The sequence below is a fragment of the Pseudomonas sp. BGI-2 genome (genome assembly GCF_004310295.1).
Taxonomy (GTDB): Bacteria; Pseudomonadota; Gammaproteobacteria; order Pseudomonadales; family Pseudomonadaceae; genus Aquipseudomonas.
Window position 1 is genome coordinate 57024 of sequence record NZ_SISB01000012.1, and the last position, 57418, is coordinate 114441.

Annotated in this window: 53 protein-coding genes and 7 pseudogenes (2 of these 60 only partly in view); 33 read left to right on the forward strand and 27 right to left on the reverse strand. The window is 55.9% G+C overall.

Annotated features, from left to right (window positions below):
- A pseudogene (locus EYC95_RS10600) lies at window positions 1–204 on the reverse strand (transposase) (its annotated part extends 57 nt beyond the left edge of the window); the annotation flags it as partial.
- 72 nt (window positions 205–276) lie between these two features.
- On the reverse strand, window positions 277–690 hold the full coding sequence (gene flgB / locus EYC95_RS10605) for a flagellar basal body rod protein FlgB (protein WP_131060304.1): 414 nt from the start codon (window positions 688–690) through the stop codon (window positions 277–279).
- A 428-nt stretch (window positions 691–1118) separates the two neighbouring features.
- Between flgB and EYC95_RS10610 the strand changes: the two genes are divergently transcribed.
- From EYC95_RS10610 to EYC95_RS10665, 12 genes are all read left to right on the forward strand, one after another.
- Window positions 1119–1325, forward strand: a complete 207-nt coding sequence (locus tag EYC95_RS10610) for a co-regulatory protein PtrA N-terminal domain-containing protein (protein ID WP_131060305.1) — start codon at window positions 1119–1121, stop codon at window positions 1323–1325.
- 220 nt (window positions 1326–1545) lie between these two features.
- The gene (locus EYC95_RS10615; protein ID WP_131060306.1) at window positions 1546–3441 is read left to right on the forward strand and encodes a copper resistance system multicopper oxidase; all 1896 of its coding nucleotides are present in this window, start codon (window positions 1546–1548) and stop codon (window positions 3439–3441) included.
- A gap of 12 nt (window positions 3442–3453) precedes the next feature.
- A complete protein-coding gene (locus EYC95_RS10620) occupies window positions 3454–3711 on the forward strand; it encodes a hypothetical protein (RefSeq protein WP_131060307.1) in 258 nt (85 codons plus the stop codon).
- Window positions 3683–4783 (forward strand): copper resistance protein B, encoded by a 1101-nt coding sequence (locus EYC95_RS10625; protein WP_178083830.1) that lies wholly within the window; start codon window positions 3683–3685, stop codon window positions 4781–4783. The genes EYC95_RS10620 and EYC95_RS10625 overlap by 29 nt, the downstream gene beginning before the upstream one ends.
- A gap of 9 nt (window positions 4784–4792) precedes the next feature.
- Window positions 4793–5608: a cytochrome c gene (locus tag EYC95_RS10630; protein WP_131060308.1), complete on the forward strand. Its 816-nt coding sequence runs from the start codon at window positions 4793–4795 to the stop codon at window positions 5606–5608.
- Window positions 5598–6065: a DUF411 domain-containing protein gene (locus EYC95_RS10635; RefSeq protein WP_131060309.1), complete on the forward strand. Its 468-nt coding sequence runs from the start codon at window positions 5598–5600 to the stop codon at window positions 6063–6065. Before EYC95_RS10630 ends, EYC95_RS10635 begins: the two co-directional genes overlap by 11 nt.
- Window positions 6066–6282: 217 nt before the next feature.
- Window positions 6283–7029, forward strand: a complete 747-nt coding sequence (locus EYC95_RS10640; protein WP_256656939.1) for a helix-turn-helix transcriptional regulator — start codon at window positions 6283–6285, stop codon at window positions 7027–7029.
- A 68-nt stretch (window positions 7030–7097) separates the two neighbouring features.
- Entirely contained in the window at window positions 7098–7967 is an 870-nt protein-coding gene (locus EYC95_RS10645; protein ID WP_131060310.1) for a sterol desaturase family protein, read from the forward strand.
- Window positions 7968–8214: 247 nt separating this feature from the next.
- Window positions 8215–8556 (forward strand): hypothetical protein, encoded by a 342-nt coding sequence (locus tag EYC95_RS30585; protein ID WP_131060311.1) that lies wholly within the window; start codon window positions 8215–8217, stop codon window positions 8554–8556.
- Window positions 8557–8656: 100 nt separating this feature from the next.
- Complete coding sequence (locus EYC95_RS10655) at window positions 8657–9913, forward strand: TolC family protein (protein WP_131060312.1); 1257 nt, start codon at window positions 8657–8659, stop codon at window positions 9911–9913.
- Window positions 9910–11385: an efflux RND transporter periplasmic adaptor subunit gene (locus EYC95_RS10660; protein ID WP_131060313.1), complete on the forward strand. Its 1476-nt coding sequence runs from the start codon at window positions 9910–9912 to the stop codon at window positions 11383–11385. The genes EYC95_RS10655 and EYC95_RS10660 overlap by 4 nt, the downstream gene beginning before the upstream one ends.
- Window positions 11382–14540, forward strand: a complete 3159-nt coding sequence (locus tag EYC95_RS10665; RefSeq protein ID WP_131060314.1) for an efflux RND transporter permease subunit — start codon at window positions 11382–11384, stop codon at window positions 14538–14540. Before EYC95_RS10660 ends, EYC95_RS10665 begins: the two co-directional genes overlap by 4 nt.
- A gap of 147 nt (window positions 14541–14687) precedes the next feature.
- On the opposite strand, the gene EYC95_RS10670 is transcribed toward EYC95_RS10665, so the two are convergent.
- Complete coding sequence (locus tag EYC95_RS10670) at window positions 14688–16811, reverse strand: TonB-dependent siderophore receptor (protein ID WP_131060315.1); 2124 nt, start codon at window positions 16809–16811, stop codon at window positions 14688–14690.
- Between the two features lie 133 nt (window positions 16812–16944).
- Between EYC95_RS10670 and EYC95_RS10675 the strand changes: the two genes are divergently transcribed.
- Together EYC95_RS10675 and EYC95_RS10680 are read left to right on the forward strand one after the other, a co-directional pair.
- Window positions 16945–17151, forward strand: coding sequence for a hypothetical protein (locus EYC95_RS10675; RefSeq protein ID WP_131060316.1), 207 nt, complete (start codon window positions 16945–16947; stop codon window positions 17149–17151).
- A gap of 69 nt (window positions 17152–17220) precedes the next feature.
- Window positions 17221–17472 carry a hypothetical protein gene (locus EYC95_RS10680; RefSeq protein ID WP_256656940.1) on the forward strand — a complete coding sequence of 84 codons (252 nt, stop codon included), beginning with the start codon at window positions 17221–17223 and terminating at the stop codon, window positions 17470–17472.
- A 140-nt stretch (window positions 17473–17612) separates the two neighbouring features.
- Here the strand turns inward: EYC95_RS10680 and EYC95_RS10685 are convergent, their stop codons facing one another.
- Both EYC95_RS10685 and EYC95_RS10690 read right to left on the reverse strand, forming a co-directional pair.
- Window positions 17613–18938, reverse strand: a complete 1326-nt coding sequence (locus tag EYC95_RS10685; RefSeq protein ID WP_131060317.1) for an OprD family porin — start codon at window positions 18936–18938, stop codon at window positions 17613–17615.
- 217 nt (window positions 18939–19155) lie between these two features.
- On the reverse strand, window positions 19156–19491 hold the full coding sequence (locus tag EYC95_RS10690; protein WP_131060318.1) for a DUF2790 domain-containing protein: 336 nt from the start codon (window positions 19489–19491) through the stop codon (window positions 19156–19158).
- 917 nt (window positions 19492–20408) lie between these two features.
- On the opposite strand from EYC95_RS10690, the gene EYC95_RS10700 reads away from it, so the two are divergent.
- Window positions 20409–20804 (forward strand): DUF305 domain-containing protein, encoded by a 396-nt coding sequence (locus EYC95_RS10700; RefSeq protein WP_256656941.1) that lies wholly within the window; start codon window positions 20409–20411, stop codon window positions 20802–20804.
- A 480-nt stretch (window positions 20805–21284) separates the two neighbouring features.
- Window positions 21285–22208 carry an NAD(P)/FAD-dependent oxidoreductase gene (locus EYC95_RS10705; RefSeq protein ID WP_131060319.1) on the forward strand — a complete coding sequence of 308 codons (924 nt, stop codon included), beginning with the start codon at window positions 21285–21287 and terminating at the stop codon, window positions 22206–22208.
- Window positions 22209–22271: 63 nt separating this feature from the next.
- On the opposite strand, the gene EYC95_RS10710 is transcribed toward EYC95_RS10705, so the two are convergent.
- The gene (locus EYC95_RS10710; RefSeq protein WP_131060320.1) at window positions 22272–22487 is read right to left on the reverse strand and encodes a hypothetical protein; all 216 of its coding nucleotides are present in this window, start codon (window positions 22485–22487) and stop codon (window positions 22272–22274) included.
- Window positions 22488–22590: 103 nt separating this feature from the next.
- On the opposite strand from EYC95_RS10710, the gene EYC95_RS10715 reads away from it, so the two are divergent.
- On the forward strand, window positions 22591–23601 hold the full coding sequence (locus EYC95_RS10715; protein ID WP_131060321.1) for a cytochrome D1 domain-containing protein: 1011 nt from the start codon (window positions 22591–22593) through the stop codon (window positions 23599–23601).
- A gap of 687 nt (window positions 23602–24288) precedes the next feature.
- A complete protein-coding gene (locus EYC95_RS10720) occupies window positions 24289–24471 on the forward strand; it encodes a DUF305 domain-containing protein (RefSeq protein ID WP_256656942.1) in 183 nt (60 codons plus the stop codon).
- A 377-nt stretch (window positions 24472–24848) separates the two neighbouring features.
- Here the strand turns inward: EYC95_RS10720 and EYC95_RS10725 are convergent.
- The 5 genes and pseudogenes from EYC95_RS10725 to EYC95_RS10750 form a co-directional block, all read right to left on the reverse strand.
- Window positions 24849–25070: pseudogene (locus EYC95_RS10725) on the reverse strand (transposase domain-containing protein); the annotation flags it as partial.
- 92 nt (window positions 25071–25162) lie between these two features.
- The gene (gene ltrA, locus EYC95_RS10730; protein WP_131060323.1) at window positions 25163–26836 is read right to left on the reverse strand and encodes a group II intron reverse transcriptase/maturase; all 1674 of its coding nucleotides are present in this window, start codon (window positions 26834–26836) and stop codon (window positions 25163–25165) included.
- A 575-nt stretch (window positions 26837–27411) separates the two neighbouring features.
- Window positions 27412–28719 (reverse strand): annotated as a pseudogene (locus EYC95_RS10740) (IS66 family transposase); the annotation flags it as partial.
- A 61-nt stretch (window positions 28720–28780) separates the two neighbouring features.
- A complete protein-coding gene (tnpB, locus tag EYC95_RS30590; protein WP_165353280.1) occupies window positions 28781–29116 on the reverse strand; it encodes an IS66 family insertion sequence element accessory protein TnpB in 336 nt (111 codons plus the stop codon).
- Complete coding sequence (locus EYC95_RS10750) at window positions 29113–29436, reverse strand: transposase (protein WP_131060324.1); 324 nt, start codon at window positions 29434–29436, stop codon at window positions 29113–29115. The genes tnpB and EYC95_RS10750 overlap by 4 nt, the downstream gene beginning before the upstream one ends.
- Between EYC95_RS10750 and EYC95_RS10755 the strand changes: the two genes are divergently transcribed.
- The gene (locus EYC95_RS10755; RefSeq protein WP_131060325.1) at window positions 29428–30453 is read left to right on the forward strand and encodes a hypothetical protein; all 1026 of its coding nucleotides are present in this window, start codon (window positions 29428–29430) and stop codon (window positions 30451–30453) included. The genes EYC95_RS10750 and EYC95_RS10755 overlap by 9 nt on opposite strands.
- A gap of 143 nt (window positions 30454–30596) precedes the next feature.
- On the opposite strand, the gene EYC95_RS10760 is transcribed toward EYC95_RS10755, so the two are convergent.
- Window positions 30597–31058 carry a hypothetical protein gene (locus EYC95_RS10760; protein ID WP_256656943.1) on the reverse strand — a complete coding sequence of 154 codons (462 nt, stop codon included), beginning with the start codon at window positions 31056–31058 and terminating at the stop codon, window positions 30597–30599.
- Between the two features lie 301 nt (window positions 31059–31359).
- Entirely contained in the window at window positions 31360–32229 is an 870-nt protein-coding gene (locus tag EYC95_RS10765) for an IS110 family transposase (protein ID WP_256656944.1), read from the reverse strand.
- A gap of 242 nt (window positions 32230–32471) precedes the next feature.
- Here EYC95_RS10765 and EYC95_RS10770 point away from each other — a divergent pair, with 242 nt between their 5' ends.
- Window positions 32472–32681 (forward strand): hypothetical protein, encoded by a 210-nt coding sequence (locus EYC95_RS10770; RefSeq protein ID WP_131060327.1) that lies wholly within the window; start codon window positions 32472–32474, stop codon window positions 32679–32681.
- 31 nt (window positions 32682–32712) lie between these two features.
- Here EYC95_RS10770 and EYC95_RS10775 read toward each other — a convergent pair whose 3' ends face one another.
- Both EYC95_RS10775 and EYC95_RS10780 read right to left on the reverse strand, forming a co-directional pair.
- Complete coding sequence (locus EYC95_RS10775; protein ID WP_131060328.1) at window positions 32713–33528, reverse strand: inositol monophosphatase family protein; 816 nt, start codon at window positions 33526–33528, stop codon at window positions 32713–32715.
- Window positions 33529–33751: 223 nt separating this feature from the next.
- Window positions 33752–33979, reverse strand: a complete 228-nt coding sequence (locus tag EYC95_RS10780) for an ATP-binding protein (protein ID WP_256656947.1) — start codon at window positions 33977–33979, stop codon at window positions 33752–33754.
- 136 nt (window positions 33980–34115) lie between these two features.
- Here EYC95_RS10780 and EYC95_RS10785 point away from each other — a divergent pair.
- Together EYC95_RS10785 and EYC95_RS10790 are read left to right on the forward strand one after the other, a co-directional pair.
- Window positions 34116–35243: pseudogene (locus EYC95_RS10785) on the forward strand (recombinase family protein); the annotation flags it as partial.
- Window positions 35244–35763: 520 nt separating this feature from the next.
- Window positions 35764–36453: pseudogene (locus tag EYC95_RS10790) on the forward strand (group II intron maturase-specific domain-containing protein); the annotation flags it as partial.
- A gap of 287 nt (window positions 36454–36740) precedes the next feature.
- Here the strand turns inward: EYC95_RS10790 and EYC95_RS10795 are convergent.
- From EYC95_RS10795 to EYC95_RS10805, 3 genes are read right to left on the reverse strand one after another with little or no spacing between them, the layout of a single operon-like run.
- Window positions 36741–37376, reverse strand: coding sequence for a transmembrane anchor protein (locus EYC95_RS10795; protein ID WP_131060330.1), 636 nt, complete (start codon window positions 37374–37376; stop codon window positions 36741–36743).
- A gap of 12 nt (window positions 37377–37388) precedes the next feature.
- On the reverse strand, window positions 37389–38126 hold the full coding sequence (locus EYC95_RS10800; RefSeq protein WP_131060331.1) for a HupE/UreJ family protein: 738 nt from the start codon (window positions 38124–38126) through the stop codon (window positions 37389–37391).
- Between the two features lie 48 nt (window positions 38127–38174).
- The gene (locus tag EYC95_RS10805) at window positions 38175–38582 is read right to left on the reverse strand and encodes a hypothetical protein (RefSeq protein WP_256656945.1); all 408 of its coding nucleotides are present in this window, start codon (window positions 38580–38582) and stop codon (window positions 38175–38177) included.
- Between the two features lie 57 nt (window positions 38583–38639).
- On the opposite strand from EYC95_RS10805, the gene EYC95_RS10810 reads away from it, so the two are divergent.
- The 6 genes and pseudogenes from EYC95_RS10810 to EYC95_RS10840 all read left to right on the forward strand — a co-directional run bounded on the left by EYC95_RS10810 (window position 38640) and on the right by EYC95_RS10840 (window position 44627).
- On the forward strand, window positions 38640–38939 hold the full coding sequence (locus tag EYC95_RS10810) for a metal-sensing transcriptional repressor (protein WP_057387496.1): 300 nt from the start codon (window positions 38640–38642) through the stop codon (window positions 38937–38939).
- A gap of 7 nt (window positions 38940–38946) precedes the next feature.
- A complete protein-coding gene (locus tag EYC95_RS10815; RefSeq protein ID WP_131060332.1) occupies window positions 38947–40095 on the forward strand; it encodes a nickel/cobalt efflux protein RcnA in 1149 nt (382 codons plus the stop codon).
- Between the two features lie 46 nt (window positions 40096–40141).
- Window positions 40142–40885: a TraX family protein gene (locus EYC95_RS10820; RefSeq protein WP_131060333.1), complete on the forward strand. Its 744-nt coding sequence runs from the start codon at window positions 40142–40144 to the stop codon at window positions 40883–40885.
- Window positions 40886–42057: 1172 nt separating this feature from the next.
- Complete coding sequence (gene ttcA, locus EYC95_RS10830; protein ID WP_131060334.1) at window positions 42058–42951, forward strand: tRNA 2-thiocytidine(32) synthetase TtcA; 894 nt, start codon at window positions 42058–42060, stop codon at window positions 42949–42951.
- A gap of 165 nt (window positions 42952–43116) precedes the next feature.
- A pseudogene (ttcA, locus tag EYC95_RS10835) lies at window positions 43117–43818 on the forward strand (tRNA 2-thiocytidine(32) synthetase TtcA); the annotation flags it as partial.
- Between the two features lie 134 nt (window positions 43819–43952).
- Entirely contained in the window at window positions 43953–44627 is a 675-nt protein-coding gene (locus tag EYC95_RS10840) for a DNA-3-methyladenine glycosylase I (RefSeq protein WP_131060335.1), read from the forward strand.
- A gap of 90 nt (window positions 44628–44717) precedes the next feature.
- Here the strand turns inward: EYC95_RS10840 and EYC95_RS10845 are convergent, their stop codons facing one another.
- From EYC95_RS10845 to arsC, 3 genes are read right to left on the reverse strand one after another with little or no spacing between them, the layout of a single operon-like run.
- Complete coding sequence (locus tag EYC95_RS10845) at window positions 44718–45143, reverse strand: DUF2069 domain-containing protein (RefSeq protein WP_131060336.1); 426 nt, start codon at window positions 45141–45143, stop codon at window positions 44718–44720.
- A gap of 1 nt (window position 45144) precedes the next feature.
- Complete coding sequence (gene wrbA / locus EYC95_RS10850; protein ID WP_109633953.1) at window positions 45145–45741, reverse strand: NAD(P)H:quinone oxidoreductase; 597 nt, start codon at window positions 45739–45741, stop codon at window positions 45145–45147.
- Complete coding sequence (gene arsC / locus EYC95_RS10855; protein ID WP_131060337.1) at window positions 45738–46091, reverse strand: arsenate reductase (glutaredoxin); 354 nt, start codon at window positions 46089–46091, stop codon at window positions 45738–45740. Before arsC ends, wrbA begins: the two co-directional genes overlap by 4 nt.
- A 114-nt stretch (window positions 46092–46205) precedes the next feature.
- Here arsC and EYC95_RS10860 point away from each other — a divergent pair, with 114 nt between their 5' ends.
- The gene (locus EYC95_RS10860) at window positions 46206–46673 is read left to right on the forward strand and encodes a TlpA disulfide reductase family protein (RefSeq protein ID WP_131060338.1); all 468 of its coding nucleotides are present in this window, start codon (window positions 46206–46208) and stop codon (window positions 46671–46673) included.
- A gap of 184 nt (window positions 46674–46857) precedes the next feature.
- On the opposite strand, the gene EYC95_RS10865 is transcribed toward EYC95_RS10860, so the two are convergent.
- Complete coding sequence (locus tag EYC95_RS10865) at window positions 46858–47262, reverse strand: META domain-containing protein (protein WP_131060339.1); 405 nt, start codon at window positions 47260–47262, stop codon at window positions 46858–46860.
- Window positions 47262–47696, reverse strand: coding sequence for a hypothetical protein (locus EYC95_RS10870; RefSeq protein WP_131060340.1), 435 nt, complete (start codon window positions 47694–47696; stop codon window positions 47262–47264). Before EYC95_RS10870 ends, EYC95_RS10865 begins: the two co-directional genes overlap by 1 nt.
- A gap of 134 nt (window positions 47697–47830) precedes the next feature.
- On the opposite strand from EYC95_RS10870, the gene EYC95_RS10875 reads away from it, so the two are divergent.
- Entirely contained in the window at window positions 47831–48232 is a 402-nt protein-coding gene (locus EYC95_RS10875) for a hypothetical protein (RefSeq protein ID WP_131060341.1), read from the forward strand.
- 5 nt (window positions 48233–48237) lie between these two features.
- Here the strand turns inward: EYC95_RS10875 and EYC95_RS10880 are convergent, their stop codons facing one another.
- Complete coding sequence (locus tag EYC95_RS10880) at window positions 48238–49227, reverse strand: 2-hydroxyacid dehydrogenase (protein WP_131060342.1); 990 nt, start codon at window positions 49225–49227, stop codon at window positions 48238–48240.
- An 80-nt stretch (window positions 49228–49307) separates the two neighbouring features.
- Window positions 49308–52061, reverse strand: coding sequence for a response regulator (locus EYC95_RS10885; RefSeq protein ID WP_131060343.1), 2754 nt, complete (start codon window positions 52059–52061; stop codon window positions 49308–49310).
- A gap of 214 nt (window positions 52062–52275) precedes the next feature.
- Here EYC95_RS10885 and EYC95_RS10890 point away from each other — a divergent pair, with 214 nt between their 5' ends.
- The 3 genes and pseudogenes from EYC95_RS10890 to EYC95_RS10900 form a co-directional block, all read left to right on the forward strand.
- Window positions 52276–52998, forward strand: a complete 723-nt coding sequence (locus EYC95_RS10890) for a response regulator transcription factor (protein WP_131060344.1) — start codon at window positions 52276–52278, stop codon at window positions 52996–52998.
- Window positions 52985–54409 (forward strand): sensor histidine kinase, encoded by a 1425-nt coding sequence (locus EYC95_RS10895; protein ID WP_131060345.1) that lies wholly within the window; start codon window positions 52985–52987, stop codon window positions 54407–54409. The genes EYC95_RS10890 and EYC95_RS10895 overlap by 14 nt, the downstream gene beginning before the upstream one ends.
- Before the next feature lie 111 nt (window positions 54410–54520).
- Window positions 54521–54623: pseudogene (locus EYC95_RS10900) on the forward strand (DUF1016 domain-containing protein); the annotation flags it as partial.
- Between the two features lie 28 nt (window positions 54624–54651).
- Here EYC95_RS10900 and EYC95_RS10905 read toward each other — a convergent pair.
- Window positions 54652–55965 (reverse strand): TolC family outer membrane protein, encoded by a 1314-nt coding sequence (locus EYC95_RS10905; protein ID WP_218568841.1) that lies wholly within the window; start codon window positions 55963–55965, stop codon window positions 54652–54654.
- Window positions 55962–57418 carry the 3' portion of a peptidase domain-containing ABC transporter gene (locus EYC95_RS10910; protein WP_131060346.1) on the reverse strand. Its footprint extends 631 nt past the window's final position, so the window shows 1457 of its 2088 coding nt (coding positions 632–2088); its start codon lies off the right edge, out of view — the gene reads right to left on this strand; its stop codon occupies window positions 55962–55964. Before EYC95_RS10910 ends, EYC95_RS10905 begins: the two co-directional genes overlap by 4 nt.

Below are 57418 nucleotides of genomic sequence, written 5' to 3' on the forward strand. Positions count from 1 at the left end.
CCGCTTCGATTCGGCTGACCAGTTCTCTGCCGATTGCTTGGTTTCGGACAATTGGGTTCCTCTGGCAGCAACTTGTTTACGCCAATAAAACAGGGACATATCACTGCAACCCTTTCGGCGCGCGACTTCTGCCATAGAGAGACTGAGTGGAGGGAGCAACATTTTAAGCAGTGCCGCTTTTCGTTCGGGTGAATAGAAAGGCATGACCATACTCTTGCCGCCCCCGGAATGCGTTTAAAAAATCCGGAGACACGACAACTACTCTGACACGGGGGGTCACTCTCCACGTATTGCCTTAATTAATCCTTTAAATGAGCCATTTAATCGAGTAAAAGCCGCCTCGAAATGAATTTCATTCTCCGTATACTTCGCGATTTCGATCTGCTGATCCACGGTATTTTGGTCAAGGGACGGTTGATTTTGAGTTCTGTAAAGTAAAGCACGCCCATCAGAGTCGCCTTCTGAGCCACTTCCATGAATATGATTTCGGCTTGTTGTTTGTAAAGAAAACTGAGTGCTCGCAACTCGCTTTGACTGTTCTGCAAGCAAGGTAGGAAAGTCCAGATCGCGAGCCTTAAAATTCGGTGTGTCGGCGTTGACGATATTGTTGCTCAGCACCTCAGCTCTTTGACTACGATAGATTAAAGCTCTTTCTGCAGAGCCAACGGCCTTATCAAAATTAATACTCATGCCAAATCACCTTTGTGGGTAACTTCCAGTTCCAACACAATCCGCATAGCGAGCACTCAGGTTAAAATAATGGGTCCACATTGGTGAGTTTCAGATTCTCAGCAGTTATTAAAAAGCTGTCGAGCACTTTAAGAACGTTAAATTCCGCCGACATCCGTCGTATTCGCTGAAAATGACTGGAGGCTTACAAGTTTGTCATATATTGGTTTTTAAGCGGTTAATTGCAGCTTTGGATGGACGAGACCATACGGATTAAGCCGCATGATGTTCAAGAGGGAAATCGCAACCTGACACAACTGTAATATTCACCTAAGGTTTCTGACAGGGGATAAGTCTTAAGGTGACATCGAGCCTTGAGCTCAGTCCCGAGAATCATCTCTTGATGGGGATTCTACGGGGCAACCAAATACTTATCCGAGGCTACCCAAATGAAATCCATGAAAACCCTATTGGTTATTGCAGCTTTGACCGTTTCTTCTCTGGCGATTGCCGAAGGCGGCGGTGACCGGACATTTGCACGTATGGAAGCGGCCAGGAAGGACTCGATGGAGTCGTACCAAATTGCCCAAAAGCAAGGCACTCAACCCCCGGTAGCCGAGAGCAAAGCCAAAGCCGTCGACCATGCCAACTGCTGATCCATTTGGCGGGTTCCCAAGCTGACAGAAATGTAATCCCCTTGATAGTCAAAATGTGGCAACTTCTGAGCTCGCCTGCCGTATAAATTTTGTCATTTGCGGCGGCGGGCAAGACTCATAGGGATTCAAGACGAACTCCAGAGAAATTGCCCCAACCGGTAAGCAAAACGCAAAAAGTGTTTCGCACGGCTTCCCTTTTGACTGAGTGGACATAAACGGCATGCATTCCAAAACCTCTAGACGGACATTCGTTAAAGGCCTGGCCGCTGGTGGCATCCTTGGCGGTCTTGGCCTATGGCGCACTCCGGTATGGGCGGTGACCAGTCCCGGTTTTCCAAACGTACTGACCGGTAACGAATTTGATCTGTTCATTGGTGAAACCCCAGTGAACATCACCGGCTCGGCGCGCACGGCGATGACCATCAATGGCTCTTTGCCGGGACCGCTGCTGCGCTGGCGTGAAGGGGAAACGGTCACTCTGCGAGTGAAAAACCGCCTGGATCAGGACACCTCTATCCATTGGCACGGGATCCTCCTCCCGGCCAATATGGACGGTGTACCAGGCTTGAGCTTTCACGGTATCGCGCCGGATGGCATGTATGAGTACAAATTCAAAGTCCATCAGAATGGTACTTACTGGTACCACAGCCACTCAGGTTTGCAGGAACAGGCAGGTGTCTACGGGCCCATCGTGATCGATTCGAAAGAACCTGAACCTTTCCAATACAACCGCGATTACGTGGTGATGCTGACCGACTGGACCGATGAAGATCCTGGTCGGGTCATGGCCAAGCTCAAGAAACAGTCGGACTACTACAATTTCCACAAACGTACCGTTGGCAACTTCATCGACGATGTCAGCGAGAAAGGCTGGGCCGCGACGGTGGCGGATCGGAAGATGTGGGCCGAGATGAAAATGAACCCCACCGATCTCGCCGACGTCAGTGGGTATACCTACACCTATCTCATGAATGGCCAAGCCCCTGACGGTAACTGGACCGGAATTTTCAAACCGGGTGAAAAGCTGCGCCTGCGCTTCATCAACGGTTCGGGCATGAGTTATTTCGATGTTCGTATCCCAGGCTTGAAAATGACCGTGGTGGCCGCCGATGGCCAGTACGTGAACCCGGTCAGCGTCGACGAATTCCGCATCGCTGTGGCAGAAACCTATGACGTGATCGTGGAGCCTGTCAGCGCAGAGGCTTACACCATTTTCGCTCAGTCCATGGATCGAACCGGATATGCCCGCGGAACCCTGGCCGTGCGTGAAGGGTTGAAGGCGCCGGTCCCGGCGATCGACCCGCGTCCCCTCGTCACCATGGATGATATGGGGATGGGCGGAATGGATCACGGCGACATGGCCGGCATGGACCACAGCACCATGAAACCGGGCGACATGGCCGGCATGGATCACAGCACCATAAAACCGGGCGATATGTCTGGCATGGATCACAGCAAGATGACTGGCATGGATCAGGGCGATATGTCCGGCATGACTGGTATGGATCACAGCAAGATGACCGGCATGGATCAGGGTGATATGTCCGCCGGCATGGATCACAGCAAGATGGCAGGCATGGGCACAGGAGCCATGCAATCTCACCCGGCTTCCGAAACCAACAACCCGTTGGTTGATATGCAAGCCATGAGCACAGCGCCGAAGCTGAACGACCCAGGTATTGGCTTGCGCAACAACGGCCGTCGCGTGCTTACTTACTCAGACCTTAAGAGCACTTTCCAGGACCCGGATGGCCGCGAGCCCAATCGCACCATTGAGCTGCATCTGACCGGTCATATGGAAAAGTTCGCTTGGTCATTTAACGGCATAAAATTCTCTGACGCGGAACCATTGCGCCTCAAGTATGGCGAGCGGCTCCGTATCACCTTGGTGAACGACACCATGATGACCCACCCCATCCACCTCCACGGCATGTGGAGTGACCTTGAGGATGAGGACGGCAATTTCATGGTGCGCAAACACACGATCGACATGCCACCTGGCACTAAGCGCAGCTATCGAGTAACAGCTGATGCGCTGGGGCGCTGGGCCTATCACTGCCACCTGCTATTTCACATGGAAATGGGCATGTTCCGTGAAGTACGGGTTGATGAGTAAAGGAGACGGGTTATGAGTACATATCTGAATCGTAAGTCGCTGATCGGTTGCGCCCTTGCCATTGGCCTGTTGGGTGGAGTGCCCTTTGCACTGGCAGGAGAAAGCAGTGGTGAGCATTCCCATCCCGCTCCTGCATCATCAACGGACCAGCCAGAGCCAACGCAAAAGTCCAAGGCCAATGAATCCAAAACCGATCACGATTCTATGGATCACAGCAAGATGAGTGAAGAGTCGATGGATCATGACCAAAAAACCAAAAAAGCGGATTGAGATCATGACCAATAAGCTTTTACGTCCGACCCTGATGGCGCTGACGGTTTCAGTCAGCACCGCTTTTGTTGGCTGGGCCAGCGCCGCTGAAGAGATGGATCCGTCGATGACCATGTCCTCGGGAACGGAGTCGAAACCGACGGTGCCTCCAAAGTCGATCCCAGCCAAAGACAACCAGATGGATCATTCCAAGATGGATCATGGTTCGATGGAGTCTATGGACCACAGCAAAATGAACATGGACCAAAGCCAAGAAAAGCCGATGGACCATAGCAAAATGAATCATGGGCAAATGGACAAAGGCCAGATGGAAGGCATGGATCACAGCAAAATGAAGATGGATGCCGGGGCGACCAGCACGAGTCGAACTCCCATTCCCGTATTGACAGATGCTGATCGTAAAGCTGCTTTTCCGCCAGTGGCAGGCCACGGTGTTCATGACAAAAGCCTCAACACATTCTTTCTGCTTGATCAGTTCGAGTATCAGGACGCTGATAACGGCAGTGCCCTGAGTTGGGATGCAAAAGGCTGGATTGGTGGCGACATTGATCGTTTATGGCTGCGGTCGGAGGGGGAGCGTACCAATGGTGTGACTGAAGACGCCGAACTCCAAGCGCTTTGGGGGCACTCGATCAGTCCGTGGTGGGATGTGGTGACCGGCGTGCGTCAGGATTTTAAACCAGGCTCGCCACAGACCTGGGGCGCCTTCGGTATCCAGGGTCTGGCCCTCTACAACTTCGAAGCTGAAGCCACCGCTTTCATTGGTGAGAACGGCCAGACCGCGGCTCGGTTAGAGGGCGACTACGACATTCTGCTGACCAATCGCCTGATCCTGCAGCCCACAGCCGAAATGAACTTTTACGGAAAAAACGATCCTCAACGCGGCATTGGTTCTGGTTTGGCCAATACCGAAGTGGGTTTGCGGTTGCGCTACGAGATTGTCCGTGAGTTTGCCCCCTACATCGGGGTTACCTGGAGTCGCTCTTATGGCAAGACCGCCGACCTCGCTAGCGATGAAGGAGAGGATGCGAACGAGGCGCGATTTGTCGCCGGTATTCGGATGTGGTTTTGAGAGCCTGACATGAAAAGAACATTGAAAACATTAACTGCTGCTGGTGTGGTCGCCGCAATAGTAGGTGCCGGCGTGGTGTATTTTGGTGTGATTAATGTTGGGGCGGATGATCCACATTCCGAACTCGTTTACTCACTGCTGTCCACTGCTCGGGATCGCTCGATAGCAGTGCGTTCACGCGACATCAAAGTTCCCGACTTGACCGACGGAACTCTCGTTCGGGCAGGTGCTGGCAACTACAACTCAATGTGCATTGGCTGCCACCTTGCTCCGGGTCTCGCAGGAACCGAGTTAAGTAATAGCCTTTACCCTGCACCTCCAAATCTTTCAAAACTGGGCGTTGATGGAAACCCTGCCGCAGCGTTCTGGATCATCAAGCATGGAATCAAATCCACAGGCATGCCCGCCTGGGGTAAAAGCATGGCCGATCCCTACATCTGGGGGATGGTCGCTTTTCTCCAGCAGCTGCCTGCATTGAACGCGGAGCAATTCAACGCCCTAGTAGCCAGCAGCGGTGGCCATCAACACGGTGGCGGCGAGAGCAAAATGCATGACCATGAAGGCCAGCATGATGCCCAAAAAGGGGCTGCTGCTGGACATCATGATGCGGGTGCAGCCGAAGAGGTAGCCAAAGCAGACGACCATCATGGCGAGAAAAACAGCGCCCATGCTCATGAGGCTGCCGCAGCACCTACTCAGGATGAAAGTCCCGAACACGCCCATCCTCAGGGTGCCGAGGCTTCACTTGACGCTTCTGCAACTCCTGCCGCTCAACTAAAAACTCATCCCCATGCAGATGGGAAGGAGCATACCCATGCGAAATAACATTTATCGGCCCGGACGGATACTTCGCCTTGCTGCATTCGCGGCTCTGTTGATCAGTTCAGTTGGTCATGCAGCAGAATCGCTGACGATCGACGTCCATCGTGACGCTAACTGTGGATGCTGCAAGAAGTGGATGCAGCACCTTGAAGCCAACGGCTTCACCGTCGTTGATCATGTAGAAACCAACATGAGCGCGGTCAAGCAGGACCTGGGTGTTGTTCCGCGTCTCTCGTCATGCCACACCGCGGTGTTCAACGGAAAGTTTGTTGAAGGCCACGTACCTACTGAGCAAATAGTTGCTTTGAGCAAACGCGATGACCTTCTCGGAGTTGCTGTACCCGGCATGCCGGCAGGCTCGCCTGGTATGGAGGTCGGTGGGAAGCAGGATGCGTATCAGGTCATCGGTCTGAGCAAAGCAGGTACCGACCAAGTGATCGCTGAGTACCCGGCAAACTAATCACAAACGTTCATAACCCGAACGATGGTAAACCGGTCGATCCGGCATCGGCAAAACCCTCAAATATCCAGGTGCGAAATGCACCACAAAGAAATTGGGAGTCGGCGCGCGAATGGCCCATCATGGCCCAGCATCAATACGATGCCGCAGTCAGATGCCGAATGACTATACGTGTGCGGTCGGCACGGACAAAAGCGGAAGTGGGCCGAGCTAGATAATGAAGAGCTGGGTTACAACAGAGACCGTGCGCTGGGCAGGTCATGCTTGGGTAGGTCCCGGTATCGGTGTCTTTCATGGCCACGCCGGTCACCAGGAATGGCACCTCCATCAAGCGCATCAGATCTCAGTTGGCCTCGACTCAACTGTATCGGTTCAAACTCCGATGGGTATTCAAACCGGGGGCGCCATCTTCATTCCGGCCGGCTTGAAACACCGGCAGAGCGCCGATCACGTTCTGTCGATCTACGTGGATGCGCTGTCCGAGGAAGCCCGTGCTTTGCAGGGTGCCGAAGAGGCGAGGGTGATTGGGATCACTCCGGCGGACGTAACGCCGATTATCGACGCGCTGCATGCGACAGGACACACTGATCTCCAGGTTAGGACTGGGGTGCGCCAGGCACTGCGACTCCCCGATCTCTCGCCCCCAGATCCTCGCTTGATCAAGGTAATTGAGGCGCTGCGCAGAGGCAAAACGGGACGCAGAGAATTGGCCGCGGTGGTGCATCTATCCCCCACGCGGTTTTCTCATTGGTTCGTGGAGCAGACGGGGCTGCCGCTTCGCAGTTACGCGAGATGGTTACGTCTCACGCAAGCCTTGCAGCATTTGGCCAAAGGTGTACGGCTGACTGACGCGGCTCATGAGGCGGGCTTTTCAGACTCTGCTCATTTCTCCCGAACATTCCGGGCGCTATTGGGTATCGATCCGTCATCCGCCTTGGCTGAAGTTCATCTCCAGGAGATTTAGCTCTTTCGTTCAAGTTGAAAGCTCACCTCTTCACATATTGTGATGGTTCCATATCCAGGAGCTGAGCAATGCCTTCCTTTCTCCGATTCGCCTTACGGTGGGTGAGCTATCCACTCGTGTTTGGCGGCTCTGCCGCCTTCATGATCTGGGCGCTGTATACCGGCGTACCGTACTGGCCCACGATTCCCCTAGTTGCTGCAGTGGGACTTTTGATCATTGCTGGTTTGGAGCGTATTCAACCTTTCCGCGAAGCCTGGCTTGAGGATCATCAAGACACCGCAACAGACCTGCTGCACATGCTGGTGAACCTTTCCGTCATTCAATTCACAGCTGGGATCCTGGTCAAGCTTGGTGATGCGGTGCCAGCTTCGGTTCGTCTCTTTCCGATCGAGAGCCCGCTGTGGCTGCAGTTGCTACTGGTCATCGCCGTGCTCGATCTGAGCCTGTATGCCATGCACCGGACCAGTCACCGAGTGCATTGGCTGTGGCGTTTTCACATGCCTCATCACAGCGCCGAGCGGTTGTATTGGATGAACGGGGAGCGACGACATCCGTTGCACGCGGTGCTTATGGCGAGTCCGGGGCTGGTGATTCTGTTCGCATCAGGCGCACCCTCCGCAGTTGTGGCCATCTGGTTTGGAATTCTAACAGTGCACTTGGCCTTTCAGCATTCGAACCTGGACTACCGGCTGGGATGGTTGCGCCACATCATTGGGGTTGCCGAAATTCATCGCTGGCATCACAAGCGCGACTTTGAGGACAGCCAGGTCAACTTTGGTGAGTTTCTGATGGTGTGGGACCGACTGTTTGGCACGTTCTACGACAGTGTGGGGAAACTGGGCCAAGCTGAGGTCGGATTGCATGAAAAGGATTACCCCAAAAACTACCTTGGACAGCTCATCGAACCCTTTGAGCATGGCCGTATAAACAAAGGCTAGTGGGCTCCCTCGCTTGTAGCTACGGCAGCTACCGAGGCCACACTAAAGGCAAAACCGATCAAATGTGATTCGAGCGGCATGCTGTGAGCTGTAACTACTTCCATGCTCAGGGAATTGGGCGTCGTTGTTTAGCGAATCCTTGTTTCTGAGAGAGGGGCTTCATGTTGATCTGCAAATGCTGTCTGGCAGGCTCTTCCTGACAGATTCGTAATGGTATAGCCCGTCACCAGCGACTAGACTCCCTCGCATGAAACGCTATCTGCGGTGTTGCCTCATTTTCCTGATCAGTCTGGCGCTTCCCCTGAGCGGGATGGCGGGCATTCAGTCACCGACAGAACCTTGCCCGATGAAAACGACGGGCATGACCATGATGGATGATATGAACCAGGACTGCTGCCTTGACATGAGCAGCTCCGCCGATCACGGCAAAACCTGCAAACCTGGCCAGGAATGCAGGAGCGCCAGTCTGCTACAAGTGTCGTTTGGGAAACCTGCCACCCGTTTGTCCAGTCCGCAGATGCTAACAATCTTCAGCGACTCCCTGCCTACTCAGGCCCCGTCCGGGGTGTGGCGACCGCCTCGCGCTTGATTCCTGTACCACACTGAGCCTCATCCCATTCTGGCGCGGGATGGCATATCTGCGCGGATGTTTAGAGACCCGCGCATGGATCATCACAGGAATCGTGAACATGAACTCCAAGTGCTACTGCACCGGTTGGCCCCTCGTGGCTGCCCTGGCGGCAAGCGTGCTGGCATTGCCGAGCCTTGCTGCGCCGCTGACATTCGATGAAGCCTTGCGGTTGGCCGAAAGCAATGCCCCATCGCTGGCCGCCCAAGCGGCCAAACTGCAAGCCGCCAGCAGCGCCGCCATTCCAGCCGGCGAACTACCCGACCCGAAGCTCCTGCTGGGCGTACAAAACTATCCCATCGGCGGCCCTGACCGCTGGCGCCTTGAACAGGATTTCATGACCATGCAGATGGTCGGCGTCATGCAGGAGGTGCCCAACCGTGACAAGCGACGGGCGCGAATCGAAGTGGCCGAGGCATCCGTAGATCGCGCCGCGGCCGAAAGCCGTGTCGAGCGACTGAACGTTCGTCAGGCCACGGCGTTGGCCTGGATCAGCAGCTACTCCGTCGAGCGTAAAGAGGCGCTGTTTCAGGATTTTTACCGGGAGAACCGTTTGTTGGCTGATACCGTCCGGGCGCAGATCGCCGGTGGTCTTGCTCAGCCTGCCGATGCGGTAACGCCGAAACAGGAAGCGGCTCAGTTGGCGGAACAACAAGACGACCTGATCCGCCTGCGGGCCCAAGCCAGAGCGGCTCTCAGACGCTGGATAGGTCCGGCCGCCAATGACCAGCCCGTTGGCAGCTTGCCTGAATGGCCCATCGATGCCTCGGGTTACCCTCATAAGCTGCAACATCACCCCGCACTGGCGGCATTCACGCCAATGACTCGCGAAGCGCAGGCCAAGGTCCGTGAAGCCAAGGCGGAAAAGCAGTCCGACTGGAGTTGGGAGCTTGATTACCAGCGCCGCGGCCGTCAGTTCGGCGACATGGTCAGCGTGCAGTTCACGTTCGACCTGCCACTGTTCCCCGACTCCCGACAGAACCCGAAGATCGCCGCCAAACATGCTGAACTGAATCAGTTGGAGGCCGAGCGCGAAGCTCTCGTACGTGAACATACCCAGCAACTGGAGGACGATCTGGCCGAATACGAGCGTCTGAACCGTGCCGTGCACCGCAGCCAGGAAAGCCTGTTACCTCTGGCCAAGGAAAAGGTCGGGCTGACCATGGCCAGCTACCGCGCCGGTAAAAGCGACTTGGCGGCTGTCATCGCTGCCCGACGTGAACTCATCGAGACCCGCCTCAAACAGGTCGACTTCGAAGAACAGCAAGCCCTCACCAGTGCTCGCCTATATTTTGCTTATGGGGACGCCAATCAATGAGCTATCAAATCTGGAAAGGGGCTTTGCTGACAGGACTTTCGATTGCCTTGGGCGCGGCCGGCGGTTACTGGTTCGCTCAACAGCGCGTGCCTGATAGCACAGCCGAACAGGCCCCTAAAACCCAAGACGAACGCAAAGTACTGTATTGGTATGACCCGATGTCCCCGCAGCAGAAGTTCGATAAACCCGGCAAATCCCCCTTCATGGATATGGAGTTGATGCCCCGCTACGCTGATGCTGCAGCGGACAGTGCGGCCATCAGTATCGACCCAAGCCTGACCCAGAATCTCGGCGTGCGTCTGGCCACCGTCACTCGCGGCGTGCTTGCTTCCAGTCTGGACGTCGTCGGTGTGCTGGCATTCAACGAGCGGGATGTCGCGGTGATTCAATCGCGTACTGCTGGCTTTGTGGAGCGGGTGTATGCCCGTGCTCCAGGCGATGTGCTCAAAGCCAATGCGGCTTTGGCCGATATCCTGGTCCCGGAGTGGGCCGCTGCTCAGGAAGAGTTTCTCGCACTCAAACGCAGTGGCGATGCGGACTTGCTGGCGGCAGCACGCCAACGCTTGCACTTGACCGGGATGCCAGCGACGTTGATTGCTCAAGTGGAGCGAAGCGGCAAGACCCAGCCGGTCCTGACGCTCACCAGCCCCATAAGCGGTGTGCTGCAAGAGTTGAATGTACGTTCGGGTATGACCGTTGCGGCCGGCGAGACTCTGGCTCGAGTCAATGGCTTGAGCAGCGTCTGGCTGGCAGTGGCCGTTCCAGAGTCGGAGACTGGATCGATCAACATGGGGCAAGCGGTCGAAGCACGTCTGCCAGCCTTTCCAGGAACAGTGCTCAAGGGCACGGTCAGCTCGATTCTGCCCGAAACCAATCCCGACAGCCGAACTGTGCGTGTTCGGGTCGAACTCCCCAACCCTGATGGGCGACTCAGGCCGGGTATGACAGCCCAGGTGCACCTGAATCGTTCGACCGAACAAAGCGTTCTGTGGGTGCCGAGCGAGGCAATCATTCGCACCGGCCGACGGGTCCTGGTGATGCTCGCCGAAGACGCTGGTCGCTACCGACCCGTAGAGGTGCAACTCGGGCAGGAAAACGAAGGCAAGACGGTGGTGTTGAAGGGGTTGGAAGAAGGTCAGCAGGTAGTCAGCTCTGGACAGTTCCTGCTCGACTCTGAGGCCAGTCTCAAGGGCATTGTTGCGAGCGCGCTGGAAATGTCACCACCCAGCGCAGCAGCCTCCAGCTTTCATGAGGCGGATGGGCAGATCGTCGAGATCAACAACCAAGACGTAACAATCGCCCTTGGTCCGTTCAAGACGCTGGGCATGCCTGGTATGACTATGACCTTCCCATTGGCTGACCCTGCTCTCAAGCAAGGACTCAAGGCGGGCGACAAGGTTCGGGTTGCGGTGAGCCAAACCGATGATGGATTGCGCGTTGAACGCCTGGAAAAACTAGGGGGCCAGCCATGATCGCCGCCCTTATCCGCTGGTCAGTCGCCAACCGTTTTCTGGTACTGCTGGCCACGATCTTCGTCACGGTCTGGGGCGTTTGGTCGGTTCAGAGCACTCCCATCGACGCATTGCCAGACCTTTCCGATGTTCAGGTGATTATCCGCACCCCTTATCCGGGACAAGCGCCGCAGATCGTTGAGAACCAGGTGACCTATCCGTTGGCTACCACCATGCTCTCGGTGCCGGGGGCTAAGACCGTACGCGGCTATTCTTTTTTTGGCGACAGCTTCGTGTACGTGTTGTTTGAAGACGGTACCGATTTGTATTGGGCCCGCTCGCGGGTGCTGGAATACTTGAGTCAGGTCCAAAGCCGCCTGCCGGCTTCCGCCAAACCGTCCTTGGGACCCGACGCCACAGGCGTGGGCTGGATCTATCAGTACGCACTGGTGGATCGCAGTGACGGACACGACCTGGCGCAACTGCGCGCTTTGCAGGACTGGTTCCTCAAATTCGAACTCAAGACCCTGCCCAACGTTGCGGAAGTGGCCACCGTGGGCGGCATGGTCAAGCAGTACCAGGTGCAGCTCGATCCGCTGAAACTAGCCAACCTGGGCATCACTCAAGCAGCGGTGACCGAGGCTATCGGCAAGGCCAATCAGGAAACCGGTGGTGCGTTACTGGAGATGGCGGAGACCGAGTTTATGGTGCGCGCTTCCGGTTATCTGAAGACACTCAACGACTTTCGTGCGATTCCGCTCAAGCTGGGTGCGGGTGGCGTACCAGTGACCCTCGGCGACGTGGCTACGATCCAGCTGGGGCCGGAGATGCGTCGCGGTATCACTGAACTCGACGGCGAAGGCGAGACCGTCGGCGGCGTGGTGATTCTGCGCAGCGGCAAGAACGCTCGCGAAACCATTGCCGCGGTTAAAGCCAAACTTGACGACCTGAAAAGCAGCCTGCCGGCCGGGGTGGAAATCGTCACCACCTACGACCGCAGCAAACTGATCGACCGCGCAGTGGAAAACCTCAGCTACAAACTGCTCGAGGAGTTCATCGTCGTCGCGTTGGTCTGTGGGATATTTCTCTGGCACCTGCGTTCTTCCCTGGTGGCCATTATCTCTTTGCCGGTGGGGGTGCTCATTGCCTTCATCGTCATGCGGCATCAAGGAATCAACGCCAACATCATGTCCCTTGGCGGGATTGCCATTGCCATCGGCGCCATGGTCGACGCCGCCGTGGTAATGATCGAGAACGCTCACAAGAAGATCGAAGCTTGGCATGTGGCCCATCCTGGCGAGGAGTTGAAGGGCGAACGTCACTGGCATGTGATAACCGAAGCGGCGGCGGAGGTGGGACCGGCGCTGTTTTTCTGCCTGCTGATCATCACCCTATCGTTCATCCCGGTGTTCACCCTGGAGGCTCAAGAGGGTCGTTTGTTTGGCCCATTGGCCTTCACCAAGACCTATGCCATGGCAGCGGCGGCCGGGCTTTCGGTAACTCTGGTGCCGGTGCTGATGGGCTACTGGATTCGTGGTCGGATCCCCAAAGAGGACCAGAACCCGCTGAACCGCTGGTTGATCAAGATCTATCAACCGGCCCTGGATGCGGTGTTACATCGGCCCAAAGTCACCCTACTGATCGCGTTAATGGTTTTCCTCAGTGCGTTGTGGCCGATCTCTCGCTTGGGTGGCGAGTTCCTCCCTGCGATGGACGAGGGCGATTTGCTCTACATGCCTTCGGCTCTGCCGGGGTTGTCGGCGCAGAAAGCGGCGCAGCTGCTGCAACAGACCGACCGCTTGATCAAGACGGTACCCGAAGTCGAACACGTTTTTGGTAAGGCTGGTCGTGCCGAAACCGCGACCGACCCAGCGCCGCTGGAGATGTTCGAGACCACTATCCAGTTCAAACCACGCGAGCAGTGGCGTCTTGGTATGACCCAGGAAAAATTGGTGGAGGAGCTGGATCGAGTGGTGCGCGTCCCTGGGCTGACTAATATTTGGATACCCCCGATCCGCAACCGCATCGACATGCTCGCCACCGGGATCAAGAGTCCGATCGGAGTGAAAATTGCCGGCACCAACTTGACGGAGATCGATGTGGCCACCCAAGCGGTTCAGCGCGCGGCCCAGGACGTGCCGGGGGTCAGTTCGGCCTTGGCTGAACGATTGACGGGCGGCCGCTACATCGATGTGGATATCGACCGCAAAGCCGCAGCCCGCTATGGGTTAAACATCGCTGATGTGCAGTCGATCGTCGCCGGTGCTATTGGTGGTGAAAACGTTGGTGAGACCATTGAAGGTCTCGCCCGCTTCCCAATCAATGTGCGTTATCCCCGAGAGTGGCGTGATTCGCTTGGCGCCCTGGAGCAACTGCCGATCTACACCCCGCTGGGGAGCCAGATCACCCTTGGGATGGTGGCGAAGGTCAAGGTCAGTGAAGGCCCGCCGATGCTCAAGAGCGAAAATGCCCGACCTTCCGGATGGGTGTATATCGACGTGCGTGGCCGGGACATTGCCTCAGTGGTTGCTGATCTACGTCGGGTTGTGAGTGAACAGGTCAAGCTGCAGCCAGGCATGAGCCTGAGTTACTCAGGGCAGTTCGAGTTTCTTGAACGAGCCAACGCACGGCTCAAGCTGTTGGTGCCAGCCACTCTGTTGATTATTTTCGTGCTGCTGTACCTGACGTTTTCCCGATTCGACGAGGCGTTGCTGATCATGGCTACCTTGCCGTTCGCTCTTACCGGTGGAGCGTGGTTCCTCTATCTACTCGGCTTTAACCTGTCGGTGGCTACTGGCGTCGGTTTTATCGCTCTGGCGGGTGTGTCTGCCGAATTCGGCGTGATCATGCTGCTCTACTTGAAAAACGCCTGGGCCGAACGTGTAGAGGCCGGCGACAGTACCGAGCGTGGGCTAATCGCAGCAATTAGCGAAGGAGCCGTGCAGCGGGTTCGACCCAAGGCCATGACGGTGGCGGTCATCATTGCTGGCCTGTTACCGATCCTATTGGGCAGCGGTTCCGGTAGCGAAGTGATGAGCCGCATCGCCGCACCCATGGTCGGCGGTATGGTCACCGCGCCCTTGTTGTCCCTGTTTGTCATCCCGGCAGCTTACCGCTTGATGCGCCGCCGACGCCTCGCTGTTGAATCCATACCCTCGGATGGAAGCAGGCTATGAAGTGATTGTGTCCGCCACTGCCTACACCGTTACTGCACAACCCCTGATTGCCTGTGCAACATCATCCAGCGGTCTGGGTTTTCTGGTCGGGCAGGGGATGCAAACAAACGCTCGACAATGCCGGGCGTTTGTTCTTCAGGTCCGTACTCAGAAGCGGTAGTTGGTGCTCAGCTCCAGCGTCCGTGGTGCGCCGGGAGTGATCAGATCCACTGAGCCATGCGCCGAAGCGTAATAGTCCTTGTCGAAGACATTGCGCAGACGCAGGGCCATATCCCATTTCGGCTGGTTGTACAGCAGCGCCGCGTCCACTGTTGTGTAAGCCGGCATGACCACTACGTTATCCAGGGCCGTGTAGCGGTCATCGACATAGTTGGCCCCCATGCCCAAACGCCAGGTTTGCGTCAGCGAACGCACCAACCACAGGTTGGCGCTGTGGCGCGGAGTCAAAGTGGGCACCTGACCTTCGTTGGCGACACCGTTGGTACGGCTGTTGGACTTAATGATCTCGGCATCCAGATAGGCGTAACCGGCATAGACCTGCCATTTGTCACTCAACTGCCCGCTGGCGGTCAGCTCAAGGCCGTCGGTACGCTGCTCACCGGCAAGCACCAGCTTGGTTGGGTTCACCGGATCGGTGGTTTTCATATTGGTGCGTTCCAGACGGAACAGCGCCGCCGTCAACGCTAGGCGATTGTCGAGCAGGTCCCATTTGCCGCCGATCTCGAAGTTGGTGGTTTCCTCCGGCTCAAGGTCCTGGTTCGTCGTGCTCAGGGCGAACATTTCGGCAGAGGGCTGGTAGGAACGGCTTACCGAGACGTAATAGGACTGCACCTGATCAGGCTGGTAGACCAGACCGACTCGCGGACTCCAAGTAGTGTCGGTGCGGGAGAGTTCCTTGTTCGTCAGGTCATCGGCGTATTCCTGGTCGAACACGTCATAACGCACTCCCAGCAGAGCTTTCCACTGCGGCGCCAGTTCGATCAGGTCCTGCACGTAGAACCCGGCGGTGTCCTGGGTATTGGTGCCCTTGGCGGTTTGCCGGTTGGCCTGGAACGGCACGTCGACCAAAACATCGCGGTACACCGGCACCCTTGCCACGTTGGGTTGGCTGAACACGGACTGGTCCTTCACCTGGCGCCCCAGCTCCACACCATAGAGCAGGTTATGGTTCATACCGGCGAGCACGGCGCGCTGCTTGAGTTCGGTCTGGTTGAACCAACCGTCTTCCTTGCGCTGCACGTTGCCGCGGTTGAGTTTTACCAGCAATTCGCCGTTGGCGGCGGTAACGAAACGCGTTGGACTGGAGTCCGCGAGCGTATTGTTGCGATCCAGGTCGTAGTGGTAGTAGCGGCTGGTGTTGCTCAGGGTGAAGTCGTCATTGATGCTGTAATCGACGCCGGCCGTGAACGAGAACACTTCGCTGCGGGTGTAATCGTCATCTGGATCAGCGGAACCGAAACGCTTATCGCGGTCCACATCGACTGGACGGTCGCCTCGTGCTGGGATACCGAAGTCGATCAGGCGCTTGTCATACAGATAGGTAGCGCCCAGGTTCAGTTCCAGATCGTCGGAGAGCTTGAAGTAGGCCGAAGGCGCGATGGCCTTGCGGTCGATGTAGCCGTCATCCCGGAAGGTGTCGCTGTTCTCCAGCGCCCCTGTCACACGAAAGGCTTTATCGCCCTGTTGCTGATCGGCCCAACCGGCATCGAACTGAGTGCGCTTTTTGCCCTCGCTGTCGACACTGACACCGACCTCCTGCTTGGGCGTGAAGTTGGGCTTCTTGCTGATGCTGTTGATCAGACCGCCCGAAGAGCCTCGGCCATAGAGCACTGCGGCCGGCCCCTTGATCACTTCCACCCGCTCGACGTTGGACAGATCACGGAAGTACAGCGCATCGTCACGAATGCCGTCGACGTACATGTCGCCAATGGCGCTGAAACCACGGATGGTGACTTGATCGCGCTGGCCATCGCCATTGGACAGGCCGATACCGGGGACATTCTTCAGCACGTCTTCCATCGACTGAGCCCCCTGATCCTTGATGACACTCTGGGGAATTACGTTGACGGTTTGCGGGATATCTCGTAGAGGGGCATCGATCTTCAGCGCGCTCCTGCTCTCGGTCGACATGTAGCTCTGCTCGCTGTACTCACTGTTCACAGCGGTTGCCGGTAGGGTTAGAGCAGACTCCGTTTCTGCCTGTAAATCAGGTACAACCAGAACGCCCAGCAACGACAGAGAGACTGGGTAAATGCGCGATCGAGCCACCATGAACACCTTTTGTATGAATTATCGCGCAGATGATAACGATTATCTTTTGTAAGTAAATACATATCATTCTGATTAAAACCGTTGACACGACTCGGAACGATCGTCTCAATTTAATAGGTGGTCTATCTGTCACTTGCTTGCCAGTCTTCTGCCCTGGATCACTTCCACCGGGATAATCGGCAGTGTTCAGAGTGATGCCGAAGCTGTGTCGTTTGTTGAGGCGCATTTTCCGGGCAGAGAGTATTGCCTGGTAGCTGATTGGACGCTGATCGATGTGTCCGTTTCCGACGAGCAGGCAAGAATGCTTGCGACGCTGGGCCTCACGGCCAGCATCGTTTAACCGCTTTGCGCGAAGGAACAGCACAACTCCAAATATGGCACCGACGGATCGCCTCTCGGGTTGATCTTGATGAAGAAGTCCGGGCTAAATGCGGGCTTTTTTCAAGGTAATTGTCGCGTCCGCCGGCTCGGTATCGATTCCCACAAGCAGGCGGCTTTCATGCCACGGGATTGTCATGTCTGCCGCTCGGAAGGTTTTTCTGCCTTATCACGCATCGAACTTGGCAAAGGAGAGCGACGCGTGATGGCGACGCTCATGGTGGTCAATGGTCAGGGGCTAGCAGGCGGAGAGCTGGTGTTTACGTTGATGGTCGTTTGTTGACCAAGCCTGCTCACAATTCGTGTAAGTCCATGATCAGGAAATAAAAAAAAGGCGCCACAAGGGCGCCTAAGCCGCCTCCCACCAAAGGAATAACAAGGAGACGGGGTGTACCTGGTGAGCGAGCATTGCTAATGCTCGATTTATAGAATTTGCAGCGGGTACTCCACAATCAGACGAACCTCATCCAAATCTGATTCGAAGGCGGTAGCCCGAGTCGTTGCTTGGCGCACACGGAAGGACATGTCTTTCAGAGAGCCGGTTTGAATGATGTACTTGGCCTCGATGTCACGTTCCCAACGCTTCTGGTCCTGCAGTGGGGTGCCATCAGCTCCTCGGCGCATATAGACGCTGTTCGCATTCGAGTAGTCAGCATCCCAGCCCTTCGCGTAACGAGTCATAAAGCTCAGGCCAGGAATGCCAAAGGGCTGCATGTTCAAATCATAGCGTAGCTGCAATGACTGCTCTTTCGGGGAATTGAAGTCGCTGTATTGGATAGAGTTATCCAGGAAAATCGAATCAGATTGGCGCAGGTAATCAAAATCGTCATCCCCATTGCTGCGCTGGTAGCCAACGGTCAGCGTGTGGGCACCAAACTGGACACCGGTCTTACCGCTCCAGATATTGTTATCGAAGCTGCCCAGCAGTTTTTTCCCCTCGTCGACTGCTCGGTAGTAGTTCAGGCCACCAATCAGCGCGACATTCTCGGAAAGCGGGTAGCTTAACGTGGTGCCTGCATAGTACTGGTTCCACACATCTTTGAAGCGGCTGGTATAGAGACTCACACCGACATTTTTGTTGACGGTGTAATCGCCACCCAGATAGGCGATCCAAGGCGCGTCTACAGATCCTGCATAGAACGTAGCAAAGCCGTCGCGCATGCTGCTTGAGTTTGGTTGGCTCATCGCATGCAGGCGACCACCCTGCAAGGTCAGGCCTTCAATGCTGGTGTTGGCAAACGTGGCGCCACGAAAGCTCTCAGGCAGCAGCCGTGAGTCCCCATACGCCACAACAGGCGTGGAAGGAAATACGTCCCCAACCTTGACGACCGTATCTAGCAAGCGAAGCTTGGCTGCTCCACCGACTTTTGAGTAGGTATCCTCAGGCTGACCTTTGCTGTTGTAGGGCATGATGTCTACTGTGCCACCGGCTCCAGAACGGCCATCACCCGAGTCAAGCTTGATCCCTTGCATTGCGAATGCATCAATGCCGAAGCCCACAGTGCCCTGGGTGAAGCCTGACTCAAAACGTCCGATAATTCCGTGAGCCCACTCTTCGGAGTAACCGTTCCCCGTTCGACTGGACTGACCGTTGCGGAAGTCGCGATTGAAGTAGAGATTGCGGTTGAGAATGTTAAAACTGCTCCCCTCAATGAACCCCTCTGGTTTTTGCTCAACGGCCACGGCAACCTCCCCCATACTCATGCCAAGGGCAATGAGGGAAAGCCCATAAAAGCTTTTATTATTCATGTAACACTCCAGGCTATAGCTTGGCAGAGTTTCTATGTGAAATATTTTTATGATTATGGGAGTGCAGGTAATTTACCCTGCGTTCCGTCGTCGATAATTCCACATGAAACATAACTGGAGCGTGACCTGAAAATTACTTTTTTGTCAGCAAAAAGTAAGGCCTTGTTGAATTTTCAATAAATTTTTTTACGCTTTCCTGTGTTTTACTTGTAATCGATCAGCCGCCATGAGGGCAGTTGCTTCCCAACACTTGGTATTCGATAGTCTTGAGCTTGCCGCTCGAGTCTTCGTAGGTCATACGCGAAGGGATCAACCCACAATACTTAGCGGCTGTTGGAGTCACGCTAACCACTTTTGCGATATCGAGGTCCAACCCGTACTTATAGTGGACAATTTCAGGCACGGCTTTACCGTTTTTGCTGGCATATTGCTCCATTGCTTGCTGATTCTCTTGCAACATCCGACCGTAGACGCGATCCCCTCCGCCTTCAGCCATGGCCGCGGAAGAAGCTGCCAATATTGCAATAGCGATGCCTATATTCAATATTTTCATGATTTTCTCCGTGCTCTAACTAATTTATAGTTAAATAGTAGTGCGCGATACCTGTCAGAAGGCTGCCGCTAACATTACTAATGTGTCAGGTATGATCTTTGTTCCGAGCGGTGCACCTATTGTGGTCAACACTTCGTCAGCTAATAGGCTTCGGATGGTGTTAAATACCCATGCGCAACGAAGTGCTAACCGACTAGAAGCTGACAGAAATGTAATATTGATTTCTATCGCCTGCCCGCCGAGTGTGGTCTAGCGTTAAATGTGAGCTATTGGGCATGCACTAACTTGAATGCTACGAAACATCATCTTGCGCGCATTACGCTTGGTGTTTGTCTGCAGTATCCTCATCCGCGCACAGTCCAAAGTGATCAGCTGTTTTTAATAGAAATTGTCGAATGCCGCTGGTCTCAGCACCACTGCTAGCGTTGTCTTTCCTTTGATGCAATGGAGAACATAGCTATGAGCGACACCCCGGTTACCTCTCACAGAAACACTCACCAATACCTGCAGCCTTGCGTTGAGGCGTGTAGTCACTGCCACAAAACCTGTCTGAATACAGCGATGACCCATTGCCTTGAGGCAGGGGGTAAACACCTTGAAGCCGAACATTTTCGCCTAATGATCAACTGTGCCGAGATCTGTCAGACGTCGGCCAATTTCTTGTTGAGTGGTTCCATCTTTCACCACCACGTTTGTGGAGTTTGCGCCGAGATTTGTGAGGCTTGCGCGAAGAGCTGCGAACAGGTCGGTGGTATGGAAGATTGCGTCAGGGCCTGCCGTGAATGCGCAGAGAGCTGCCGCAAAATGGCTGGCGGCCAGAGTTAGTCAAGCCCCATGCAGTACAGAAATAGCAATTCCCGTGTTCGGGGGCCATGGCATGCATGTGTCAACCCTCCGGCCCTAACAGGAGATTCACAATGTCACAGCATGTTAAGCACAACAGCTCTAGTCGGTTCACTTTGTCGATGAGGGCGGCAGCGATGGCTGTCGCGGTAATGGTAGCACCGCCGACGTGGGCCCATGCCGCAGAACCCGCGAAAAGTGAAACGATGCCGATGCCTTCCGAGCAGATGGATCCTTCGAAGATGGGCGGCATGAAACAAATGGGCGGCATGTCCATGACCGGTGATGTGGATTATGACTTTGCGGCCAACATGCGCATGCACCACCAAATGGCAGTCGAGATGGCGCAGGCCGAACTCAAGAACGGGAAAAATCCGGAGATGCTCCGTATGGCCAAGGACATAATTGCCGCACAGAAGAAGGAAATCGCCGTATTCGATCAGTGGATTAAAGCGAATAAAAAACCATGACTATGGTGATGCCGAAGTCGGTCTGTGCGCTGCATCTTTGAAAGAAATAGCCGCGCCGTTTTGGATGGTATTTTGCTGCCGATGCATATCATCTTGAACTGGTACTGGACGAAAACTAAGCTCCGCTTGGTCTAGATCTCCAGAACCATTCGAGATAGGCCGAAGGGCTGCAAGCAGAGGCACTGATCGGAACCCGAGACGATGCTCTGACTCTGTCACTGCGCCTTGAGAAGCCCAATCGCTTGAGCGCGGTAGAGACATTCCGAGTCCAGAACGTGGGCCAAAGCGTTCTGTCCGGGCTAATTTCGATGACTGCATGATGGCCGGTATTACCCTGACCGCGGCACTCTTTAATCTGCGGATGAGTGCCCCCGCTGCAACGCTGGATATGGCCGCCGGATCCGCGCAGAACTGGAGGCCCTCAGTTCACTGGCTAATGACGCTGGCGTCCGACAGCATCGTCAACAACTGGAGAGCCAGATGACAAGCAGGCAGGCTCAATATCATGTGGTGGATTGCCTTATCGTCGGTGCAGGCCCTGCCGGGCTGACGGCGGCTATCTATTTAGCGCGCTATCGCCGACAGGTTCTACTGGTCGATGCCGGCCAGAGCCGTGCAGAGCTGATCCCGATCACGCACAACTATCCCGGTTTTCCTCAAGGTGTTTCGGGCGCCGAGTTGTTGGCACGGCTACGCAATCAGGCAGAGCCCTACAATATTTATGTCCGACCAGCCACTGTGAAAGCACTATCGAAGCGAGGAGACGACTTCATCGCCGACATCGATGATGACCGCGTTGTGGCGTCGACTGTGCTTCTTGCCACCGGCGTTATTGATAAGCCTCCCGAGATACCTGATCTACGTGAGGCCACTCTCGGTGGCGATGTGCGTTGGTGCCCGATTTGCGACGGATACGATGTCATCGACCAGGACATTGCTCTTCTCGCCTCCGCCAAGGAAGGTTTCAGGCATGCGCTATTTCTCCGTACCTACACCCGCCAGCTCACACTAATTGTGCAACCGGGCAGCAGAGAACTAGACAACGACGAACGTCTCAAAATTGCACAGGCAGGCATCCGGCTCGTCGAGCATCCGATCGCGCAAATCCGCAAGATCAAAGGGCATCGTGTGGCGATACGCTTGGCTAACGGCGGCGAACTCAGTTTCGACACCCTATACCCGATGCTTGGCTGCAACGTACGGAACGAGTTGGCTAAAAGCTTCGGCGTAACTTTTGACAGCAATGGCGAGTTGGTGGTGGACACCGACCAGCGCACGTCAGTCCTGGGGTTGTACGCGGCGGGTGATGTTGTCAACGCGCTCAATCAGATGGGTGTTGGAGTCGCCCATGCGGCGACTGCGGCGACCGCGATACACAACGCCCTCAAGGACAACTATCGCTGAAAAGTTAATATCCAAGGACGGTCTGCTTCGGCCATACCGCGATAGCAACTGCTGCCCACGACATTACGTGCTGGTGAGATGCGGGTCGGACTGAGCAGCGACTTTAGAGTGGCAAGCGAAGCGTCGTCGGGCAATACCGCCGAACTGAGCCTGGCAGGCGGCAAGCTGAGCTGTGCTCAAATTGACGCTTCCCGGCAAGTTGGCTGAGCTGTTTTGCTTCGTCTTGTCGTGAGCAATAACTACTTTTTCCGCAGCGCTCAATGCCAGGTAGTTGATCATGATCAATGAGCGAAGGGTTGCGGCGGCGCAGCATGGTAGGCAGGCGATTGCTCGCCGAACACCAGTCGCAACAGTCACTGTTTCGCTAAAAGGATCAGCGCTCATGTTCAAGTTCAGGTTCAAACTGCTTTTGGCGTCCAGTCTCGCTCTGGCTTTAAACGTAGCGCTGGCAGCGCCAGTTGGCACTGTGTACACGGCCAATGAGCGCGACAGTTCGATTAGCCAAGTCAGGCTCGACACGGGTGTGGTCAAAACGCTGACCCTGAACATTGCACCGCATAATTTACAAATCAGCGCCGATGGACGCTGGCTGCTGGTGGTGGGCATGCCTGCGCATGCTGAGCATCAAACAGGAGCCATAAGTGCGGGTGAGTTGCTGGTGTTCAGCACTGCCGCGCTGGATAAACCGGCCTTTAGCCTGCCGGCGGGGCAACATCCTGCCCACGTGGTGACTGATCTGAGCGGACAGCGGGCTTTCGTTAGCGACTCTGCCGCTAATCTGGTGCGGGTGTTTGACCTACAAGCACGCACTCAGCTCGGCACTGTTAAGACCGGTAGTTTCCCCCATGGATTACGCCTGAGCCCGGATGGCAAGAAGCTGTATGTCGCCAATATGCGCAGTGGAAGCGTATCAGTAATCGATACCGCAACGCTGAAAGAAACCGCGCAAATTGCCGTTGGTAACGGCCCCGTGCAAGTCGGCTTCGCCCCAGATGGGCGGCAAGCGTATGTGTCACTGAGCGCGGAGAACAAGCTCGGAATCATCGATACGGAAACACAACGTTTGATAGGTAAAGTTGCCGTCGGCAGAACGCCGATTCAGATGTATGCCACGGCAGATGGTCGCCAGGTCTACGTGGCCAATCAGGGCAGCAGCAGTCAGCCGGATGACCGCGTCTCGGTGGTTGACCCGCAGACCTTGAGCGTTGTCGCCACCCTGGACACCGGTAAGGGCGCTCACGGCGTGGCCATCAGCAGCGACGGCGCTTATGTGTTTGTTAGCAATATCGAGGCCGGCACCTTTTCTGTGATCGATACTGCCAGTCGCACAGTGGTGGCCAGCCATAAAGTTGGGGCCGGCCCCAATGGCATTAGCTACCAAGTGCCCGAGTGAGCAGCAAACAACCGCTGGTTTGACTTAGGTCAGTTCGGGTGCTGCTTAGCGTGATCCGAATTGATCCCAAGGGGCAGGGTCGGTCCCCCTCAGTCCGGAACTCCTCGAGTTGACTGGATAGCACCGCTTTGTCTTGCAGGAGAAGCTGCTTTTCTGTGGCCAATTCGGTCACATGGGTTTCAGCCCGGGTTAAGCCTTCCGCCAAAAGGCTCCCGTTCCCTATCGACCACAGCCAGGCGCGTCAGTGTTTCGGCCAAACGCTGCTCGCAATTGCCGTGCTCTTGTGCCTGATGGATCCACGACAACATGCGACCCTGAAAAGATGTGTGTAGTCACTGCCACGAAACCTGCCTGCATACCGCGATGACCCATTGCCTTGCGGCAGGAGGCAAAAACGTCGAAGCAACACATTTCAAGAGCTAATCGAACACCCCAATGCAGGCATACAAGAAAGTAATTTTCATGCTTCGTGGGCAATGGCAGCGTGTGTCGACCCTCCGGCCTCTACGTGGAGATTCACGATGTCACAGCAAATCAAACACAGCAGATCTAACCAGTTCACTTTATCGGCCTGCGCCGTAGCGATGGCCGTCACGGTCAGGCAGTAGCACCGACGTGGACGAATAACGCCGAACCCACGAAGAAGGATGCGAAGTCCATGTCCGCGAGCAGATGGATCATTCGAAGGTGGATTATGACTTCGCGGCCAACATACGCATGCACCACCAGATGGCGGTCCACATGTCGCAAGCCGAACTCAAGAACGGCAAAGATCCGCAGATGCTCCAGGTGACCAAGGACATCATTGCAGCACAGAAGAAGGAAATCGCCGTATTCGATCAGTGGATGAAAGCGCACAAGAAGCTATGATTAAGGCGCTACTGAAGTCGAATTAGGGTGCGGCTGCTTTGAAATAAGCGGTCGTGCCGGTTTGAACAGCAATCCCCAGCCAGGCTGGTTTGCCTGAACCAAGTAGATCCGAGGATGCGCCGCGGAGCTCGGAAGCATTGATGCGCAACCCGCTCGGTATGCAAGCCGTGGTACCGGTGCTGCTCGATGAAGCAGAACCGAAGACCCCAATCTGCCGCGCTATACGGAGATCGTAGCTATTGCGCATACATCGGAAGGGAATACTCGGAGCCAGATGCCGTTGAGCAAAGCAAGTGCCCTCTTATCCGCCTTTTTTGTATTCACGACAACGGGCTGCCAACCTTCCGTAAGCGTCCGCCGAAGTCACCTTGCATGACTCAGGCAGATACCCACTGATGCGGCAGCAGTTGGTCGATCTCACTCGCTCGCTGCATCGGCAGCCGCGTCAGCACATCTTTGAGATAGGCATACGGATCATGCCCATTCATACGCGCTGACTGGATCAAGCTCATGATCGCCGCCGCTCGTTTGCCGCTGCGAAGCGACCCGGCAAACAACCAGTTTGAACGCCCGAGCGCCCACGGCCGGATCTGATTGTCGGGTAGTCAGACGCGGTTGCCCGCGTCCAACCCCCTAAGAACCGTGCATGCGAGTTTCCCAGCACACGGCTCAAGCCTCTGCTAAGGCGCCTCTAGGCACCCGGTTGAACATCATCGGCATAGGCAAATTGCACATCCCTCGGGCAGCGCAGGTGGTAGATCTCAAGATTGGCTGCTGCGTCCGTCCCGCCATGACCTAGCTTCACAACATGGCGACTGTGCCACGGCGTGTCTTTGGTCACCGGCTTGAAGCAGGCGCGGCACCTGCCGCCCTGTTGCACCCATACCCGATACAGCTTGGCTCGACCTTTAACGGAAGTGAGCATCTTCTTGCCCCAGCGGGATTCAAAGTACTCATCCCATGCAGGGTCGTGAGGGTTGGCAGCAGCCTTAATCTTGATATGCCGCACAATCGGCGTGTCTGAGGCGTCTACTAGCGTGTATTGACGCTTCCGACCATCGGCTGATTTTTCGGTACACGAGAACACCCAACGGCGCGCCCCTTGTACTTTGAAATATCGATCCTTTACCCATCGGCGTGTTTTGCGAGGGTGGCGACGTACCGCCCATCGCCAGAGCATTTCCCACACTGCGCTGTCCACCTGATTGAAGACCTTCTTCGCGACGACATGGCTGTGATAGTTTGCCCAACCCCGTAAAACCGGGTTGAGCAAACCTATCAAGTTCGCCTGTCGTATCGTTTTGTTGGTCTTGATCAACTCTCGCAACTTGGCAAGGAGAGCCCCGATGTTCGCCTTGGACGGCTTGATCAGGAGCTTGCCGTTGTACTTGCGCAGGTTCCATCCGAGGAAGTCGAACCCGTCCCCTATGTGCGTTATTTTGGTTTTTTCCGGAGAGAGGACTAGTCCACGCTCTTCCAGGAATTCAACCACGGCGGGCCTGACTTCATTCTCCAGCCACTCTTTCGAACAGCCAGTGATGATGAAGTCGTCTGCATAACGCACCATCTGCATTTTTCGGGCTGTCCACTTTGCATTGGGAAACCTCATTGCCAGCATCGCTTCCAACCCGTCCAGCGTCATGTTCGCCAACACCGGGGACGCGATACCTCCTTGCGGTGTTCCGGCGTGGCTGGGGAATAGTTCGTTTCGGTAGACGTAACCGGCCTTGAGCCATTTCTGCAAAATGGCCTTGTCCATAGGGATGTTGGCGATCAACCAGTCATGGCTGATATTGTCGAAACAGCCTTGAATGTCGCCCTCTAACACCCACTCCGCGTTTGCTTTTCGTGACAGCACACCAAAGCACTGTGCGGCGGCATCCGCAGTTGAACGTTCCGGCCTGAATCCATAAGAGTTCAGATCGGCGGTGGTTTCCGCTATTGGTTCCAGAGCCAGCAAATGAAGCGCCTGCATGGCCCGGCATTTCATCGCGGGAATTCCGAGAGGTCTAGTCTTGCCGTTTTTCTTCGGAATGAGGACTCTCCGAAGCGGGAGCGGAGAGTAACCTCGCCGCGTCAACGACTCTATCGCGCCGAGCTTGGCCCTAGGCGTATTCCAAGTAACCTTGTCCACGCCGGGGGTATTTTTGCCTTTGTTTTCAGACACCCGTTTCACGGCAAATGCCTTGCCGCTGAACGAGTGAGTCAGCAGCCATTGCAGGGCTTTCACCTTGTTATGTCTGCCATCTTGTACAGCCTTCACAATACGCGCTTGCAGCCCTCTGACACGACGTTGTACGGCGATCCAATCGATGCCGTCCCACGACGTGCCGGAAGGTGCACACGCCAATGCTGCTGCGTTCATTTGCTCTCCTTCCGTTGAAAGGGTTCTACCTACTCTCGTGTGAAGAGAGACCATGAGGACGTCTGCCCGCTTTCGCGTGAAGTGATGTTTCAACCTCTATCCAACCCATTACAGGACGGCGTTCGCTTTTTCCTCGTTCCTTCGCCCGCACCGCCATGGGCAGTTTTTGCAAACTGCTTTCCCAATGGGAGCGATACGGGATTTCCACGTTCCGCTTACTGAAGTACGTCGGGTTAGGTGCCTGCTATCGACCGGGAGGCATGTGGGTCACGAACGCGTAGTCGAAAGACGCTATTCCCACCTCCGTTACCTTTTGGTTCGAGCGTATAAGCCATTTCCGCTCGCTCAACTTAACGATCGTTGCGCAGATTCACATGTGTTCACCGTACCGACTATCTAGCCCTCATCCGGCTATGGCTGCCAGAAGGGTACGCCTCTCGCGATTGGTACCCCGCACCTTGCGGTGCCTCGTTACATTGTCAAAGGCGCTCTTGATTCAGCCTTCTAGATTCACCCGGTGACACGGGTGGTTCCCTCCAAGGGGAACAACTTCTGTAAGCGACTTCGTGTCGCACCTCGACTGGGTTGTTGTCAATGGGCACGGCCCCATCTTCCAGGTAGCGCGTCAGCGCTACCCAGCGTTTAAGGCTGTAATCCAAGGCTTTGGCCGTCGCTGATCCGTTGGGTACAAGATCGCGCTGGGCCAACATCCAGTCGTGCAGCGCTTTCGCTAACGGCGCAGCTTTTTCTTGCCGTATCCGCCAGCGATCCTCATCACTCATCTCGCACGCTTGGCGTTCAACTTCGTACAAGCCGCCAATCGAGTGCAGTGCCTGTGCTGCCAACTGACTTTTATTCGCCACGTGCAGATCGAAAAACTTGCGGCGTGCGTGGGCCATGCAACCAATTTCGGTCATGCCCTTCTCGAAACCGGCTTTGTAGCCAGCAAAATCGTCGCACACCAGCTTGCCGTTCCACGAGCCGAGGAAGTTACGTGCATGCTCACCGGCGCGGCTCGGGCTGAAGTCATAAACCACTGCCTTAAGCGCCGAGAACGGCGTGGTGCAGTAAGCCCAGACATAAGCGCGGTGAGTTTTCTTCTCTCCGGGCGCAAGCATCTGCACCGGAGTTTCGTCAGCATGGACAACTCGTTGGGCCAGAACAGCTTCTCGCAATGCATCAACCAATGGCTGAAGCTGTACACCGGTCTGCCCAACCCATTGCGCGAGAGTTGAACGCGCGATGGCTAAGCCGGCGCGGCCAAAGATTTTCTCCTGCCGGTACAGCGGCAAGTGGTCGGCGAATTTCGCCACCATTACATGAGCGAGCAGACCTGCTGTAGGTATTCCCTTGTCGATTACCTGGGCCGGCACCGGTGCCTGGATCAGTGTTTCGCACTGACGGCAGGCCCATTTTCCACGCACATGCTGTTCGACGGTGAACACGCCCGGCGTGTAATCCAGCTTCTCGCTGACGTCCTCGCCGATGCGCTGAAGTTGGCAGCCGCAGGCGCACTGGGTGTTTTCCGGTTCGTGATGAATTACGGTGCGTGGAAACTGCGGTGGCAGCGGCGCGCGCTTGGGTTGCTGGCGCTTCTCTTCTGGAGCGGGAGCTGGTCGGAGGGCCTTCAACTCGGCGTCGATAGCCTCAAGATCAGTGTTGAGCAGATCGTCGAGCAAGTTGCCTTGCTCAGGGCTGATCTGCTCGCTGCGCTTGGCAAACCTGTGCCGCTTGAGGATGGCGATCTCGTGGGTCAGCTGTTCGATGATGGTTTGATCGCGGTGAATCTTTCTGCCCATGGTGTCGACCTTCGACATCAACTGCGCAGCGAATGCACGCAGTTGGTCGGGGGTCATCTGATCGATATTGGGAGAAGAAGTCATGCCTCGGATTTTACCAAAGCAGATCGCTTGCGGCAGTAGGCCAAGAAGCTAATTACAGTTTTTACAGCAGTGTGATTGTGCCGGCAGCACCAACACGCTGCCAAGGCAAACCTAATACCAAGGCCTGAAGTTGCTCGGTATCCAGCTCCATCTCACAGCCTTGCCGAATGCCTGGCCAGTGGAATTTGCCTTGGTTCAACCGCCGTGCAGCCAGCCAAACACCAATCCCGTCATGAACCAGGACTTTCATTCGGTTAGCACGTCGATTGGCAAAGAGATAAGCACAGTGCGGCTTCGCCGCACCGAATACTGCAATCACTCTAGCCAACGCGGTCTCGGTACCGGCACGCATATCCATGGGCTCGGTGGCGAGCCAGATGGCGTCGATGCGGATCACTTGGCAAGCTCACGGACAAAACGAGCACACCCGTCAGGATCTGAGGATGGCCACTTCACAGTGAGTTTTTGCTGCCCGAAAGGAACCTCGATGTTGACCGACATCTGCTGATCGGGCTGGGTTGTGGGCGCAAGCCTCATCGGAACAAAAGCAGGCAAAGCCGGCGCCTGATGATCACGATAAGCAGGTATCCACTTTCGAACCAGGTTGGCGTTAATGCCGTGACGCAGGGCCACGCTGGCCATCGACACGCCAGGTTGCAGGCATTCTTGGACGATCTGGGCTTTAAAGGGTTTGGGATAAGAGGTTCTTTGGCGCATGGCAATCCTGATGATAGGGGCGATAGTGTCCACGTATTTTTAAGTGGACAACATCGCCCTTATCGCTGGGATCGGGTAGGTGACTTCGCCGGACGCTTACAACCTTCCAACGTTCAACCGTTATCAATCACTGGGGATGCCGTAGCGCGGTCTCAATCGGCGTGTCAAAAGGAGGACTTCATCTGGCATAACAAGATTGTGCCTTCCCTCTACGGCTCTGAACTCCCAGCGCTGACTGCGCCAAGCATCGGCGATACCTTAACCTTGGCAATGCCGAGTTTTACGGTTAAGTCGCTGACTGCGCAGGGAGATGAGCTGGAGCAAGGGCGGCGCAAATTGGTGCATGCATTTGGTGCAGAGGCGCGCTTCCGGTTTGTGGCGAATCGTGCAGTGGCGAGTCACTATACCGGCATTTTCCAAAGCGGCGCCGACTGCGTGATTGGTCGTCTTTCGTTGGCGACTAAGCCGACGGATACCCACTCTGTACCGGCCTTGGCTTTGAAGTTTTTCATTGACGGTAATCACCCGTCGGTCAATTTACAGGTTATGAATTCCATTGATGGCCAAGAGAGATACAATTTCTTCGAGAAGACTTTCAGCAACATCATTCCACCCGCAGGCTCTTTTGCGACGCGCTTACTCGCCGGTTTCTTTAAATGGGCAGCCATACGTTTTGGGGCTAGAGATTCAGATCCCGGTCACTTGACCGTTGAGCATCTGGCCGATATTAACGTCGATGGCTCTAAAGTGGCTGCGCCAAGGGCGCCTTACCAACTTCTTTTTAAGCCGCGGCCGGCAGCTGCTGCTCGCTTCAACGGGGTGACAATGCAGGATGACTTTCGGATAAGGTTGACTGACTTCCCTATCGGAGAGGTGCTGTACGACGTTTACGCCTTGGATAAAGGCGAGACGATCGAGCAGGCTAAACTTTTAGGCCAACTGGTTCTAAATTCCAAGATCGTGGCGTCTCGGTATGGCGACGAAAAGCTCTACTTTCAACACAATATGCAAAGATAAGAAGCCTAAGTCGCTTGCGGGACAACAGGTTGATTCGGTGCTCGCCGGTAATGCGTTGACCCTCAACCGCTGGTTCAAAACGGTAGTTACTGCAGGCCGGGCCTGCCTACGGCTGTCCAAAATCATATTTCGCCGCTCTTGGGTCACGCACTACCCATTTCCTCGTACGAAGCATCGACGATGGTGATGCGCTCATCCCAAGCAGTTTCAGCGACATCGCGGATAATTTCCGCTAGCGTCTCAACATCCACACCCTCGGCCCTGATGCAGGCCAAGCGTCCGAGCGACCAATCGATAACGGTGCACTGTGGGTACTTCCCTAGCAGTGCGGACAGGGCTTCCTGAGGTGGCTCTTTGCGGGTGTACATGAAGTCAAAGTACGGGGCACTGGCATCCTGAAGCGAGTACACCAGAGCCCAAGCATTTGATGGCCCGGGAAACCACATGGTGACGTTACGATGCGCCCATTCTGGCCCACCGTTTTTGATGCGGCGAAGTACTTCGATGATCGAATTACAACCGAGTATTCGGATCATGCGATCAGAATCAAACGTCCAGTCAGGCACAGGCTGGGAGGCTGCTTTACTGGCCAGAAGTGCAGCCATGCTTGCTTTTCTCTTCATCGCATTACCTTGGGTTCGAACGTCCGTATATGGACTCCTCCTCGTTGCAAGCCTCCTTTGCTTTGGCGCCCGTGCCGACTGCACACGTATATTCGGCCTCTGACTTCGGCATCGATTCGATGCTGGGCCATGATGGGCTATTCGCGCGTCGGCTCCCAATCGCTTCTACGTGCTTTGCGCACCTGGACACTTGAGGGTTTTGCCGACGCCGGTTCGACCGGTTTGCCATTGCTCGGGTTGCTTCGCAATCGTGGTGTGAGGTGCTTCTCCCGGGATGAATAGGTCAGGCCGCTGCTCGATCCGGTTGGTAATCAGTGCCGTTGCGCAGCATCGCCCAAGCCATGCGTGCAGTTTTGTTAGCCAGTGCGATAGCGGCCACGTTGGGATGTGAGCGCTCGGCTAAACGGACAGCCCACTGGCTGAGTCGATCGTCTTTGGATTTGGCTGTGCGCAGTGCCGAGCGCGCACCGTGGATCATCAGCGTTCTCAGATAAGCATCCCCACGTTTGCTGATGCCAAGCAGTCGATCCTTGTCGCCAGAACTGTGTTGCTTTGGCGTCAGCCCTAGCGAGGCGGCCAGTTGTCGGCCGTTAGCAAACTGACTGGCATCACCGATGGCAGCAACTAGCGCCGTGGCAATCATCGGGCCGACGCCACGCAGCTGTTGCAAACGGACGGCCGCTGGCTCACTTGCCGCGATCGCAGATATCTCGCCATCTAGTTCGCTCACGCGCTCATCAAGTGCGCGCAGGTCATCCCACAAACCATTCAGCAGACGACGAAAGCGTACTGTCAAACCGTTATCCGCATCTTCTAGCCAGCACGGTATTGCGCGACGCAGCATCAGTAATTCCTTCGGCGCAATGAGGCCGTACTCGGCGATCAGGCCACGAATCTGATTGGCTTTGGCCGTCCGCTGTTCGATTAAGCCGGCCCGGATGCGATGCGTCGCCTGAACATCCTGTTGTTCGATGGTCTTGACGGCGACGAAGCGCATGCTGGGCCAAGTCAGCCCGCAAGCGTTGAAGCGGTGCAGGTAATTGCCGGCACTGCCGCTGCTAATGCGCAGGCTGGTAGCAATTTTGCGCACGGACTGGGAAATTGCACGCCACTTGACCATCCATTTGCATCGCATCTGACCATCTGTTTGCATTCGATTTGACCAGTCATTTGCATTCGAAGTGACCAGGAGGATCTGAATTGATCTCTCATCGTGTACGGGTTGGCTGGCAGAAGAATTCGTCTCGGCTACCCTGGAATGACACGCGAACCTAAGCGTTGGGCTGGAGATTGCACCTGGATCATGCATTTGTGTTTTGTCGGGGCTGGCATCGACGGAGAAAATCGAAGTATCCGACTTCAGGTCGGTCCTCTTAATGTGAAGGATCATTTATCGTGGGCATCGAGCAGACAAAAATGTTGATCAGCACCCGCAGCGAAGAAAACGCCAATCGATTACTCACGGCAGGATGGACCCTGTTGCTCGTGGCAGATCGCTGTGAGGGTGAGCACCAATGGCTTGTCTATCAGTTGGCGTGGCAGCGTGAAGGTGAGCCAGTGGAAATCACATTTACTGGCGTTGAGCCTGGTCCGGAAGCTTTCTAAAATTTGATTCGTCTGATTTTTTTTCGTGACGCTAGGTTCGGAGGACTCGATCCCATTCACGAGTTGTTAATTCGTGACATGCGGAAGGTGATCCACCAAAGCAGCGCTGCGATACAGTGGCCATATTGGCCTCAGTCGCATAGCGGATGGTGACTCCATTTTCGTCCAGCAGTACACCACCGGCACCTCTTAACAGCGCATGCCCAGCTACAACATCATGTGCTGAAACAGCGTAGAGCGAGACACCGCATACACCGTCGCCGGCGGCTACTCTTGCCAGTCTGTATGCGATTGATGGCATTGCATGAAAACGCCCTGGAGCACACAGCTCTCGGTTGAGCTCCGGTTTATTCACCGCCGCAGCACTGACCATGATTGTGCTGTCGCTCGAAAGCTTTTTATCCGCAAGACGCACATCTACTGATTGGCCATTGCGAATCAACTGGGGGACACCCTCCGCCCAACCGATACAGTCGGGTATCCCCTCAGGCGTCACGGGTGCGTATACAACCCCCAGCACCGGGATAGTTTTATGCAGTAGTCCCACCGATATAGCAGACCCCTTCAAGCCCCTCAAAAAGTCACTTGTGCCATCGTTAGGGTCCACAACCCAACACCAAGCATGCCCTGTGAGGACGTGCCCCGTCTCTTCACCCCAAAAATCGCAGCTAAGTAGGCTGAGAAGCTCAGGCCTCAATATCTCTTCAATTTCCACATCGATCACGGCCTTGTCACCTTGGCCACGAGGTCCATCCGGACGATTCCACTCTTCGGATAGCAAAACGCCTGCGCGTTCAACAAGCTCGGTTACTTGAGCGAGAAGCTCTGAAAGATTTGGGTTAGCCATATCGCTCCATAAGATTGATGAACCGCTCAAGGAATGCCTCCAAGGCAGCGGCGCGCGAACTTAGGCGAGACGCCTCGCTACATAAAATAGTGCTTCGAACAACTAGTTGCATGGCATTTGACCAGGCGTTTGCATTCGATTTGACCAGTTGCATTGGACATGACCAGTCACAGTGCCGTCGACGCGCTAACCACCCACCGTAACTTCACGCTTGGTGAGAGTCTCAGCGCTTGCGGCTTCTGACCCTGCGCATAGATTCCCCCTTGAGCTGAATAACGTGAGACTTGTGTACGATCCGGTCAAGGATAGCGTCCGCAATCGTTGGGTCAGCAAACAAGTCATACCACTTTTCCTTCGGATATTGGCTGGTGATGAGCAACGAGCCGTGTTGAGACTGTTGATCAATGACATCCAGGAGGAAAGGTCCAAGCTGCGCATCAATTCCGCCGATACCAAGATCAGCTCGAGAGGGTCTACGAGCAGCTTAAGCCGACCGAAACGCGGTCTTCCTCAGAATTGTCGCCATCTCAGCCCTCTGTGAAGAAGCATCGTACCGCCAAGCGAGGTGAGCAATGAGCCAGGCTGTGATGGTGGCATTCTATGCCCGCGTATCTTCTGACCAGCAGGCTAAACGCGGCACGATTGAAAGCCAGATTGCTGCGTTGACAGAGCGGATCGTGGCCGATGGTGTCCACGTTGCTGAGGACATGCGATTTGTCGACGCAGGCGTCAGCGGCGCGACGCTGATTCGTCCACAATTGGAGCGGCTCAGAGACCGGGCTGCCCTCGGCCTGGTGGATCGTCTCTATGTCCTGTCCCCAGACCGGCTGTCACGAAAATATGCCCACCAAGCCTTGCTGATGGAAGAACTATCGGCGTGCGGCGTGCAGGTCGTGTTCCTCAATCATGCCATTGGCGTCACGCCGGAAGAGTCGTTGTTGCTGCAGATGCAGGGCATGATCGCGGAGTACGAACGGGCCAAAATTATGGAACGCAATCGTCGCGGCAAGCTTCATGGGGCCAAGCGCGGCAGCATCAATGTGCTGTCGACTGCGCCCTACGGTTATCGCTATATTCGCAAGCAGCTTGATGGAGCACCCGCACAGTACGTCATTGAATTGCCACAAGCCGCGACGGTCAGAGCCATCTTTCAATGGATTGGGATGGAGCGACTGAGCATCGGCGAAGTGGTGCGTCGCCTTGGGGTAACAGGCACCGTGACCGCCTCAGGTAAGCCGTATTGGGATCGCAGTACCGTGTGGGGGATATTACAAAACCCAGCCTACATAGGCCGAGCTGCTTTCGGCAAAACACAAGCTTGTGATCGTTTACCTCGGATACGCGCACAACGTCACAGTGCCGAGGTGCCCAGGAAGGGGTGTTCAACCGTACGTACGGATCCGAGTCAGTGGATCGAGATACCCGTCCCGGCGATCGTCAGCGAAGGGTTGTTTCAGTCGGTTCAAGAGCAACTTGCCGAGAATCGAAAAGCGCGTCAGCGCCGCCATGGTGCTGTTTACCTACTTCAGGGCTTGACCGTTTGCGGCCATTGTCACTACGCCTATTACGGTAAAAAGGTCAGCAAGGCAGCGGCCAAAGGCCAACGTCGGGACTATGCCTACTATCGTTGCATTGGAACCGATGCCTATCGCTTTGGTGGCGAACGCATCTGTGACAATCAGCAAATACGAACGGACCGTCTCGATGAACTGGTGTGGCAGCAAGTTGTTGAACTGCTCGCCCACCCCGGAAGGCTAAAGAGTGAATATGAACGCCGGCTGGGTGTCCTGGAAGAAAAGGAAAAAACAAATCCTGATACCGCGGCACTGGAACGACAACGACTGCAGCTGGAGAAAGGCAAGTCGCGACTCATCGATAGCTATGCCGAAGGCATGATTGATAAAACGGATTTTGATCCGAAGATGCGGCACTTGAAGAGCCGTCTGGAACAGCTTGATCAGCAGATTCAGGAGTTACGGCGTCATCAGGTGGGTCAACGCGAACTGTTTCTGGTCATTAATCGTCTCGAAGAGTTTGCCGCTGCTGTCCATGACCGATTGGGCACCGTGGATTTCGTCACAAAACGCGAGATCATTCGCGGCCTGGTCAAACGCGTCGAAATTCACAAGGACGAAATTTTGGTGGTGTTCCGGATTGACCCAGATCCTGGATTCAACGCCAGCGAAAGTTCGCCTGGCTCAGACGTCGGAGAGAAAAGTATGCAAGATCGTACGCGGCGTACTCTCGCCGTTGCTGTCGAACATCCTGCTCAACGAACTCGACTACGAGCTGGAGCGACGGGGTCATCGCTTCGTGCGTTATGCCGACGATGCGAACATCTATGTACGCAGCCCTCGTGCTGGCGAACGAGTGATGAGGAGTGTTGAGCGCTTCCTGAATCAGCGCCTGAAACTGACGCTGAACCGGGACAAGAGCCGAGTTGCCGGGTCTTGGAAGTGTGACTACTTGGGTTACGGGATGAGCTGGCATCAGCAACCGAAGCTGAGAGTGGCGACGATGAGTCTAGGTCGTTCGCGCGATCGACTCAGAGGACTGCTACGTAAAGCGCGGGGTCACAAGATGGCGAATATCATCGAGCGGATAAACCCCGTGCTACGCGGTTGGGCTGGCTACTTCAAGCTGAGTCAGAGCAAGCGGCCACTTGAGGAACTGGATGGCTGGGGGCGGCACAAGCTCCGTTGTGTCGTCTGGCGTCAATGGAAGCGGCCCTCTGCGAGGGCGCGCAACTTGATACGTTTGGGACTCAATGAGGCACGGGCGTGGAAATCGGCAGTCAATGGCCGAGGCCCATGGTGGAACTCGGGAGCGCCCCATATGAATCAGGCGTTGCCGAAGAAGCTGTGGGACCGACTCGGGTTGGTCTCGATACTGGATACGATCAACCGGCTTAGCCGCATAGCCTGAACCGCCGTATACGGAACCGTACGTACGGTGAGAGGACGGCGGGTGTAAATCCGCCTCCTACTCGATCATCACTCGTGCGAGTGTCCATGACCAGCGTTTTCAGACTCCACACCTTTCTCACCACCGCTGCATGCGGTTATCAGGCCCAGAAAGCAAATCAAAAGTAGCGAACGGAACAACGTTACTGAAGTATTCATGCGTATTTTTCCAGAATAATATGAAATTGAGTCTTCGGTTGAAGGGCTTTGCCATCCGCACCCAATTGATAGGACAGTTCTCTCCTGCGATTACTGTTTGACGCTCAGGTATTCGCCGGTCGCTTTCAGCGAGATGGTCACATCATTGCTGCTGCGATTACGCCAAAACCAGCCGTGGGTGCCGTCAAAAATGGCGGTGAATTCACCTTTATCAGTTTTGACCTGCTTGCCCTTGTTGTAGCTGTGGAAGTAACCCTTTTCACCGTTGTAAGGCTCGCCATGGGTGTCGTAGTTCACAGGCCCACCAACCGCTGTCCATTCATAGCTGACAGTCTTGTTCTTCAGCACTTCCAGTTTGATTTCTGTCCCTTCACCTGGTTTGAGCGTGACGCTCATTTGATTCGTCTTCAGAGCTGAGGTAGGTGTCGCCACTGGCTGAGCAACAGGTTTCACAATAGGTTGGACTTGCGCAACCCGCGGAGCTGGAGCTGCTGGTTGAGGTGGCGCGGCATCTGCCAAAGCTTCCTGGGCAAGGATGATCTTCAGTTCGCCCATCTGGGTCAGTCCCAGTGCTCGGCCCACACCCGTTGGATCAACGGCGTATTCCGAAGGCATGACAACGGTCACCAGCAGGCCGACCGCAGTCAGCAGTGCAATGACAGTCGAACGCACCAGTTTGCGAGTGCTAGGCAATTCATTAACAGTTGGAAGCGGAGTATTGAACATGGTCAGAATTCCTTACGCAGAGACAAACAGGCCGGTGATCTGGTAACCCATCAGGAGGAAACCGGCACTCATCATGGCGACGTTGGCGGTATAGGCATGGCGCCAGAAACTACCGGTGCGCCGCCAATACCCCATCAAAATGAGAATCGCGCTAAGGGCCAGCAATTGGCCGATCTCGACACCAACGTTGAAGGCGATCAGATTCGGAATCAGGCCATCAGGTGAGATCTCGTACTCCTGGATCTTCGTCGCCAGACCAAAACCGTGTAGCAAGCCGAAGATCAGCGTGGCCACTTTGGTGTTGGGTTGGAAACCAAACCAGCGCTGGAACGCGCCCAGGTTATCGAGCGCCTTGTACACCACCGAAAAACCGATGATGGCGTCGATGATGTAGGAGCTGATGCTGATCTCGGTCAGCACGCCAAGCAGCAGCGTGACCGAGTGGCCTACGGCGAATAGCGTGACGTAGAGCCCCACATCTTTCAGGCGGTAGAGGAAGAAGATCACCCCGAACAGAAACAGCAAGTGGTCGTAGCCCGTCATCATGTGCTTGGCGCCCATGTAGATGAAGGGCAGCAACATGACGCCGGAGCTTTCCTGGATAAAGCCCTTGTCACCTTCCGCGACGGCGTGAGCCATCGCCTCGGGCATCCCGAGGAAAAGGGTTGCGGCAAATAAAAACAGCAGCAGTAGCAGGCGACGCGAAGGCGCAGTAAATGCGTCAACGCCGCTCATCGAGTGCGAATGCATGAATAAATCCTACGTTGTAGTGATCGTGGGCCGCTTGCGCGGTCATGGTCAGGATGCGAACGAAGGACGGGGTGGCCGCTCAATCAAGAAAATCGGCGGACGGGGAACGGAATAGCGTGGCGCATCGACTCGCATAGAGAGCTTCGGCTGCGCAGCCAAACTCAACGCGGAGGTGAGCTGTGGCGTTTCGTGCTGATGGTCAGGGGTCAAAGGAGAGTGATAGTGATCCGAGCAGCTTGCACACGACATCTCGGCTTGCTGTTCATGGGAGTGATGGGCGTCTTGTGCAATCTCCCAAGCTGGCTGTTTCGACGTCACTGACAACGTATAGGTATGCCCGGCCCAGGCCACAAACATGGCGAGAACAAGGGCGACTACCACCGTTGATGTCAGTGTTCTGCTGAACATAGCGTTCGGTTTCAACTCGTTTTGTAGGGCTTTGAAGCGTTTGACCATATCCTCCTAGGGGGGATAGGATGCCAGCGTAATTCATTGAGGCCCGAGGCTCAAGTCATGAGTGAGCACGAACACGAACACAACCATCCCCATACCCACCAAAGTCATGAGGCGATCATCAAGCGCCTCAAGCGGGCGGACGGCCATTTACGCGGCATCATCACCATGATTGAAGAGGGGCGTCAGTGCGTGGACATCGCTCAGCAGCTGCATGCGGTCGAAAAAGCCGTATGTCAAGCGAAGCGCACGCTCATCCAGGATCACATTGATCACTGCCTGGAGGACACAGTCTCAGCCTTGAACAATGGCGAGCGCGCACCGTTGGAAGCCTTCAAACAAATCACCAAGTACCTCTAGGTCTGACATGCCCAACTTCGCCGAACTGCTGCAACAGGGCGGGACTCACGCCTGGCTGTATTTCCCGAGCGCTATCTTGCTCGGTGCCTTGCATGGCCTTGAGCCCGGACACTCGAAGACCATGATGGCCGCGTTCATCGTGGCCATTCGTGGTTCGGTTAAACAGGCCGTTTTGTTGGGGCTGGCCGCGACGCTGTCGCACACCGCCGTGGTGTGGTTGGTCGCCATCGGCGGCATGTACCTGGGCAAAGGTCTGGACGCTCAAACCACTGAGTCATACTTCCAGCTTGCGTCCTCTGCACTGATCATCGTAATTGCGCTCTGGATGCTGTGGCGTACCTGGCGCGGTGAGCAGATGTTCCAGTTCGAGCAAGGTGATGACCACCACCACGGTGAGCATGACCATGGCCATCATGATGAAACCCATCGAATCGATACCGGCCACGGGCGCATCGAACTGTCGATTTTTGAAGAAGGTATGCCACCGCATTGGCGCCTGAAAACATTGACCGGACACGCTTGGGCTACATCGGATGTTCGCCTAATGACGACTCGTCCGGACGGCAGCACTCAATCGTTCTCTTTCGTCGAGCGCGAAGGCTTTCTGGAGTCGGCAGTCGATATCCCGGAGCCTCATGAGTTCAGTGCTCGCTTGAGTCTGGGGCATGCGGGCCACTCCCATGATTACGATCTGGCGTTCCAGGAGCATGATCACGGGCACGCGCATTCCGAACTGGAAGGTCTGGAGTTGTCGATTGATGGCTATCAGGATGCGCATGAACGCGCACATGCCAACGATATCCGTAAGCGCTTCACCAATCGTGAGGTGACCACGGGCCAGATCGTCATGTTCGGTTTGACGGGCGGTTTGATTCCTTGTCCGGCGGCCATCACCGTTCTGTTGCTGTGTCTTCAGGTTAAAGAAGTCGCGCTGGGTGGCATGCTTGTCCTGTGCTTCAGCATTGGCTTGGCGATTACTTTGGTTGCTGTGGGATCTGCTGCGGCCATTGGTGCAAGACAAGCCTCCAATCGTTGGCCTTGGCTGGGCACCGTTGCTCGCCGCGCCCCTTACCTGTCCAGCGTATTGATCATCGGTGTCGGCCTGTACGTCGGCATCCATGGTTGGATCGGCTTGAGTGCACAAGGCGGCGTTTGAGTGCTCGAACTCACCAGCTATCTGGCCGCAGCACACTGGGGTGGACATGACTGACACTCATGCAGACCAGCACTCTTCGCTGAAGGGTCGAAGCAGTAGCCTTGATCTGATCAAGTGGCTGGCGATGCTGACCATGGTCATCGACCATTTGCGCTTGGTGTGGCCGGAGATGAGTAATCTGTTCATTCCGGGGCGGCTGTCTTTTCCATTGTTCTGCGTTGCCATTGCGGCCAATGTGGCGCGCTCCAGTCCCGGCGAATTGCTGACTGTCGCGAACGGTCGCTACCTCGCATTGATGCTTGTGTTCGCGGCTATCTCGGAAGTGCCTTATCGTTCTATCAGCACCTCGGGGTCATTCAACGTGCTGGTTACGCTCGCGTTGGGGTTGGTGATTGCTTGGGGATGGCAGCATCGCACCTGGTTGAGCGGAGCCATGGCGTTGATTGCCGCCGCAGCTGCCTACGTGCTGGATGATCCGTTGATGTATGGCTTCTACGGGGCATTCGTCCCTGCCGCGGTTTTGTTGGCAGTCAGGAGGCCTGGTGCTCTTTGGCTGCTGTCAGCGGTTCTGTGCCTGTTGAGCAACACCCGCAGCAGCATAGTGACCAGAGCGCTGGACCTGGACATCTATTCACTGCTGGCCTTGAGCAATGCTTTTGCCGCTCCCCTGATCGGACTCTGGCTGCTGCGTCAGACATTCACCTTCAAGGTCTGGCCGGTGCGGCAATGGGGCTACTGGTTCTATCCGGGTCATCTAGCTGCGCTGCAAGCTCTACGGTTCTTGGTCTGATGACAGAGAAGGACTTTTTCCAAAACACTAGACGAGACAGTCAGACGTTCTTTACTAGGATTTATCGATAGTGCACTAGAACGAAACAGGGCTACCCATGCACCATGTCCCAGTCTGCCTTGTATTGCTTGCTACGTTGGGCACTGCCCATGCAGGTTTCGATGAAGGCTTTTCGGCGTATCAGCGACGGGACTTCACAACCGCTTTGCGTGAGTGGCGACCTTTAGCTGAACGGGGGAGCGCCGCCGCTGCTTCTCAAAAAATTGTGATTGTGGCTCGCATCGAGGTGTATGGAAATTAGCGAAATTATGTCCGGAACATAAACTCGCAAATTTCGATACACATTCTGGTTGGGACGAACATTGCTCCGCCAGCGGAATAGCTCGTGAACATTAGCTGACCTGGCCTACGAGCCAAAAGGTCCTAGCGCCGGCGGGAACTGCTCATGTAATGCATTTTTCCTGCGTTGTGTGTGAGTACGGCACGGCACTGCAAACTGCAAATGAGCTTGATGCGAACTTCATTCCTGCTCACCAATCGGCTGGATGGCCGGCATACAGAGCGTTAGGCGGCTGCCCGCGTGTCTGGAGGTTAATTGTCGTGCGCGCTGGAGAGCAGCCCGCCCTTAACCGAATTGTTCGGCAAGCCCGACGATGATGCCCTTAGGGCTACAAATATAGACAAGTTGGTTCGATTTTTCGTACTGCATCTGGCCAGTGAGTTCTGCGCCACGGGCCTGTATCCGTGAAGCGACAGTGTCGATGTCATCGACGGCGAGCATGATGCGACGAAGACCCTAAGCGTTCACTGGTGCGTCCACGGGCCCGAACCCGACTGCGTTTGGCGTGTGGAATTTTTCCAGTTAAGTTTCCTGCCCATCGGGAGTCCGCAGGCATCGCTAGGGTGGCTCGGACGTCTCCAGGCCGAATGAGGCTCCCAACAGAAGGCTAACCGTGGTTTGGCCACGATAACTGACTGTAGAAATGCTACAGCGGACCTCAGAGCTGACCGTAATAACAGTGGGGACAAGCGAAAGATACCTTTATTTCCGCGTCTAAAATTTTATAAAATATGGTTATCTCATTTTTTGCAATCGGCGGACGTTTCCTGAGCAGCTGACGTTTTTCTGGAACAACCGTAGTTTGTAAAACCTTAACCAGAGACCACTGAACATGAGAATAGACCTTAAAGAATCTCAACCTAGCAAGGCTGCTGAGCTCCGTAGTAAAAAGCTTCGCGGGAACGTCGGGAAGGCCATTGTGGATTATTCAATGGTCGAAGATGGCGATAAGATAATGGTTTGCGTAAGCGGTGGGAAAGATTCATTTGTAATGTTAGATGCTCTGCTGCACTTGCAACGGGTGGCACAAATAAAGTTTAGAGTTGTAGCCGTGAATCTTGATCAGAAACAACCTGGCTTTCCAAGTCATATATTGCCTGATTATTTCAGGAGCAAAGGCATTGAGCACTATATAATTGACAAAGATACCTACTCTGTTGTGAAGGAAAAGGTTCCAGAAGGTAAAACAACTTGCTCGCTTTGCTCCAGGCTAAGAAGGGGTACGTTTTATAGTTTCGCAGAAGAAATTGGTGCTACTAAATTGGCTTTAGGTCATCATATGGATGATATGGTCGAAACGTTATTCCTTAATATGTTCTTCCAGGCGCAGTTGAAGGGAATGCCCCCTAAACTTCTCAGTGATGACAAGCGAAATATTGTTATCCGGCCGCTTGCATATTGTCGCGAGAAAGACATAGCAAAAATCGCTGCAGACAACGCATATCCCATCATTCCGTGTAACCTCTGCGGTTCACAAGAGAATCTACAAAGAAAAAAAATTAAATCTATGATTGCGGAGTGGGACTCAGCGAATCCTGGCTGTGTGGAAAACATCTTCCACAGCTTGCAAAGCGTGAATCCTTCACAGTTGGCTGATCGTAGCCTGTTTGAATTTGCAAGCTTATCCATCGACAGATCGGCAGCCCGGACACCGGACAAATTCGGAGGAGCAGCGGTCTCATCCTCCAGCGCAGAAAATTGGACGGATATCGTCCGGATTTTGTAAAGTTTCATCACCAATTTTGGAGGGGTGGATAAGTTTTTGAGGATCATGGGAGCGAAAATTTACGTTTTTTGCTTTTTTTGTAAAGACAAGTTTCTGTATATGCTCATTAAAATCAATAGCTTGTTTTGTTTTAGAGCGTTAGTGGGGGCATTTCGTGGGCTATAAGGCAAGGACAGCTACACCATGCTCGACGTGCTCTTGCACTTGCAGAAGGTCGCTCCGATCAAGTTCGAGATCGTGGCCGTGAACATGGACCAGAAACAACCAGGCTTTCCTGAGCACGTGCTGCCGGTCTACCTCAAAGAATTGGGCATCGAGTACCACATCGTCGAAAAAGACACCTACTCGGTGGTCAAGGAGCTGATCCCGGAAGGCAAGACCACCTGCTCGCTGTGCTCGCGCCTGCGTCGCGGCACGCTCTACACCTTTGCCGACGAAATCGGCGCGACCAAAATGGCCCTCGGTCATCACCGTGACGACATCGTCGAGACGTTCTTCCTCAACATGTTCTTCAACGGTTCACTCAAGGCCATGCCGCCCAAGCTGCGTGCCGACGACGGCCGCAACGTGGTGATTCGCCCGCTGGCCTACTGCAACGAAAAAGACATTCAGGCCTACGCGGACTTCAAGCAATTCCCGATCATCCCGTGCAACCTCTGCGGTTCCCAGGAAAACCTGCAACGTCAGGTGGTCAAGGACATGCTGCAAGAGTGGGAGCACAAAACCCCGGGCCGTACCGAAAGCATTTTCCGCAGCTTGCAGAACGTGCAACCGTCGCAACTGGCGGACCGCAACCTGTTCGACTTCACCAGCCTCAAGATCGACGCAACCGCCGCTTCGCGGTTCGTCAACGTGGTCAACCTCTAATCAGAAACTGTAGGAGTGAGACCGGCTTGCCGGCGATTGCGTCGTGTCAGTCGACATCAACGTTGAATGACACACCGCTATCGCGAGCAGGCTCACTCTACATTTGTTTTTTGTTTCAACCTCCAGGAGAGGGCATGCGCGATTACAAGTGGCTGCACGAATACTGTCTGAACCGCTTCGGTTCAGCGGCTGAACTGGAAGCCCATCTGCCCGTTCCCAAGACCCCGGCGCAATTGCGCAAGATCAGCGACGACCGCTACCTCTCGACCATGGCACTGCGCGTGTTCCGCGCCGGGCTCAAGCACAGCCTGGTGGACGCCAAGTGGCCGTCGTTCGAAGAAGTGTTCTTCAAGTTCGACCCGGAAAAGGTTGTGCTGATGAGCGCTGAACACCTTGAACGCCTGATGCAGGACGCGCGGATTATCCGCCATCTGGGCAAGCTCAAGAGCGTGCCGCGCAATGCGCAGTTCATCCTGGACGAGGCGCATGAGAGGGGCAGCTTCGGCGCGTTGATCGCCGATTGGCCAGTGACGGATATCGTCGGGTTGTGGACGTACCTGAAAAAGCGCGGCCATCAATTGGGCGGGTTGTCGGCGCCGCGCTTCTTGCGCATGGTCGGCAAGGACACGTTTGTGCCGAGTTACGACGTGGTGGCGGGGTTGAATGCGCAGAAGATTGTCGACAAGGTGCCAACCAGTCTACGGGACCTGGCGTTGGTGCAGGATGTGTTCAACCAGTGGCATGAACAGAGTGGCGGGCGGGCGATGAGCCAGATTTCGATGATGCTTGCGTACACAGTGAATCATTAACACCGAGTCGATCCCTTCGCGGGCAAGCCTCGCTCCTACAGGTACGGTGGTGCCGTTGTAGGAGCGAGGCTTGCCCGCGAAGGCGTCAGATCAGGCGACGGAAATCTCACCTTCGCCTGCAAGTTTGCGATTCAACTGAAACCGCCACCGCACATACAACAGCGCCGAACAGAACACCGCCAGGCTAGCGCCCATTTCCAGCAAGCCAAACAGCTGCCGGTTCGGGTCATACGCGGCCAGTGCGCCCTTGATGAAATACAGATTCACCACAAAACACATCCACGAGTGCCCACGTGCGCTACCGATGATCATCCCCGGCGCCAGCAACAGCAGTGGCACCAGTTCGATCAGCAAAATCACCCATGGCCGCGCGCCGTGCAGGTCGGCAAATACCAGGTAATAGGCGCACAGCAGCCCCACCAGCCCGAAAAAGCACAGCAGGCTGATCACCCGCATCGCCCGGACCCGTGGTTCGAGCCATTGGATCGAGGGCAGAATCTTCGGCTTTTTCGCCACGTCAGTTCCCCAGTTTTTGCGCAGTCTTCGCCAGACGCAGGCCCAACGCCCGGCACAGCGCGACTTCATGTTCATTCAAACCGCTTTTGCCATCCGCCCCGGCGTGATGACTCGCGCCATACGGCGTGCCGCCGCCACGGGTTTCCAGCAGGGCTGATTCACTGTAAGGCAGGCCGGTGATCAGCATGCCGTGGTGCAGCAGCGGCAACATCATCGACAGCAGCGTGGTTTCCTGACCGCCGTGCAGGCTCGCGGTGGAGGTGAACACCCCGGCCGGTTTGCCCACCAGGGCGCCCGTCAGCCAAAGATTGCTGGTGCCGTCGAGGAAGTACTTGAGCGGCGCCGCCATGTTGCCGAACCGGGTCGGGCTGCCCATGGCCAGGCCTGCGCAGTTCTTCAGGTCGTCGAGGCTGGCGTACAGCGCGCCTTCGTCGGGAATGTCCGGCGACACGGCTTCGCATTCGGTAGAGATCGGCGGGACCGTGCGCAGACGCGCTTCCATCCCGGCCTGCTCGACGCCTCGGGCAATCTGCCGGGCCATCTCATTGGTCGAACCGCTGCGGCTGTAATACAGAACCAGAATGTACGGCGCACTCACGGCAGCAACTCCAGCACGTTCTCCGGCGGACGGCCGATGATGGCTTTGTCGCCGACTTCGAGAATCGGTCGCTCCATGAGTTTCGGATTGGCGGCGATGGCAGCGATCAATTGCGCCTCGCTCAGACTGCTGTCGGCCAGATTGAGGGTTTTGTACTCATCCTCGCCGGTGCGCAGCAGTTGCCGGGCGCTGATGCCGAGCTTGGTCAGCAGGCTCTGGATTTGCGCGGCGTCCAGCGGGGTGTCCAGGTAGCGGACCACGGTCGGGGCCAGGCCACGGGCTTCCAGCAGTTCGAGCGCACCGCGGGATTTCGAGCAGCGCGGATTGTGATAAAGCGTCAGATCGGTCATGTGCGGGTCGCATCTTGCGTAAGGTGGCGGCTATTCTAACTGTGCAGCGCGCAATCCAGAACCTCGGGAGGCGATGGGTCGCAGGCGCATTCAATTTTGAACAAGGATTACGACATGACAAGACGACTGGCAGCGGCATTGGCGATCATGGGTACGTTGATGCTGGGGGGCTGTGGCAACGACTATGGCATCGACCAGAACGGCCACAAAGTCGCCGCCGAACGTCTGGACAAACAATGGGTGGTGCTCAACTACTGGGCCGAATGGTGTGGCCCGTGCCGTACCGAGATCCCGGAGTTGAATGCGCTGGCCGATCAGCTGAAGGACAAAAAAATCGGTGTGTTCGGGGTCAATTTCGACAATGTGCAGGGGGAAGAGCTGAAAAACGCCAGCGAGAAACTGGGGATCAAGTTCACCGTACTGGCGTCGGACCCGGCGGATCTTTTCGAGTTGCCACGCAGCGAGGCGTTGCCAGTGACGTACATCATCGATAACAAGGGCAAGGTGCGCGAGCAGTTGATGGGTGAGCAGACCGCGGCAGGGGTGATGGCCAAGCTGGAGGCGTTACAGGCGCTCAACTGACTGCGTATGGCTCTTGTTGTTAAGAAGCTTCTATGGTGAGGGGCTTTTGTGGCGAGGGGATTTATCCCCGTTGGGTTGCGCAGCGACCCCAAAAATGGGACCGCTGCGCAGTCCAACGGGGATAAATCCCCTCGCCACAAAAGCTCCTCGCCACAGGTATTCACTTGGCCAGAGGCCGGGGTTATCAACCCTCTTCAAGCCACCAACGCAACGGCTTGCCTTCCGCCGGCCAGAAGCGCATCTGCTCGATCGGCGAAACATCCCAGCGCTGCACATTTTCCAGGGCCTGCATGAAGCGTTTTTCCTGCTCCATCACGGCCGGCGGGCACATTTTGCGGGTGCTGCCGATCTTGCCGAAGCTCAGTTTGTCGCCTTCCAGCGTGTACGGCGCAAACCAGTGGTTGCAGCCGCCATTGCCGTAAGCCCGGCCGTCTTCACCAAGAGTAATGGTCAGGTGGCTGTAGTCCATCAACGGACGTTCGCCGATCCATTCCAGAATGTAGCTGCGGTTTTGTTGCAATTTCACCGGCTCGGCGGCGCAGCCCAGCAGGCTGGCACCGACCAGTGCGGTCAGGGCGAGGCGTTTCATCACGCGGGCTCCTGGCATTTCGGGCACAGGTGCTTCTCGCCAACGGTGGTCCAGCCCAACTCGGCAATCCGCGCGGTGGCGGCAGGCTTTTCAGCCTTGTTGCCCAGTTTGGCGTCGACTGCGAACTCGAAGCTCAACTCTTTGGCGCAGCTGTCGCAATTGACTTTCCAGGTGTGGATCGCCAATTCGCCGAACACCGGACCACTGGCCACCGCGACCCATTGGCCGGGCGGGTTGATCAGGTGGCGAACCGTTTCCACGGTCAGGCGCATGGACAAGTCCTTGGCACCCTTGAGGGTCACGACCAGCACGTCATTATTACGAATCGAGCCGCCGTTGCCGGTGACTTGATAACGCCCCGGCACAAGGGCGCGGCATTCGGTGAGGGTGTGTTGCGGGTTCATCAGGTTGTAGCGGAAATCGTGTTCGACCATGGGTCCTCCAAATATGCGCGGTATGCTATCACGGGCCTGCACGCAGCATGGCGTGGGCAGATGACCTTCGATCTGGTTCAAATCACCGGCCGACTCATGGCACACTGCCGCTTTTGCATCTCTAAGGAACGGACATGGCGTTAATCGAATGTTTTGAGTGCAAGCAAAGCATCAGCTCCATGGCGCCTGCTTGCATTCATTGCGGTGCACCGGCGGGAACGGTGCAAGCAACCACTTCGACGGCAGCGCCCGTGCAGGCGCCGCTTTCTTTCGGGCGTTTGCCAGAAGATGCGAAAGTCGCCAGGGTGATCCCGGCCGCGTTCGGACGTAAACGCAAAACCGAAGTTCCGGCCGAAACGGCGGCGCCGATGGCCGCCCCCAACGGCGTGCGTCCGGTGGAACTCTGGCTGAAGCTGATGATTTTCTTTCTGCCGCCGTTCTTTGTCTGGTTCCTGCTGCGTCGCGGGCATTCGCTGGGGCAACGCTTGTTGGGGTTCGGCTGGCTGGGGCTGATGATCCTCTTGTCCAAGGCCTGATCGAGTCAGCCCTCGACCCGATTCTGCGGTGTGCCGGCGGCCCAGGCGGCGATGTTCTGCAGGGTCGTCGTGGCAATCGCGTCCAAGGCTTCGCGGGTCAGGAAGGCCTGGTGCGCGGTGATGATCACGTTCGGAAAGGTCAGCAGCCGCGCCAGCACATCGTCCTGCAACGGCAGGTCGGACCGGTCCTCGAAGAACAGCTGCGCCTCTTCTTCATAGACATCCAGCCCCAGATAACCCAATTGGCCGTCCTTCAGCGCGTCGATCAGCGCCGGCGTGTCCACCAGACCACCACGCCCGGTGTTGATCAACATCGCGCCGGGCTGCATGTGCGCCAGTGACTCGCGGTTGATCAAATGTTTGCTCTGCTCGTTGAGTGGGCAGTGCAGGCTGATGATCTGCGACTCGGCGAGCAGCTCCGGCAAGCTCAGGTAACGAGCACCGAGGGCTTCGACTTGCGGATTAGGGTAGGGGTCATAAGCCAGCAACCGGCAGCCGAAACCGTTCATGATTTTCGCGAAGGTCGCGCCAATCTGCCCGGTGCCGACCACGCCGACAGTCTTGCCCACCAAGTCGAAACCGGTCAGGCCGTGCAGGCTGAAATCACCTTCGCGGGTGCGGTTGTAGGCGCGGTGCAGTCGCCGGTTGAGCGCGAGGATCAGCGCCACCGCGTGTTCGGCCACCGCGTGCGGCGAGTAGGCCGGGACCCGCACAATCGAGAGCCCCAACAGCTTCGCCGCCTCCAGGTCGACATGGTTGTAGCCGGCCGAGCGCAGGGCGATCAAGCGTGTGCCGCCCGCGGCCAGACGTTCCAGCACCGGGGCGCTCAGGTCATCATTGATGAACGCGCAGACCACCTCGTGATATTCCGCCAATGCCACGGTATCGAGGCTCAGCCGCGCCGATTGAAAGTGCAGCTCGATACCGGCGGGCAGCTCGGCGTCGAGAAAGCTGTCGCGGTCGTAGGTCTGGCTGCTGAAAAGAATCGTGCGCATAAGGTCCTCCTGGATAACTCGGTCACGATTACAGAATCCGGTGAGTTTAGCGGTTATGGTTTGGGCACCATTGCGCTGCATCAAGCGTTTATTCGGGCGTGGGCGGCCAGGCGATTGATCGCCCGGTCGAGTTCTTCCAGGGCGCCGGGGGCTTTCGGGTCCTGTTGCTTGAGCAGGGTTTCGCTGCGCTGGCAGGCGGCACGCAGTTGCGGGACGCCGCAATAGCGGGTCGCGCCGTGCAGGCGGTGGACGCGCTCGATCAGGGCGTTCTGGTCATTGATTTCCCGAGCCAGGCGAATCGCCTCGCGGTCGGCTTCCAGGGAGGCCAGCAACATCGCCAGCATGTCGGCTGCCAGATCGGCTTTGCCGGCGGCCAGGCGCAAGCCTTCGTCGTGGTCGAGCACCTGCAACTCATGTGCGCCGCCATGGCTGTCGCTGGAGCGCTCCGGCCCGTGATTGCGCAACGCCAGGCCGGTCCACTTCAACACCACCTGGGCCAGTTGCCGTTCGCTGATCGGTTTGGTCAGGTAGTCGTCCATGCCGCTTTGCAGCAGCGCGCGTTTTTCGTTGGCCATGGCGTGGGCGGTGAGGGCGACGATCGGCAGTGGCGTGCAATGCCGCTCGCTTTCCCACTGACGAATCGCCTCGGTGCTCTGACGCCCGTCCATGCCGGGCATTTGCACGTCCATCAACACCAGGTCAAAGGTCTCGCTTTGCACCGCTTTCACCGCCGCGTAACCGCTTTCGACCGCGAGCACCTTGGCGCCCATGTCTTCGAGCAGGGTTTGCACCAGCAACAGGTTGGCCGGGTTGTCGTCGACGCACAGCACCTTCGGCGCGCGGCTGGATACCGGTTCGCCGGGTTCGTTGCGCTGCTGGCGCGGGTTGACCAGATCGGACAATGCCCGGCGCAACTTGCGGGTGCAGGCCGGTTTGGCCTGAAGCTGGCTGTGTGGGTTGGGCACCGAAAGGTGGAACAGCGTCTGTTCGGTGGTCGGGCACAGCACCAACACTTTGCAGCCCAGGTGTTCGAGGTCCCAGATGTGCTGGTTGAGGCGCTCCGGTGGCATGTCGTTGCTGGTGATGCCGAGCACCGCCAGATCGATCGCCTGATCGGTCTGATGCGCGCCGGTTACGCCATTGGCCAGGCTTTCCAGGGTATTGAACGGCGTCACGACCAGGCCGCAATCTTCCAGTTGATGCTGCAAGGCCTGGCGCGCCAGTTCATGGTTTTCCAGCACCGCCACGCGGCGCCCGAGCAGCGGTGGGGCGGGAAGGTCTTCGGCATCGTCACGGGTCTTGGGCAGGCTGAGGCTGATCCAGAACTCCGAGCCTTCGCCCGGCGTGCTGTCGACGCCGATCTCGCCACCCATCTGCTCGATCAGCCGCTTGGAAATCACCAGCCCCAAACCGGTGCCGCCGGGCTGGCGGGACAGCGAATTGTCGGCCTGGCTGAACGCCTGGAACAGGGCGCGCACGTCCTGGTTCGACAGGCCGATGCCGGTGTCCTGAATGCTGATACGCAGTTGCACGCTGTCTTCGTGTTCTTCTTCAAGCATGGCCCGGGCGACGATGGTGCCTTCGCGGGTGAACTTGATCGCGTTGCTCACCAGGTTCGTGAGGATCTGCTTGAGTCGCAGCGGATCGCCCACCAGCGACAAAGGTGTGTCGCGATAAACCAGGCTCACCAGCTCAAGCTGTTTGGCATGGGCGGCCGGGGCGAGGATGGTCAGCGTGTCCTGCAACAGGTCGCGCAGGTTGAACGGAATATTGTCGAGCACCAGTTTGCCGGCCTCGATTTTCGAGAAGTCGAGGATCTCGTTGATGATCCCCAGCAGGCTGTCGGCAGACTTTTCGATGGTGCCCAGATAGTCGAGCTGTCGCGGGGTCAGCTCGCTTTTTTGCAACAGATGAGTGAAGCCGAGAATACCGTTGAGCGGCGTGCGGATTTCATGGCTCATGTTGGCCAGGAACTCGGATTTGATCCGGCTCGCTTCCAGGGCTTCCTTGCGCGCCAGGTCCAGCTCGATGTTCTGGATCTCGATGGTTTCCAGGTTCTGGCGCACGTCTTCGGTGGCCTGGTCGACGCTGTGCTGCAATTCTTCCTGAGCGTTTTGCAACGTGCCGGCCATGCGGTTGATGCCCGACGCCAGCTCATCCAGCTCCTGACTGCCAAGGGGGGGCAGGCGGGTTTCCAGATGACCGTCCTTGAGTTGCGCCACCGCCAGTTTGATCTGGCTGATCGGTCGATTGATCGTACGGCCCATCCGCAAGGCGAGCAACGCCGCACCGGCCAGGCCCGCGCCAATCAGCAGCAGGCTGGCGAACAGGCTGCGGTAACCGCGCAGCAACATGCCGCTGTGGGACAGTTCGAGCTCGACCCAGCCCAGCAGGCGCTCGGCTTCATCAGGTATCAGGTCACCGGCCAGGTTGCGGTGCTTGCCGAACACCGGCAGCAGATAACGCGTCGCATCGTTGCCACTGCGGCGCAGCATCTGCGAGCCATTGCCCATCGGTGCCGGGTTGAGCATGGTCGGGCCGGCGTGGGCCACGGGCGTGCGGTCGGGGGCGAGGAAGGTCACGGCGCGCACGTCTGGTGTTTCCAGCGACTGAGTGGCGATGCGCTCCAGCAACTCATTGTCTTTGTGACCCATGGCCGGGGCCACCAAGGGCGCGAGCTGTTCGGCGATCATCTCGCCGCGCTGCATCAGTTGGGTTTGCAGGTCGGATTGCTGCGTCCAGGTAAAATAGCCGCCCAGGACCGCCGCCATCAGAGTGGTCGGCAACAGGGTCAGCAACAGCACGCGGCCTTTAATTCCCAGTTTCTTGAGCACGCATCTCTCCTGCATCCAGCTATTGATTGACCTGCGCGTGCGTCCGGCACGTGCCACCGGGCCAGTGTAGCGATTTGCAGGCAGGCAATCTTCGTAAAATTGATGTCGTCATTCGTCGGATGGATCGCCGCTTTTGCGCCACGGGCAAACCTTGGGTTGCCCATCGTCAGGCAATCTTGAATAATCGCCAACTGAGAATTATTTGCAGATACTCATGACTCCCATTTCTGTTGGCCATCCCCGAATCCTCTCCATCGAAGACGACCTCGTCCTCGGTGCTTATGTGCACGAGCATTTGGGCCGTTGTGGTTTTCAGGTGACCTGGTGCCAGAACGGGCAGGAAGGCCTGGACATTGCTCGTCAGCAGTCCTTCGATGTGGTGCTGATGGATATTTTGCTGCCCGGGTTGAATGGGCTGAACGTGCTGACGCAGTTGCGCCAGAGCCATTCCACCCCGGTGGTGCTGATGTCAGCGCTGGGCGCCGAGGCAGATCGCATCAGCGGTTTTCGCCTGGGGGCCGATGATTACCTGCCAAAACCCTTCAGCATGGCCGAGTTGCGCGTGCGCATCGAAGCGATCCTGCGCCGGGTGGCGCTTGACCGTCGGCCAGAGCCGGCAGCAGTGGCGTCCCCCATCGATAGCCTGCGTTTCGATGATGAGGTCTGTGAGGTTTTCTATGGCGAACACGCCGCCGGCCTGACCCGCAGCGAGTATCGACTGCTGGACACACTGAATCGCAATGGCGATGAAGTGCTGAGCAAAGCCTTCCTTTATCAGCACGTGCTGCAACGCGGTTTCGCCCCCCATGACCGCAGCCTCGATATGCACATCAGCCAGATCCGTCGCAAACTCAAAGGCATCGGCTACACCGAACGGGAAGTGCGTACGGTCTGGGGCAAGGGTTACGTATTGAGTGCTGGCGATGAAATGGTCTGACCTGCCGGGCCGGCACTCGCTGTTCTGGAAACTGGCGTGTTTGCTGGTGGCGTTCTGTCTGCTGATGATCTGGCTGAGCTGGTCCTGGGGCCGCTACATGGAGGAACGAAACCAGTTCCTGTCGGATCAGGCCCGACGCACGCTGGTGGGGTATGCCGCCGAGGCCGAACAGGCGTGGCGTCAGGGCCATAGCGAGGGTATCGATGCCTGGCTGCAAGGTATGAAACAGCGCGAGACAGGCTGGGTTGGCGTCATCGGCGGTGATTTACAGTCGTTGAGCAGCCTGCCGCTGACGGACAAGGAAATCGAACACCTGACTTTTCTGCGCGGCCTGGATTGGCCTATTCACAAGAAACGTCTGCCGTGGCTGCGCGTGCCGTTCCCCGGTGATTCCTACGCCGGCAATCTGGTTATCGAGCTTCCAGAGCGCTTCATGCCCGGACAATACCGGGTGTTCTGGCGCGTGATCACCAACGGCATCATCCCGGGACTGTTCACGCTGTTGCTGTGCGTCGGTCTGTATCGGCTGTTGGTCGTGCCGCTGAACAGCCTGCGCGAACAAGCCAACGCCTGGCGTGCCGACCAGTTGAGCGTGCGAGTGTCGAGCAGCACCACCAACCGGTCGGATGAACTCGGTGAACTGGGTCGGGCGTTCGATCACATGGCCGAGCGACTGCAAAGCACCGTGGCCCTGCAACAGCAATTGCTGCGCGATTTGTCCCATGAACTGCGTACACCGCTTAGCCGTCTGCGGGTTGCCAGCGAAAGCGAGCAAGGGCTGGCGCAGTTGCGCGAGCGCATTGGTCGAGAAGTCGATGGCATGCAGCGGCTGGTAGAAGACACGCTGCAACTGGCCTGGCTCGACACCGAGCGCGGGCCGTTACCCGACGAAGCGATTCAGGTCCAGGCGCTGTGGGAAATGCTCACGGAAAACGCCTGCTATGAAAGTGGCTGGCCGGCGAGTCAGTTGCAGTGTGCGGTGGATTCGTCGTGCTGGGTGCGGGGCAATCTCAACACCTTGGCGCAGGCGCTGGAAAACATTCTGCGCAATGCCATTCGTCATTCCCCAAGTGGCGGTATCGTACGGCTCGGTGGTCAGCGCGATGGCGACTTCTGGCATTTGTGGCTGGAAGAAGAGGGCGGCGGGGTGGCTGAAGCGGATCTTGAGCGGATCTTTTGTCCATTCATTCGGCTCGATGGATCACGGCCGGGAAATGGCGGGTTCGGGTTGGGGTTGAGCATTGCGCGGAATGCGGTGAAGCGTCAGGGCGGGAGTCTTTGGGCGCAGAATACCGGGTTGGGGTTGCGGTTGAATATGAGGCTGGTGGCTGAGATTGATGGCGTCTTCAAAGACGCTATCGCGAGCAGGCTCACTCCCACAGTGGATGTGTGTCGACCAAAAATCGTCTGATCAACCCCGGTCCCTGTGGGAGTGAGCCTGCTCGCGATAAGGCCCATCGCGTCACCATCACGAAAAAGTCTCACCGCTGGTGACGCTATTGTCTTGGTCCCAAAACCGTCAGAGAAAGTCGCACCACTGGTGCGACAATTGTCCTGGTCGCACAGCTTGATCATTTTTCAGCCAGAGTAACCGCTCGGAAGACCGCGAGTTCTACCTGCGTATGTGCAGGAATTGCGTAAAAAACGCGAGATTTAACCACTCAATAACGCGTTAACTTCAATAATATCGGCTTCACTTAAGGCCCCGACTGCGGCCTTAAGCTGTAGCTGAGCCAGCAAGGTGTCATAACGTGCGCGAGATAACTGTTGAACGATGTCACTCAATTTCCCTTGAGCCTCCAATACATCGATACCTACTCGCATTCCTACTTTGTAACCGATTGTATTGGAGGCCAGTGCCAAATGTGCGGACGACTTCGCAGCCTCAAGTGCCGTAACCTGCGCCATTCCATCCACCACACTCGACCAAGCCTGTCTGGCTGCGAGCACTGCAGCGCGACGTGCATCCTCCAATTCAAACTCGGTTTTCTCCTGCATTGCCATCGCTTGCCGAGTAGCGGAGCTAATTTTGCCCCCGCTATAAAGTGGTATGTTCAAACGCAGTCCGATACTAGATGAGTCTGTACGATTGATATTGGCATTAGGGTTTTGCTGCATGTTTTGACCGATTACCAGATCAACAGTCGGAAGATGTTCTGCTTTTCGGATATGTACTTCGCTACCGGCGATATCTAGAAGTAGCTCTTGAGTTTGCACGCCAAGATTATCCCGCCGAGCCGCCGCTACCCATGTGGCAAGCTCAAATGGTTGCGGCGGTGAAAGAGCCACGCTGTCGTGAAAGCCTTTCAGTGCGCTGGGATTCTGCCCAGTGATTCGAACTAAGGTGAACTGAGCTAGATCAAGATCACTTCTAGCTTTGATAAACTGCGCCATACTTCGATCAAAACTGGCTTGAGCTTCATGTACATCGATAATGCTGACGTTACCAATTTCAAACATTTTTTTGGCGCTCGCCAATTGTTCTGCATCCGCCGTGCGCAGATCTCGAACGGCCTCAAGTACGTCAGTTGCAACTAGGATTGTAAAATAGGCTTGAACAACACGCAGCAGCAAGTCCTGCTCCGCACGTTCGAACTGAATTTGCGCTTGCACACGTTGAAGCTCTCCCTGCTGAAACTGAACCCAATTCTGCCAACGAAAGACTGGCTGTATTAGCTGTATGCCGTAACTACGATTTTGTCTTTTGTGTTGAATGTTACCGTTCGGGACTTGGTGGTCTGTTTCCATCCAATGAGTCTGGGCATCTAGCGATACATGGGGCAAAAGCCCAGCTCGGCCTTGCGATGAATGTTCATATCCCGCGTGTAGTTGGGCTTTTGCTGCAGAGTAATGGGCATCATGAAGTAATGCTTGTCGATAGGTTTGCAGAAGATCAAGGTCGTTGGCCTGGGCGACTACTGCGCCTAGTAACATTGTTGCACCCAACACAATATTTTCGGTCTTCACACGTTAACCTTTGTTCTGTCGAGACAGACGTCTTCCACGAGCTCCCCATTATCTAGGCGAACAAGGCGCTTAGCGAAAGCGAGGGTTTCACGACGGTGAGCAATAAACAGTCGAGTCGTCGGAATTTCGTTTAACGCCTTAGTTACATTCTGTTCGCTGTGTAGATCTAGATGGCTAGTGGCTTCATCCAAAGCAAGTATTTTTGGTTTTCGATATAAGGCTCGCGCTAATAAAATTCGCTGTTTCTCACCTCCGGAGAGCCCCGTTCCCAACTCAGATACCAATGTCTGGTAGCCCATGGGCATACTGCCTATAATTTTGTCGATATCTGCAAGCTTGGCTGCTTCTTTCATGCGCTCCTGGCAGAAGTGGGGTTCGAAACAACAGATGTTTTCAGCTAATGAACCGGCCAGCAATTGATCATCTTGCATCACTGATCCGACCAGATTTCGACAAGCCAGACTTCCGAGTTGACGCGTTGGTATTCCCCCGATCAAAATCTCCCCTTCTGTCGGTGTAAGCAAGCCAAGTAATAACTTGAATAATGTTGTTTTGCCGCAGCCAGAGTGGCCGACGATAGCAACTGAGTCTCCTGCGTGGACCATAAGTGAAAGATTTTTAATTACCCATGGTTCGTTAGGAGCATATCTGAAAGAAATTTCTCTGAATTCAATGCTTGGTTCTATACGTTCAAGGTCCGTTTCAATTGCTTCGTCCGGCTCTGGTTCTTCTAGCGCGATGTCTGCTAGCCGTTCGGTATGGAGCGAAAGCATCCGGATTTCGATGCTCAGATCTATTAGTTTGCTTGCACGTCCAGTGAATTGCCCTTTGTAGGCAATGAAGGCCAGTAGCATGCCTAACGATAGTGCGCCGTTTAGTACCGCTACTCCTCCGACATAGAGAAGTAACATCCCTTCCAGCCCAAATATCAGGGTGTTAAGGCTGGCAAACATCAATAATAACTTTTGTGTTGTTATATCTCTATTTTGAACGTCGATAATGAGATTTTGCCAGGTTGCCAGTCGCAATGTAGTGCCATTGAATAGCTTGAGAGGTAAAATTGCTCTTATGGTTTCCAGAAAATACGAATTTTCTCGTGCGCTCAGCGCGATGCGTTCTTCAGAAGCATTGCGCAAGGGGAAGTAAAATACAATTCTTAATGTGCAGTATAAGGCTAGCGCGGTTAAAACGATCATTGTTAGTGTTGTGCTGTAAAGAAACATCATGGTCAGAGTAATCAATGTGACCACCCCGTCGAGGATCGCCGTGATTGCACTGTTGGTTAACATGTTGCGAATGGCGGAAAGCGACTGAAAGCGAGCCGCAATATCCCCAAGTTGACGCTTTTCAAAATACGACCAAGGCAGGCGTAACATATGACTGAATAAGTTTCCCGATAGCTGAATTGCTAATTGTTGACTCAGGCGCAATCCCATCCATCCTTGCGCCATCC

Coding starts and splice junctions, on each gene's coding strand:
- flgB (WP_131060304.1), bottom strand. CDS start 690: ATGAGTATTAATTTTGATAAGGCCGTTGGCTCTGCAGAAAGAGCTTTA.
- EYC95_RS10610 (WP_131060305.1), top strand. CDS start 1,119: ATGAAATCCATGAAAACCCTATTGGTTATTGCAGCTTTGACCGTTTCT.
- EYC95_RS10615 (WP_131060306.1), top strand. CDS start 1,546: ATGCATTCCAAAACCTCTAGACGGACATTCGTTAAAGGCCTGGCCGCT.
- EYC95_RS10620 (WP_131060307.1), top strand. CDS start 3,454: ATGAGTACATATCTGAATCGTAAGTCGCTGATCGGTTGCGCCCTTGCC.
- EYC95_RS10625 (WP_178083830.1), top strand. CDS start 3,683: ATGACCAAAAAACCAAAAAAGCGGATTGAGATCATGACCAATAAGCTT.
- EYC95_RS10630 (WP_131060308.1), top strand. CDS start 4,793: ATGAAAAGAACATTGAAAACATTAACTGCTGCTGGTGTGGTCGCCGCA.
- EYC95_RS10635 (WP_131060309.1), top strand. CDS start 5,598: ATGCGAAATAACATTTATCGGCCCGGACGGATACTTCGCCTTGCTGCA.
- EYC95_RS10640 (WP_256656939.1), top strand. CDS start 6,283: ATGAAGAGCTGGGTTACAACAGAGACCGTGCGCTGGGCAGGTCATGCT.
- EYC95_RS10645 (WP_131060310.1), top strand. CDS start 7,098: ATGCCTTCCTTTCTCCGATTCGCCTTACGGTGGGTGAGCTATCCACTC.
- EYC95_RS30585 (WP_131060311.1), top strand. CDS start 8,215: ATGAAACGCTATCTGCGGTGTTGCCTCATTTTCCTGATCAGTCTGGCG.
- EYC95_RS10655 (WP_131060312.1), top strand. CDS start 8,657: ATGAACTCCAAGTGCTACTGCACCGGTTGGCCCCTCGTGGCTGCCCTG.
- EYC95_RS10660 (WP_131060313.1), top strand. CDS start 9,910: ATGAGCTATCAAATCTGGAAAGGGGCTTTGCTGACAGGACTTTCGATT.
- EYC95_RS10665 (WP_131060314.1), top strand. CDS start 11,382: ATGATCGCCGCCCTTATCCGCTGGTCAGTCGCCAACCGTTTTCTGGTA.
- EYC95_RS10670 (WP_131060315.1), bottom strand. CDS start 16,811: ATGGTGGCTCGATCGCGCATTTACCCAGTCTCTCTGTCGTTGCTGGGC.
- EYC95_RS10680 (WP_256656940.1), top strand. CDS start 17,221: ATGAAGAAGTCCGGGCTAAATGCGGGCTTTTTTCAAGGTAATTGTCGC.
- EYC95_RS10685 (WP_131060317.1), bottom strand. CDS start 18,938: ATGAATAATAAAAGCTTTTATGGGCTTTCCCTCATTGCCCTTGGCATG.
- EYC95_RS10690 (WP_131060318.1), bottom strand. CDS start 19,491: ATGAAAATATTGAATATAGGCATCGCTATTGCAATATTGGCAGCTTCT.
- EYC95_RS10700 (WP_256656941.1), top strand. CDS start 20,409: ATGTCACAGCATGTTAAGCACAACAGCTCTAGTCGGTTCACTTTGTCG.
- EYC95_RS10705 (WP_131060319.1), top strand. CDS start 21,285: ATGACAAGCAGGCAGGCTCAATATCATGTGGTGGATTGCCTTATCGTC.
- EYC95_RS10710 (WP_131060320.1), bottom strand. CDS start 22,487: ATGATCAACTACCTGGCATTGAGCGCTGCGGAAAAAGTAGTTATTGCT.
- EYC95_RS10715 (WP_131060321.1), top strand. CDS start 22,591: ATGTTCAAGTTCAGGTTCAAACTGCTTTTGGCGTCCAGTCTCGCTCTG.
- ltrA (WP_131060323.1), bottom strand. CDS start 26,836: ATGAACGCAGCAGCATTGGCGTGTGCACCTTCCGGCACGTCGTGGGAC.
- EYC95_RS10750 (WP_131060324.1), bottom strand. CDS start 29,436: ATGCGCCAAAGAACCTCTTATCCCAAACCCTTTAAAGCCCAGATCGTC.
- EYC95_RS10760 (WP_256656943.1), bottom strand. CDS start 31,058: ATGGCTGCACTTCTGGCCAGTAAAGCAGCCTCCCAGCCTGTGCCTGAC.
- EYC95_RS10765 (WP_256656944.1), bottom strand. CDS start 32,229: ATGCAAACAGATGGTCAGATGCGATGCAAATGGATGGTCAAGTGGCGT.
- EYC95_RS10775 (WP_131060328.1), bottom strand. CDS start 33,528: ATGGCTAACCCAAATCTTTCAGAGCTTCTCGCTCAAGTAACCGAGCTT.
- EYC95_RS10795 (WP_131060330.1), bottom strand. CDS start 37,376: ATGTTCAATACTCCGCTTCCAACTGTTAATGAATTGCCTAGCACTCGC.
- EYC95_RS10800 (WP_131060331.1), bottom strand. CDS start 38,126: ATGCATTCGCACTCGATGAGCGGCGTTGACGCATTTACTGCGCCTTCG.
- EYC95_RS10805 (WP_256656945.1), bottom strand. CDS start 38,582: ATGGTCAAACGCTTCAAAGCCCTACAAAACGAGTTGAAACCGAACGCT.
- EYC95_RS10810 (WP_057387496.1), top strand. CDS start 38,640: ATGAGTGAGCACGAACACGAACACAACCATCCCCATACCCACCAAAGT.
- EYC95_RS10815 (WP_131060332.1), top strand. CDS start 38,947: ATGCCCAACTTCGCCGAACTGCTGCAACAGGGCGGGACTCACGCCTGG.
- EYC95_RS10820 (WP_131060333.1), top strand. CDS start 40,142: ATGACTGACACTCATGCAGACCAGCACTCTTCGCTGAAGGGTCGAAGC.
- ttcA (WP_131060334.1), top strand. CDS start 42,058: ATGAGAATAGACCTTAAAGAATCTCAACCTAGCAAGGCTGCTGAGCTC.
- EYC95_RS10840 (WP_131060335.1), top strand. CDS start 43,953: ATGCGCGATTACAAGTGGCTGCACGAATACTGTCTGAACCGCTTCGGT.
- arsC (WP_131060337.1), bottom strand. CDS start 46,091: ATGACCGATCTGACGCTTTATCACAATCCGCGCTGCTCGAAATCCCGC.
- EYC95_RS10860 (WP_131060338.1), top strand. CDS start 46,206: ATGACAAGACGACTGGCAGCGGCATTGGCGATCATGGGTACGTTGATG.
- EYC95_RS10865 (WP_131060339.1), bottom strand. CDS start 47,262: ATGAAACGCCTCGCCCTGACCGCACTGGTCGGTGCCAGCCTGCTGGGC.
- EYC95_RS10870 (WP_131060340.1), bottom strand. CDS start 47,696: ATGGTCGAACACGATTTCCGCTACAACCTGATGAACCCGCAACACACC.
- EYC95_RS10875 (WP_131060341.1), top strand. CDS start 47,831: ATGGCGTTAATCGAATGTTTTGAGTGCAAGCAAAGCATCAGCTCCATG.
- EYC95_RS10880 (WP_131060342.1), bottom strand. CDS start 49,227: ATGCGCACGATTCTTTTCAGCAGCCAGACCTACGACCGCGACAGCTTT.
- EYC95_RS10890 (WP_131060344.1), top strand. CDS start 52,276: ATGACTCCCATTTCTGTTGGCCATCCCCGAATCCTCTCCATCGAAGAC.
- EYC95_RS10895 (WP_131060345.1), top strand. CDS start 52,985: ATGAAATGGTCTGACCTGCCGGGCCGGCACTCGCTGTTCTGGAAACTG.